The sequence below is a fragment of the Arthrobacter sp. CAU 1506 genome, assembly GCF_005047635.1.
In the GTDB taxonomy this organism is placed as follows: domain Bacteria; phylum Actinomycetota; class Actinomycetes; order Actinomycetales; family Micrococcaceae; genus Crystallibacter.
In genome coordinates, this window is the sequence record NZ_SUKC01000019.1 from 1 (window position 1) to 57,671 (window position 57,671).

Below are 57,671 nucleotides of genomic sequence, written 5' to 3' on the forward strand. Positions count from 1 at the left end.
CTGGCCAAGCTACGCCGCTACAAGCTGCTCATCGTTGACGAAGTCGGCTACATCCCCTTCGATCAGGACTCCGCCAACCTGTTCTTCCAGCTGGTCTCATCCCGCTACGAACACGCATCCCTGGTCCTTACCAGCAACCTCGCCTTCAGCAGGTGGGGCGAAGTCTTCAGCGACGCGACAGTGGCCTCAGCGATGATCGACCGGATCGTTCACCACGCCGAAGTCCTGAACCTCTCCGGAAGCAGCTACCGGCTCCGGAACAAGACAAGAAGCCAGCTTCAGGCACAATAGAACAGCAACCCGTGGCCCTGTTTTCAATCGGCAAAACTGGCCCCCTTTTCGGTTGGCGTTAACACTGCTGCCGAAGTGGCTCCGAGAGTTGTTCTTGGCCTGTTTCTGCAGCGTCTCGTTTTTCACCAGCTCCCGCCGCACGCCTTCCACGAAGTGGGCCACGGCGTCCAGTTCCTCTCCTTCGAAGGGCAGTTTGGCCTGCTGTATGACTTCCTTCCAGGTGACCAGGACAGGATCCTTGGCCTGGCCGGTTCCCGGATCAGTTAGGGACTTTAGTAGCTCACCTTCGCCGGAAAGCTGCAGTTGCGCCTCACCTTTATCCTTGAGCGCGTATTTGGCAAGCTCCTACAGCTCGTCACCGGAGATGATGAGGACCCTAGTTTAGCTACCGCGTCAATTGCCGGAGGAGCGACGTCTACTTACCTGTTTGGCGACGAGAGCGTGTGATCCAAGGGGTGCGGCCTCAGTGTCGGCGTGGTCCGGTGCTCTTCGGATCTAACGCTTCTTATTCTTCTTGGGCTTCAGGCGAACAGTGGAACGACGGGCCGAAGGCGGAACCGCCTTTGGCATACGTGCAGGAGCAACGAGTGTTGACTCTCTAAGACGCTGGTCCATGTAGTCGGACTTCACGTAGGGGTCGTTGAGGTATCGCACGGAAACGATTTGGTATTTGGTGTCAAAGAGTAGTTCAAGGCTTCGATCAGCCTGGAGCTGGTACTTCTTGAGTGTCCCGTATGCCGCCAGGCGCTCCATGCCTTGCTGCAACGGCCGGCGCTCCGGTTTAGAACCCATAAACAGCACAGGGTGGCCCCAGGGCCCCGGGAAATTTTGTATTGACCTGTGAAATTCTCCGTCATCGCGTGTCATGGTGACGAGCCTCTTTACATGGTTTCCGATGCCCTGCTGGGCGACTCCCGAAAGGCCGGCCAGGTCGGCACCAAATCGGAGCCATCCCGGCTTGTGTTCTGCCCGCAGAAAGTCCAGAAGCCCGCTGACAAATGCCGAGTGTTTTCGAAGGGGCTTCTCAGCTGGAATGCCGGTTTGTCCGGTGGAGTAATACATCCATGCGTCGAGGGGATCGGTCAGAGTGCTGATCCTTGTGGGTACGTTGCTTTCTGCGAACCGTCGGCGGTCGGCGGCCGTGGGAGGGGACGTCATGGGGTGCTGCTCGTGGATTTGGTCTGGGTCTGGCTCGATGTACATGTCGCCATTGATGTACCACATCACCAGGTCCAGTTCGTCGGCTGCCACGATGAGGCGGGAGCTGACAGGATCAGTCCGTCTCCTGAGATAGGTGAGAAAGTCGGCCGGGTGGTGAAAAAGAAGCTTGATGACTTCAAGATCGTGGAGGGAAACCAGCCAGGGAATCGATGTGTCTGTAATGAAGCCGGCCCGAACAAGAGCATCGGTGGCGATGGCCAGTGGCCCCCAATCGTCGAGGCACACGACTACTGAGTGAATTTCCCGCACATCTGCGAGGTCAAGCCACTTCCCATTGGGTTGCCAGAGGCCGCCGTTCTGCCGGATGAGTCCTTCCAGTCGGGATGCTTGTTCGGCAGCTTCGCCGATTGTTTTCCGAAGATCTGTTTCAACACGGCGAACGTTTCCTGTCCGGGCCTTGTCTGTGATTGAGCCTGCCTTTACTTCGACACAGACTGCAACGTCATCAATCACGAAGAGGGCGTCAGCCTCCGTGTCATGGGTATCAAGCTTAGGATCCTCGGATTCTTGTGACAGGTCTGCTGAGCTGGCTTTGTTGGGGGCGCGGTACTTCAGGGACGAGAACGTTGGCGAATCGACGCCCAAAAGGTTTGCAAGGGCAGAGGCAGCTGTGTCCTCTGCCCAGCCGTCACGGTGGCGCTTGTAACGCTCCCAGTCCTTGGCGGATTTCCCAGGCGCTGGCTTTAGGAGTGATTCCATCACTGGACGTACGTAATCGTGCGGGATCGGGTCCCCAAAGAGCATGAAGGTATCTTCGTCCCGAATCATTCCCTTTCCGGCCAGAAGGTTTTCCCCATCGACAAACTTTGCGCAGGCGTCGTATGCAGACGTGGAGATTTCAGCGATGCTGAATGCATTCAGAATGCTCCGGACCGACGACTCGTTGACTCCGGACTCCGCCGAGATATCAGAGGGCGTGAACGTCAATCCCCTCCCGGGTCCCTGGAGCAGCGTGTGAGCTATTTGCCGCCCTTCCGCAGTCACAGTTGGCGGCTGGGGCTTGCCGGCAGCCCACTCCTGCACAATCTGATCCATCCGTTCGATACGGGCTTCGTGCACGTTGCTACGAAACCGCTGAATCCCGTCCCACACCCTAAGGACGTCTTCGTGCGTGTACCCGATCCTCTCCCGTACGATTTTTTCGAGGTGAGGGGCGCCAAAGATCGAACTCACTACGCTGCGTGACATGGAAAGGTAGTTTCGCCCGCGTACCGTGACTCCATGGCCCCTGAGTATGCCCGTAAGCTCTGCCGCTTTACCCAGGTGAACGTCCTCGGAAGAGGCGAAAGCCATTAACTGCGCAACTTGAACAATCTGATATCCGGCTGCGTGGATTTTTTCGACTGACTCGTTGAATTGCCGAGGTGTCCTGAGTCCCTGATCAGGCTGCTGTCCTCCGTCGGGCGCTTGCGCAAGGCCTACTAGCGCGATCACTTCGACTATGACCGGGAGATTAGTGTTTTCACTTTCCCTGTACGTCCCCAGATCCGAGGGCGAGGTGATTTGCCGTATCGCTTCCAGGACATCCCAGAAATCCAGTCCCTGGAGCTCGTGCGTGATCACATCGACGCATGCGCGAATGATGCCGGGCACCTGCTGCCGTAATCCGTCCCAGGATTCTGCCGGTGAGAGACCAGCAGTTGCTTGTTCCACGTTCTGCATCAGTGCATCCAGTGCCCCGTCGCCGTCCACGACCAGACGACCTACCACTTCGCCGTTCCCTTTTCCCAAAGGATTCTCCCCCAACGCTTGTTGCTTCGCGCTGAAGAGCGGAAGCGCAACGGTGCCGTTCGGACGAATCCGTTAGGCGATGTACCGAAGACCACCTTCGGCTCTCCTCGAAGGCGATCGCTAAGCCCTGACAATGCTCTTCCGCCTCCGGACCGCCCGTTTAGCCGCTGAACATGGCCTCAAAGTGGTTCAATAAGTCACCAGTGGCCTTGGACATCAAGTATCTGCCGCACATGAGGCCATTCTGCCTGACGTTAGTACCATTCCAGCACGAACCATGGGAAGGGTTCGGATCGGATACCTTGAGATGCGAGGGGGTGTCGTCAATAATGGCAAAAAGCGCTGTGAAAAACGCACATACGGTATCAAAGAGCTATATCCGTGCATGGGCCGACGATAGGAACGTCGTCGATGTTATCGATCTTCAGGACGGTCGAGGCTATCCCTCCTCTTACCTAAGTGCCACAGTCGTACGCTACGGCTACGACTCTGAAATCCTTAGCTACGACCTCGAACACGAATATGGGCGTATTGAAGACCGCGGCATCCCGGCGATCGTTAGATTGCGCAAGGGATACACGTTGACGGCAGCCGAACGGAACGCGGTGGTCGCCTTCCTCGATATGCATCTGGATCGGGGGCGCTACGCGGATCAGGCCAAAACTCGCGTCCCCGCGGTTGTATTGAAAACCGGGGGTCGGATCGAACATGCCGAGATGACCCTCGGCGATAGGTTGGTCCTGTCACAGTCCTTGCAGGATGTCCTCAGATTGACCACCCTCGGGCTCGAACAATGGCCCTGGCAGGTGAGGGATATACCAGGTCTCGTAACAGGAGACGGTGCCGTGCTCCTGTGGGAGACAACCAAGGGCGCCGGCATCTGCACCGTATCCTTCCCCCTTTCCCCCACTCAATTACTCGTGATCGGTCAAAACCTCCCTGACGACGTTCGATTTAATCCTGTATTAAATCCACGGCTCGCGGAAAACAGCAGGCGTTGGATCGTCGGAGCCAGGGGAACTCTTAACTTCAAGCACGCTGCGGTCATTGCGACCGGACGAACTCAAGGATGATATTTGCCGGAGGTGTCCCCCTTCCCTGATTTCTCGCCCCGATCCACACGTAAACCAGAAAGGCAGTCTGCACTATGAGTTCCTCATATGTCCTCTACACGGGAACGGCTTCGACGGAGGAGGATGTACAGATAACAAGGATGCTGTCTGTTCTGGCACGAGGGGGTGTCAACTCCTACGCCACTGAACTGACACCGTTGCAGGCTGTAGAGGAGCTGGGACTGGGCAGCGCAGAAGCGGAAACGCTGACACAGCTTCTGGATGACCAGGGGATGCTAAACCCTCAGTTCGCCACTGCCGGTGGTTTCCAGGCTGACGAGGTGCTGTACCCCAGCTCCACCGGCAAAGAACTTCTGGCGACGTACAGGAGGGTGGGGGCCCGCGGTGCAGACGTACGAAGCTTGCGGTACCTTGCCGCCAACAAGGCAATTCTCCGCTGGCGAGACGACGACAAGAACCGGGCAGTCCTGCAGGAAATCTCCGGCACACCCTACGGGTACTTTTACGGTGACTCGTTCAAGGAAAGTGAGTTGACGGACGCATTCAACAACCTCGTGGAGCATGGTCTGCTCACGGCGATGGGGAGCTTCCAGGACAAGACATTGGGACTTGCCCTGACATCCAAGGGAAAGCAGTGTGTTATCCGTTATGACGCCGATTTTGAGGCGTTTGAGGCAGCGTCAAGGAGCACCGGTGTGAACAATACATACAACGTCGGCAGCGTCGGGAACTTTGTGGCCGGCGACAACCACGGCACCATGAACGCCTGGACTCAGGTGCAGAATCCACAGGATGCGGCGGCTTTGTTGGCAGCAGCCGTCCGTATCGCTTCTCTCAACGGTGACTTCGAGGGAGATGAGCGCAGCGAGGCCATGGCCAAGGAGTGCCACGACGACCTGCTTGAGGCAGCCAGCACCGATACGCCGCCGGAACAGCGGCAGCGGCTGGGGGAGAAAATCAGGTCGCTGGCGTCTTCGGCGGTGAACAAGGGAACAGAAACCGCCGCTTCGGTGCTGGCCACCCAGGGTGTTACAGCTCTCATCAGCGTTCTTACTGGCATCCCTGTCGGCTGACAGTAGGTCGAGCACAAAGGGATGACAACGACCACCACTCTCGGCTGAGTCCGCTTATTGAGTTGCCCTGTTTTATAGGTTCGAGGCCGTCTCGTCAAAGGTTCCTTTAACAGGACGCTTTTGGCGTATTTCGCTGCAATCGGGCAGCTGTGACTGTTGGCGGTAAATGGCGGTCCTTTTGTGGCGCTAAATGTCGCCCTGCTCGTCGGCAAGCGCTCTTGGCCGCCTGTAGAACGTCGCTCGGGACATACCGAGATCCCGGGCAACCTGCGCCGCGGGCTCGCCACCTTTGACCAGGCGAACAGCGCTTCTGATCTGGCTATCAGTGACCCGGCGGGGCCGCCCGCCAAGGTCCTCGCCAGCGTCTCTTCGCTTGATTATGGAATCGTTGACGCGTTCGCGCTTGATCTCGTGTTCCATCTGCGCAAGGGCAGCCACGAGCGTGAACAACATAGAGCCCATCGGTGTGGCTGTGTCGACGTCGCCTCCGCCCAGGTTCAGGACACGCAGGCCGGCACCCCGAGCGCGGAGTTCATCCGCAAAAGCGAGCATGTTCTGTGTGGGTCGACCGAGCCGGTCCAAGTCGTGATGACGAGCGTGTCACCCTCCATGAGCGCGGCAAGTGCTTGATCAAACTTCGGTCGTGACGCACGCGCTCCGGAGACGCCATGGTCAACATAGAGGTCATCGCGTCTAACGCCAGCGGCAAGTAGATCCGCTCGCTGCCGGTCCGTTGACTGCTGCCGCGTGGAGACTCGTGCATAGCCAATAAGTTTCGACATGACTGCCTCCAATGTGTCTCATAACTAATGATTCGTACGCCGATTCAAGCACAAGGTTTCGAGACATAGTTATGAGAGTCGCGGGACGCAGAGAAAGTCGCGTGATTTCATCGGAATCAGGATCCTGCGGGACAGTGCCAGTGAGACGTCTCGTATCTCTAGGGATGTGAGACGACCAGGAGTGTGGCGTTTAGGCGTTCGGCTGGTCTGGTCCTCCCGGCGACACGACACATAACTTCCGCGGCCTGGAGAGGATGCGCCCAGGGGCTTATTGATGCTGTAAGAACGACGTATGAATGAAAACGCGGGGACTTCTGTATTCGAGCTGGTGGACTTCGGGCGCTACGACGCTGAGGGTGACGATAGATTGCTCGAGTACTTTTTAGAAACAGGTACGACCAAGAAAGCTGCAACGGGAACACAACTCGTGATCGGCCGAAAAGGCTCCGGGAAAACGGCCCTGTTTCGGCATCTGTCAGCGACCTTGGACAGCCAAGTGGTGGAGCTAGATCTATCGGACTACGTCTTCCACGCGCACAAGAGTTTGCGGGAGGGAGGAAGCCCGGAAGCTCTCGCCTACACCACATCCTGGCGATTGATTATTGCCGTTGCAATGTTTGCCAGCGTGCAGACGAAGATCGGTTTTTGGAGGCGGCGCAAGGGTAAGAAGCTTCTGAAGAAGATCGGATTCGGCTCTGATGGCGGATCGTTCGGATCGATGGTGGAGTGGCTGAAGCGGGTGCGTCGTTTGGATCTTCCCGGTATCGATGGTGTGGCCACGATGGGCGGCCTTGAGATTGCTGACCGTCCTACCGACCTGATTGATGTGCAAACGGTGCAGTTGCTCGACGAGCTTGAAAAGCTGCTGGCGCAAGTTGCCGCCGAGAGGCCGATCACTGTCCTCGTTGACAGACTTGACGATGCTTGGGATGGTTCCGAGGAATCCCTCAGGCTCATCACCGGTGCCGTAAGAGCGTCGCGTCACTTCGCACGGTTATTCAAGCAATCCGGCCCCGCGCCCGTCGTGGTTTTTCTGCGAACAGATCTGTGGGAAAAGCTGAATTTCAATGACAAGAATAAAACTGGGCAAGTGACGATCTACTTGGACTGGCATAACGAGGAGTTGGCAGAGGTCGTTGAGCGCCGTATTCGCACGAGTACTCAGAAGGATGACCAAGGATGGCAGACCGTCTTTACAGACGAGGAGATGCGACAGCGGGCAGGGGCACAGACGTACATCCTCAAGAGGACACTTGGTCGTCCCAGAGATGTGATCGCGTTCGCGAGCTTCGCGCACGAGGTTGCGCTACAAAACGGGAACTTGCGCATCGAGAAGGCTGACATCTACTCCGCGGAGATGCGCTATAGCAAACATGCCCTTGATGAGCTGCGTGACGAGATTGCAGACCATGTCTCGTCGTTTGCTACGGTCATCAATGCGTTGAAACAACTTGGGCGCCGGTCATTCACCGTTGATGAATGGACCGCTGCAGCAGCTGGAGCCGGTATGACGGCGCCAGATGCGAAGGTAGCGCTCGATCAGCTGTTCGAGGCCTCAGCGGTAGGTGTTCTACGCGCGGGAGGGTCATCGGGTGGATCCGGAACTCGATATAAATACCAGGATCGATTTCTGCAGTCGACGACCGATGCGACCCTCCAAGTCCATCTGGCATTTGTTCGCGAGCTGAGCCTAACCGATCGTTAGGGCATTAACGCTGGCATAGGACGTGCTCTTCTGGGAAATTCTTAGAGCTGGATGATCGGCTGGGCCCGCCCCTGAATCACTTCTTGCTCACATAGATGTGCCGGTCAGGATGCCTCCGCAGCGAAGTGCTTCGATCTGCCGGTCGGGGTGCTGTTTCGCGGTTGAGGCGCGAGCTTCTGACTATGTCAACCTTTTTGGCCCCGGCATGACCTGTTGAGCGACCTAACCAGGACAGTTTTGCGGGCGGGGTATACGCGAATCTCGGATCCCAGCATCTGTGTGGGATTTTCGCGGCGGGGGAGCGGGTCGAAGGTGTCGTGGTGGGGGACCGGCTAAAGCCCCCGAAGACAGTCTCTGGTGTTCGGCGAGGGTGGGGTTGCCACTGAGGGATGGCAGCCCCACCACGGGTGATTGCAAGTAGCTGATTACCTGCGGCGAGCCGAGCTGCTTGAGGCCCTCGACGCCAAACTCCAGGCCGTAACCGGACTGCTTGGCACCGCCAAACGGGACGCGCGGGTCGATGGCGCCGTGCTTGTTGATCCAGACCGTGCCGGCCTCGATCCGGGCCGCGACCTCGCGGGCCTTGGCCGGATCGGAGGACCAAACCGAGGCGCCCAGGCCCACCTTCAGCGCGTTGGCCATCTGCACGGCCTCATCCACCGTGGAGTACTTGATGATCGGCAGCGCCGGACCGAACTGCTCCTCAGCCACCAGCGGATTGTCGTTATCGATGTCCGCAACCAACGTGGCCGGGTAGAAGTAGCCGGCCTGGCCCTCCTCCGGGTTGCCGCCGGTGAGCACGCGGGCCCCGGAATCCTAGGCCGCCTGCACCAGCTTGGCGACGATGTCGTACTGGGCCTTGTTCTGCAGCGGACCCAGAACGTTATTCTCGTCCAGCCCCACGCCCATCGGCATCTGCTCGGCCACCTCGGTGAGCGCGGCGCAGACGTCGTCGTAAATGTCCTCGTGCACGTAGAGGCGCTTCAGCGCTGCACAGGTCTGCCCGGTGTTGATGAACGCGCCCCAGAACAGGTCCTGGGCGGCCGCCTTGGGGTCCGTGTCCGGCAGCACGATGCCGGCGTCGTTGCCGCCCAATTCCAGGGTCAGGCGCTTCACCGTGTCCGCGGAGGAACGAATGATCGCCTTGCCGGTGGCGGTCGAGCCGGTGAACATCACCTTGTCGATGCCCTGGTGCGCGGCCAGCGCCTCGCCCACCTCGCGGCCACCCGGGACTACGTGCAGCACGTCGGCCGGCAGCACGGTGTTGAGCACCTCGGCCAGCGCCAGCACGGACAGCGGGGTGTACTCGGAGGGCTTCATCACCACGGTATTGCCCATCCGCAGTGCCGGCGCGAGCTGCCAGACGCTGATCATCATCGGCCAGTGCCACGCTCCGATTCAGAAAGTGACAGTGGATTCACTACCCGCCACGCGGAGGTCGGATATCGGCAGCGGAAAGGTGAACCCCTCGGCGCACCACGGACAGGATTTCTCAGCCCAAGCCCCTTTGTCATGCCCTGCCTCATACTCGGCAGTAGGAACAGGTAGGAAACTCCCCTGGTATTCGGCTGATTTGAACTGGTACGCGCACGTATTCAGGGGCCGGAAGTAGACGATTTCCGTTGTTGCCCGTAAGCCCTCTTAGCAGGTTGCGCTAGTTCGGCCCGTGGCGGCACGTGGCGTGTTTCGTCCGGAGGTTCTGGCTGCTGCTACGTATTGGGCGTAGGCGGAGGCCGGGTCAGGGAGTGGCGTCCGATCGTAGCCGGGGAGTAGCCGAGCGCATCGGCAATGATGGCCACGGGTGCGAGTTTGGTGAGTTCGTGGAGAGTTCCGAGCCGTGCCGCCCGCGTGCTATATTCTGCGGAATGGCGCGGTCAGGTGACCTGGGTCGATGTGTCGCCCTGGCGAAGTTCCGCGGAATGCTCAATTGGTGCTCGGGCGTGAGGCGGCGAGATCCATCTCAATACGGTCGTTGGCAAAGGCTCATCTGACCTGTGGAAACACCGAAGTGGCCGTGGAACGGGAGTTCCTGCAGCTGCTTCAACTCTCGTACTTTGAAGGCCGATAATCTGCCTGACGTCAAGTACACTCCTTGATGTTCGCATTGATGCGAATAGTTATCTGATCCACGGAGGTTAAATACATCCGCCGTGGCACGGTGCTGGGCGGCAAAGCGTGCATGACCGGCCGGCGCATACTATCCGTCGGCCGATCGGTCTTGGCGCCACTGCGAAGCTCGGAAAAGTGGTGCCTCACGACGTCACGACAACGGGGCTCATGCCCCCGTTCCTCCATCTTGTCAGCAATGGTCACATCATCGTCAGCCTAGAACTTCATCCGTTGCAGTAATCGCCGCTTCCTTGTCGAGGCGCCGCTTGAGTCGGACGATTCCCACGAGACGCCACCCCGCGAGGAACTGTATACAGGCCACGGCTATCAGCCCCATATGAACGGGCGACCAATCGGAGCCTGCTGCCAGCCCCGCCAAGAGCGGAACGGCGGTGGCGCCCGCATACCCCAGACTTTGTACACGGCCCGAGAGCGATACCCCTTGGCCTGTCAGTCGGCCTAAGTCCCCGATGATCGTCAAGACGACGGGGAAGATCGCGGTTCCTGTGCCGAGCAGAACCGCCGCCGTAACGGCGCCTGCAAGGCCCGTGTCGGGCACAAGGAGGACCGTGCAGCCCGCGACCGTGGCGCACGACAAGGTCGCAATCACGCGAATTCGCCCCCGACGGACGAAGAATGTTGGGGCGATGAGCCCGGCGGGCAGCCCGACCACCAGCAGAAGGGCAAAAACGTACCCTGCCACATCGGCGCTAATTCCCCGGCTCAACATCATTGTGGGGAACCAGCCCATGATGGTAAAAGCCAAGGCTGCCTGGGCGGCAAAAAGGACCACCAACAGCGCGGTGAATCCGGTCTTCAGTGAGTGCTGATTCGCGTGTGACGGAGACTGTTTCCCTGCTTCCCGCCTGGATTTCGACCGTCCGAGCAAGGGCAACCAAAGCAGGGCCGCCAGCACGGGAAACACCACCCAGACTGTCAGGGATGCGTTCCAGCTCCCCAACTGCAACGCGAGCGGGGCGGTGGCAGCAGCTGCAATAGTGGTGCTCACTGTCATCACGCCGGTATAGGCCCCAGTGGTCGGTCCGATTCGGTCCGGTAGGTAACTCGCAGTGAGCGCGGGCAGGAGCACATTGATCATTGCAGTGGCGCATAGGGCCAGCAGCGTGCAGGAGACTAGTTGGGCCAACGATCCCCACGGCCTAAGGGCCAGCCCCACCGCGCACACCACGATTGCCGCGGTGATGGCACCAACTGTGCCGAGTCGCCGCACGACGAGCGGCGCAAGGAAACCAGTCATGGCAAAGATTGGCATAGGCGAGGAGACCAACAGAGACAGGACCAAGGGCGAGTCGAAATCCATCCGGACCTGGTCCAACACCGCCGCGAGGGAAGTGATCACCGGCCTCATCGCGGCCGCCGACATAAAAATGGCGGCCAAGGGCAGTAGTTTGGCCATGCGGCCCGAACTTGCCGGGCAGGCCCACTGCGAATTATCCACTTTCCACTCTCTTACGGTCTGTCAGTGTTACGGTTTGGCCGGCTTACAAGGACTGCGCACTTCCGTGAGTGTGCCGACCCCCTGCGGCAGCAGAAGGACGCGGTGCTGGTGCGAACATAATCCCCGTCTGCTGTTGAAGACACCGAAGTACTGACATGGCCGCAGTTCGGCTTCGACATACAACCGCCTCGAGCACATGCTGCTCGCTCTTATCGACGTTCCGCTGGCAGCTATCCGGCGGGGTCCTGCAGATCGTCGTTTGTTGGAATTAGGCCGGAGCCGTCGCCCCGCAACCGTGATTTGCTTATTCAGGGTCTATGAGGGGAAGGCCTCGGGTCCAGAAGCTCCGGCATCGGCAGAGATGCCAGGCTCGCACGCGTCTTCTTAGGGATCATTGAAGTCTCTACGCGGCTCAAGAAAGCGCGGAAGTGAACTGAGCGGGCGATTCCCTTCGATTTGTTGGCCCGGAGACGGTGTGGAGGCGACGGCGCGACACCCACTCACCAGAGCGCATTACGTCGCGTCCGACCGGGGGATTAGCCACGGCCTCAGCGGCCGAGCCGGCATCAACGACGAGTAGGTCGGCCGGCTCGCCAACCTTCGGACCGCACGTCGGGAGGCCCAGCGCGCAAGCGCCATTACTCGTCGCCAGATCAAGCGCGAGCCCAAGGTCCTCGTCGCGGAGGAAGCCGGACCGGCACGCGATATTCCGCGCCACATCGAGCACGTCACCGCTGCCGAATGGCCACCAAGCGTCGCGCACGTTGTCGCTGCCCGCGAAGACGATAACACCCTGCTCGGCGAGCTGCTTGACGGGCGGCATTAGTCCGGCGGGGCCGTTCGACATTATCGCAATCCGCAGCTCAGCCAAGGCGTTGAAGATCTCCTCTTGCTCGCGGGCACCGAGTGCACCAAGACCAAATGCGTGGCTCAGAACGACCCGGCCTTCCATGCCGAGTGCACGCGTACGCGTGATGATGCCGCGGTACTCGCGCACGGCATCATCGCCGACTGCGTGCAAATGGATGTCGATCATTGCACCGCGACGATCTGCCAACCCGAAGACCGCGTCGAGGTGCCCGTCCACGTCGCCGTCAATGCCAATCGGGTCAATTCCGCCGATGACCTCCGCGCCGAGCCGGATCGCCTCCTCAAGCAGCTCGTAGCTGCCTGGGTCCCGCACGATCCCGCTTTGCGGGAAGGCCACGAGTTGAATATCGAGCAGGCCGCGAAGGTCTTCGCGCAGCTTCAGCATCCGCTCAAGGCCCGAGAGGCCGAGAGCCGCGTCCACATCGACATGAGTGCGCAGGGCTCCGGTGCCGAACTCGATCATCCGCTCTGCGAGCAGCCGCTCCCGATCGCCCGCACTCTCGACAAGATCGGCGCGGAGCCGCTTCTCGATTTTAATGCGCTCAATCACAGATGAGCCTGGCACGTGCGGCTGCCATTCTGTGCCAAGGAAGGTCTTGTCGAGGTGTGCGTGCCCATTGACGAGCAACGGGAGGACGAGTCGTCCGTCGAGGTCGACCTCTCCGTCGGCCATCGGCGCTGTACTGGCGGAACGCAAGGCCACGATGCGCCCTTCGGTAATCTCAACATCGATCGGATCGCCCTCGCGGTTGCGGCCGTTCCGCAGAATGGTCCATGCCATGAAAACTCCAAACTTCGTCGTTGGCATACAGAATGCCACAGATACGCCACAATGTCATCCAAATAACGGGACTCTAATGAAGTTTGGTATTCCATCGAGCGATGATTTTCCAAGGGCACCACTATTAGCTCTTTTGGAGACCAATCCCCGAAGCACCATAGGGTAGCGCGCGCGGTGAGCAAGGACTGCGGCGCCTTAATCGGCGCGAAGGGAGTACAGCAACGCATCCGTGGACCGCGGTAATCGCAGTCGTCCAAGGAGAGTGCGAGACTACGCCAGCGAACGGTGCGAGCAACAGCGGCACCACCAGGATGGAAGCAAAACGCACAAGGTCGAGCTCAGGCCCTGCCACCGCATGCCAAACAAAGCATCGTCCCTAGAGGGGTCACCCTGACGGGGATCGGCCCATGCCTCGACCTAATCGCGCGCGATTGGTAACGCACGTAGTAATAGGAACGAGCGGCTATGCGGGGCAGTTGAAGGTACGCCGCGCCGAAGGCATAGGGTCAGGTGCGATGCGGCAAGACGAGGAATCGCGTTAGGCTGCGCCCACCCCCAGCTTTCGTGCAACGATGGGCATCGTTTCGTGTCGGCTATGCTCGACGTGGGCGAGTGCGAGCGCGGCAGCTCGCTCGACCTCGCCGTTGACGATAGCCGAGCACATGTCGCGGTGTTCGTGGTGCAGGTGCCGTTCGTCGCGCTCGGTGACGATGTGGAAGAGCCTCTGCACCCGACCCCGTACGGGTATCATGAGCGTCTGCAGCAGGCGATTGCCCGACAGCACAACGATCTCGTCGTGTATCGCGGCCGTAGCCTCGGCGATTTCATCGCCAGCCCCGCGGGCGATCGCCGCCTCCGCATCGTCGAGCCGCTGGACCAGGCTCTCCCCTGATCCGCCCGCCGCGCACTGCTCGGCGGCAAGTCTGGCTGCGAGCACTTCCAACGAGCGCCGCACCGCAAAAAGCTCGACGACGTCCTCAAGTTCCATCGGTGCCACGACGACACCACGGCGATGCAAGCTCTTGATGTACCCTTCAGATTCGAGCCGCGGGAACGCCTCCCGCACGGGGATCCGCGACACCTGCAGCTCTTCGGCCACCTCGCGCTCTCTGATGCGACTGCCGGTGGGCAGCGTGCCGTCAATGATCCGGTCTCGGACCCACTCGTAGACGAACTCATCGAGTGCCACTTCTGGCGCGCCACCGGCCACGACGTTTTCGACGCGTTCCCGATCGAGTGTTGGCATGATTTCCTCTCAGACTTCCGGCGGCTGCTGCAGCTTGTCCTGGCAGAAGTGCGCCGGTTAACGACATCCTAGTTCCGGGCGATCATCGCGCACCCGCTAATCTCCGGGTGGGGGAGCGCAGAACCCGCGACAAAAGGGTGAGACACGTGGATTTCTGATCTCCCATCTAGTCGTTCACCTGCAGCTTACGGGCGAGCGTGTTGAGTTCTTCTGCACCATTTGCCCCAATCAGCACGCTACCGCCGAGGCACATTCCTGAGAGCCCATCGTTCGCGCAGGACTGTAGGGCGAACGTCATTCCCTCCTGCACCTCGAAATCGTCCTCCGCCGGCGTGTGCTCTGGTACCGGCAGGCTCTGCAATTCGGGCTGCGTTTCGGGCCCCACGACCATGGGACTGTTGATGAAGACAGGACCGACGGTCTGCACGAGCGGCCCGCGAATCCACAACCCTGCGTCGAGCACCACCTCCTGCATGGCGGTGTAGACCTCTGAGAAAAGCGCGCCGGGTTTCAGCATGGCGGCGCCAACCTCGTTCGCAAGCTGCGCGGTTGCGGCCCGGCGCAGGGTCTCGGCATCGGGCTCGCCGATGAAGACATGCATCTGCTGCTGAGTCTCGTAACCGCCGTAGCAGGCGAAGAGCTCTGAGCCAATCAGATCCCCGCGGCGCAACCGACGCGGTTCCTCGCCCGAGTACCCCCACTCAGGCGGGCCGATCAGCCACTTGCTGCCGCTGCGCAGCAGCATCCCGGGCGGTACCTCATGGCCGCCCTGACTTGTAATCGCGTAGGTCGCAGCGGCTCCCACCTCTGATTCAAGGGCCCCCTCTTTCGCAGCCTCGAGGAAGGCGAGCGAGGCGTCTTCACCCAGCTGGGCCGCGCGGCGGACCAGTCGGATCTCCTCGGGACTCTTCACTAACATCATCTTCTCAAAGTCACGTGCGACGTCCATCCAGGTCACCTCGGGCAGCTCGGCCTGGATCGCGTTCCAGAGATTGACGTTTAGTGTGATGTTGCCGCCGGAGTAGCTCGTGAGACCGATGATTCCGACTCGGCCTTGGTCGGCACGGGTAGAGCGCAGTGCCTCGCCGATCCTTTTCGGCAGCGGTCCGTGTCGCAGGTCCTCTATCCACCGTTCTGTGTCCTTGCCCGCTTCGTCGAACCGCAGCAGCGGCATCACGTTGAAGCGGCAGATGAGCGTCGGGTCTCCTTCGCGCGGGAACACGACCGCACCGGCGATCGCCTCTTTCGCGAGGTAGCGGTCGAGTTTGTCGCGGCCCCCGCCAACAAGCACCAGCGCGTCCAGACCATGCTTGTCCAGCAACTCGCGCACCTTCTCATACCGTCGATCGCGTTCCGCCAGGGACAGTGTTGGGAAGCGCTCGTCGAACGACTGTTGGGCCTCGCTCATGGTCTTGTTCATGTTTTCTCTTTCTGATCACTGGGCATTGTCATGCGCTCCGGCGCATGGGAAAGTGGCAGGCGACGAACGCGTCGCCCGTGGGGGAGAGCTCGGGCACCTCAACAGCGCAACGTTCTTGCGCCATGGGGCAGCGCGTTCTGAAGCGGCATCCGGTAGGCGGGGCGCTCGGCGAGGGAAGCTCCCCCTTGAGTACGACGCGCTCACGGTCGCGTGCCTGACCGGGCACCGCGTCGAGCAGTGCCTGAGTGTAGGGGTGCGCCGGTTGCTGAAGCACTTCCGTCACCGGGCCGACCTCGCACAGCGTCCCGAGATAGAGCACCGCAACTCGGTCGCACATGTGGCGCACAACCGAGAGGTCGTGCGAGATGAAGACAATCGTGAGACCGAGATCCCTCCGCAGTTCCTCGAACAGGTTAATGATCTGCGCCTGCACGGAGACGTCCAGTGCCGATACGGGTTCGTCGCAGACCAAGAGCTTGGGTGATGTGGCGATGGCCCGCGCAATGGCGATACGCTGCACTTGGCCTCCCGAGAGCTCGCGCGGGAACTTGCTGGCGTAGGTATGGGGATCGAGTCCCACTCGCTCTATGAGTTTGCGAGCTCGACGGCGGGCTTCGGTGCGACTCACACCGGCATTGCGCATTGGTTCGCAGATAGAATCGATGACGCGCCAGCGTCCGTCGAGGCAGGAGTGCGGGTCCTGGAAGATCAACTGCACGTTCTGTCTCGCCTCGCGCAGCTTCGTACCTCTCAGGGAGCTGATCCTCTCGCCATCGATGTCGACGGTCCCGGCGGTGGGTGGATCGAGCATGAGCATCGAGCGGATCAGCGTTGACTTCCCGCTGCCGGTCTCGCCGACGATCCCGAGCACTTCACCCGGCTGCACATCAAAGGTCACACCCGCGACCGCTTGGATGGGCGCGCCTGCCGGTCCAGGGAAAAACTTCTTCAGATCCCGCACGGAGAGCAGCGGTCGCTGCTCGCTCAAGGTCGCGGTCATGCCTTTTCTCCTTCTTCGGATGCGCCGGCCTGGCCGGTGGGCCCGGGCTGATCGGTCTTCCCAGTAACGAAGCACCTCCACTGCTGTCGCGTTCCGTTGTTACCGGGGCGCGAGGTTACATCGGGAATTGCTAAGTCGCAGCGGGCCTCGGCGAGGGGGCAGCGCGGCGCGAAGGCGCAGCCGGCGGACCGCTGTGAGGGATGCGGCGGGCGTCCTGGGATGGTCGGCAGCAGCGAGCGCGGCGTTACGTCGAACGACGGTACTGCGGCAATGAGGGCACGTGTGTACGGCATCATCGGTGAGCGGACCACGTCGCCGATGCGGCCGGTCTCAGCGATCCGCCCCGAGTACATGACGATCACCTCGTGCGCGCGCTCTTCTGCAACGCGGATGTCGTGCGTAACGAGGACGATCGACATTCCGTTCTCGGCCTGTAGCGTATCGAGCAGGTCGAGGATCTGCGCCTGCGTCGTTACGTCGAGGGCGGTCGTGGGTTCGTCGGCGATGAGCACGCGCGGGTTCGAGGCCAAGGCGATGGCGATCACCACCCGTTGGCGCATGCCGCCAGAGAGCTGGTGCGGGTACTCGAAGAGGCGCCGCTCGGGATCGGGTATCCTCACTTGTTCGAGGAGCTCGAGCACCCGGGCCCGCTCGCCCGCGCGGCCGAGCTTGGGATCGTACAGGCGGACGGCCTCGGCGATCTGGGCGCCCACACGCATGGTTGGATTGAGTGAGCGCAGCGGGTTCTGGAACACCATGCTCAGCTCGCGCCCACGGACGCTCCGCCACTGGCGCGGATTGAAGCGGGAGACATCCCGCCCGTTCACGAGGATCTCCCCGCCGAGCACCTCGACTCCTGCGGGGAGCAGACCCATCAGCGCTCGGGCCGAAACCGATTTTCCGGCTCCCGATTCTCCAACGAGAGCCACGGTCCTGCCCGAAGGCACCGTGAAGCTGACCCCGTCGACCAGGCGAGCCGTCGCCGTGCCGACGACCAGATTTCGGACCTCGACCACCGTTTCGACGGCGGGGGCGGCCGTGGTTGATTGCGTGTGCGTTTCGGCGATCATCGCGCATCCCATCGTTCGCGCACGGCTTCGCCGAGCAGGTTCAAGCAGATGACAGTGGTGAGAAGGAAGGCACCAGGAATGAGTACGATCCATGGTGCTGTAGCCAGATACTGCTGGCCTAGCGCCATCATGCTGCCCCAACTGGGGGCCGGGGGCGGCGCACCGAGACCTAGGTAGCTGAGGCTTGCCTGGACGATGATCGCGACACCCACCTGAAGGATCGCGAAGGTGAGCATCGGCGAAGCGATGTTCGGCACGACGTGACGGAACAGGATGAAGAGGTCGCTGCTGCCGTTAAGCCGCGCCGCTGCGATGTAGTCCTCGTGGCGCACGTTTAAGGTCGCGGCTCGGGCCATACGAGCACTGGCAGGAGCCAGGAAGAACGTCACCGCCAGGATCTCATTGAAGCGGCTTGGACCGAGGAAAGCAGCGACAGTCAGGGCCAGCACTAGCGCCGGGATGCTGAGGAAGACATCGAGCACCCGCATGGTGATGGCATCGAACGCGCCGTGGAAGAAACCCGCCGCGGCACCGAAGAGGCCTCCGACGATGAGGCCCAGAACGGTTGCGCCTATTCCGACGATAAAGGAGGCCTGGCCGCCGACGAGCACCCGCGCGAGGATGTCCATGCCGAGAGCGTCGCTGCCGAGAGCGTGGCCCGGAGAGCCGGGTGGCTTTCGTGCCTCGGAGAGGGTGCCTTGCATGGGATCTGCCAACCATCCGGTGAGCGGCACGAGGAAGCAGAGCACGAGTAGCAGGAGAAGGATCGTCGCGGGCAGCGCGATCGTGATCGGCGCCCCCTGCCATTTTCTGCGGCGCAGCTTCTGGAGATGGATGCTAACTGTTGGAACGCTCATGCCGCACTCTCGGGTCGAGGACACCATACAAGATGTCGATGAGTAGGTTCACTATGACGACGGTCGTAGCGATGATCACGACGACTCCGAGGACGACCGGCGCATCTCTGGAGCCGATGCTCTGCACGAGGTAGCGGCCCAGTCCAGGAATACCGAAGACGTTCTCGATGACGACCGAGCCGCCGACGAGGATCCCTACCGTGAGGCCGATATTTGTGAGCAGCGGGAACAAGGAGTTCCGGAGTACATGGCGCAGCCGGATCGTCCGCTCGCTCACCCCTTTGGCCCGAGCCGTCACCACGTAATCGCTGCGGAGCATCTGCTCCATCATGTCGCCGCGCAGCAAGCGTGTATACATGGCTAAGGGGCCTGCAGCGAGTGCCAGCGTGGGCAGGATCGCGCGTCTCAGGTTGTCGATCGGGTCATCAGCGAAACTCGTCCAGCCGCTGCTCGGCAACAGGCTCCAGCTAACAGCGACGGCTAACACCAGCAGGAGTCCGAGAAGGAAGTTCGGGGTCGCGAGCAGGACGAACATCGAGGTCGAGATCGTACGGTCGATCACCCCGCGCGGCTTACTAAGCGACACGACCGACAGCAGCACCGAACCGAAAATCGCGACCACGAGCGCCATGAACGTCAGCTGGGCAGTGGCAGGGATCCGCTGCAGGATTGCCTCGCTTACCGGCTGGCCGCTAGTGAAGGACTTGCCGAGATCCCCAGTGAGAGCTCCCCCCATCCACTCGAAGTAGCGCACGATCACGGGACGGTCCAGCCCGAGCTGGGCGCTGAGCTCGGAGACCGCCTCTTCAGTAGCTTGGTCGCCGAGCATTACTGCCGCCACGCTCCCCGGGAGCGCGTTGACCAGAAAGTAGACCAGGAGGGTCACTCCGAACAGTACGAGCACACCGCTCGCCAGTCGGGCGAGGATCATTCTCCGCATCTACACCACCTCGCCTTCACGACATTCCCGGGAAAGCTGACGGTCATTCATTTCTTGAACGCCACTTCGCCCATGTAAGGGGCATCCGCCGGAGGCATAGAGAAGCCGACGAGATCGCTGGAGAGGATCTTGTACAGAGGTACCTCCGCCAGATAGGCCGTGGGCGAGAGCTTGGCCACACGTTCGGCAGCCTTGGCATAAATCGCGGCGCGGGCGTCGTTACCCGGCGTAGTGCGGGCCTCCATGAGCAACGAGTGGAGCTCGGCGTCGTCGATGCCGCTGGGGTTCGCCCCGCTCGGATCGAACCAGGGGCGGAAGAGCACGTCGGGATCGGCGGATCCCATTACCGCGAATTGGACTAGCTCGAACTTACCCCCGAATGTATCGGAAATGCGTGTGGCCTGGTCTGGCGTCGAGACTTCCATCTTGATGCCCGCTCGGGCCAGCTGCGACTGGATCGCTGCCCCGAGCTCCGCGCCCTCGCTCGTGTTGGCGAAGAGGCCGGTGAAGGAGAGGCCGCCGATCTCGTCGACGAGCTTTTTGGCTGCCTCGACATCTGGCTTCGGGTACGACTCGACCCATCCGGGGAAGGCCCAGCTGCCGGAGCCGATCGGTGAGGATGCCGGAGCGCCGATACCGTAAAAGAGGTTGTCGATCAGATCCTGCTGGTCGATTGCCAAGGTAATCGCCTGCCGGGCGCGAATATCGTCGAACGGTGCTTTCTTCGTGTTCATGTAGAGTTGGCTGACCGTTACCGGGGGCTGGAAGACACCGGTGAAGTCGCTGTCGCCGGCGATGGCGTCAACCTGCATAGGACCCGCGTTGTCGAGCATCTGTGCCTCGCCCGAGCGGAGCGCCTGCAGCCCGGAAGCGGCAGAGTCCATCTGCTTGAACGTGATCTCGTCGAGCTTCGGCTGACCATCCACCCAGTAGTCCTCGTTTTTGGTCGCGTGGGCCGACTGACCGACGATGTGTGCCGTATCGTCGAACACGAATGGGCCTGTGCCAACCGGGTGAAGCCCGTAGTCCTCGCCGTACTTCTCGATGGCTGATGGCGAGGCCATGAGCCCAACGACCGATGAGGCAAGAGCAGAGGTTAGCGATTCCACCGGATCATCGAGAAGGATCTTAACCGTCAAGTCGTCAACCACCTCGGTCGACATGGCCCCCCGGGGCAGGTTCCCGCCCTCGCCCGAACGTTTCTCTGTATCGGTCTGCCGGTCGAGGTTAATCTTCACCGCTTCGGCGTTGAAATCGGTGCCGTCGTGGAACTTGACTCCATCCTGCAGTTCGAAGGTCCACTCGAGGCCGTCATCACTGCTGCTCGCCTCCTTGACTAGCCATGGAACGACCTCTCCCTTCTCATCGAGTTTGAAGAGCGGATCGTAGATTGAGAACAACATCACGCGGTAAGTCGAGACAGCCGAGGCTGCGGGGTCCAGCCCCTCCCACCCGCGGGCACTAGTGACAACAGTCAGGTGCCCTCCATCAGCTGCGACAGCACCGTCGCCACCTGCACTGGACGATGGAGAACCGGAGCACGCGGACAGCACGAGAGCGGACGCCGCTAATGCGGCGAGCCCGGCTGTGCGCACAACCCTCATCTTCGATTTCGTCATAACGTAGTTCCTCTCGGAGAAGCCGGCGTTGTGCCGGGCGAGGTTCGAACGCCGCGGATCGACCAGGGGGTGCGACCCGACGCGCAGGGGCGGAGACCGGCATCCATAGAAAGATCACAAACGCCGGTGAACGGAAAATGCGTGCTGCTGAACAGTTGAATCTGGGTGGTCGCCTCGTTGTGATCCACCACTAAGTCTCTCGTGTTTGGTATATCAAAACTGGTTATTTTGATGATGTCAAGGCAAAATGTTTGATTTTTTGGAATTCTTGTATTCCAATTGGTCTGACAACTGAAACCACTCGATGATCACAACAGTGGTCCTCTACTCGTCGGAGACTCCCTTGATAGCAACAAAATGGATGGTGGTGCTGCGTTCGTCCGCCACCACCGATCGCGCAGATCTAATCGATCTCGCACTTTCGCTACTTGACGTCGATGAGATCACTCGACTCGTCCTTGACGAGCGCGTCGGCTACCCACAACTGGAGGTTGCCGACTCGCCCGATATCACCGGTCTGATTCACGCCTACGTCCCCGAGGGGACAGGTATGCCGGCGGAAGTGCTCGATCAGCTGACCGCTGGGGGAGCCGATGCCTATCTCATGACCGAATCGATCACGAATTTTGCCGGCGAGGCCCACACGGGGGGAGAGGGTGAGAACGACGGGCTCTGGCGCTTAGGCTTCCTTCGCCGCCGGCAGGATGTGTCCCGCGAGAGGTTTATCGAAGTCTGGCGCAAAGAGCACTCTCAGATGGTCGGGGTCCACCACCCCGGCACCTATCAGCTGCGCCAAGCCGCGGTGAGCGAGGACCTCACGCCCGATGCCGTGCAGTTTGATGGCATTTTCCAAGCCTACTATCCTACGCTGCTCGACTTTCGTAACCGCCGCTTCGCGAGCGACGCCAGTATCCCGCTGGTCATGGCAGACCTTGATAGATTCGTCGACCAGTCGCTAACCGAACTGCTCTTCTGTCATCGCACGACCCTGCGCGGAGCAACTCCCGCCTGAAATGGGCGTCCCCCGGCTGAGGGTGTTGGGAACTGCGTCAATTGCAATTGAAATAGAACATGTGCCGAGGGTACTGGAGAGGAGCAAGCGCTCGGCATGAAACCGGCCAGCTGCTCACGTAAGTTCAACTTATCCAGGCCATGGAACCATGTTTTTTCCGGTGCTCACAGACAAGTAGGGCCCGAACACAGGTCTGACGTTTAGCACCTAACCCGCGTCAAGAATCTTGCGGTGAACTCCGATGGCATACGCGAATCGGGGCTGGGAACAGTGTCGCGTGGCCTGATCAACCGAAATTAGGAAAGCCCCTGTTCTTCGATTGATTCAACTGGCATGCGCGGGTATTCATGAGCCGGGAGTAGGCGATTTCCGTCGTTGCCGTAAGCCCTCTTAGCTGGTTGCGCTTTCGAAAGTTCGGCCTGTGGCGGCACGTGGCGTGTTTCGCCGGGAGGTTCTTGCTGCTGCGATGTATTGGGCGTAAGCGGCGGCCGAGTCAGTGGCGTGGCGCTCGATCGTAGCCGGGGAGTAGCCGAGCGCATCGGCAATGATGGCCACGGGCGCGAGTTTGGTAAGTTCGTGGAGAGTTCCGAGCCGTGCCGCCCGGGTGCTGAATATTCTGCGCAATCGCACTGTCAGGTGACCTGGGTTGATGTGTCGTCCTGGCGATGTTCCGCGGAATACCCAGTTGGTGCTCGGGTGTGAGGCGGTGAGGTCGTGGCCGGGATTCTCGGCGAGTTCCCGCCACGGCAGGTCCAGCGGATCCGGCAATGCGATCTGGATTGTCCCGAACCGGACGGTGACCAGGTCTTCGGTGATGGTCACGTCGTGCCAGGTTAGCCGAGCGATGTTTTCAGCTTGCTGTCCGAAGACGAGGATGAGGATCGCGGCGGCCCTGTCCCGTGCGTCGAGTCCGTCCAGTTGAAGCACCTTGTTCAGCGCTTCGTCCTGTCCTGTCTTGTCTTGTCGAGTTTGGGACTGGTTCCGCGGCGGTGCGGGAGGATGGCGAGACCTGCCGGAGCGGCCTTGATTTTGATGGCCCATTTGAGGAAGCGCTCGGCGATGCGCCGCGTCGTTGGCCCTTCTGCTTGCCAGACATCCAGGTGGGATTGTTGCAGTTCGGGCAGTTTGATGCCCTGGCCGGTGAGCCAGTTGAGCAGGTCGATGGCCACGGTGACCTCCTGTTTGGCACGCAGGAAGGTTCCGCGGCTGACTTCATCCATGTGGTTCATCCGTCGTTGGTGGTGCCAGCGGATGTAGCGGCGGATCACTTCACGGTTCTGCAGGTCACTCACGCGTTCGAGGGCTTGTGCGGCCCAACTGTCGTAGCGCATCCGGAGCTCGTCCCGTCGGGGGAGCACCCCGTGCTCGATGAGGAGTCCTCGGACGTATTCGCGGGTGCGTGACTCGGGCAGTCCGTCGAAAGTTTCGTGCGTGATCGCGGGTGCGGTCGCGAGGCTTCGAAGGAACGCTGTGACGTGCTTTTGCCGGATCCAGGTCAGGCCGCTGTTGGCCCGTTTCATCGACTTCAACGCCGCCGCCAGAGGGATCAAATCGTTGGAGACGGATCCCGTGGCCGGGTCGGTCAGCAGGTTATCCACGGCATGGCCGAGGACGCAGGTCCAGCAGCGGCCGCCGCTGTGAAGTTCGTCCTCGGCTCCGCAGGACCGGCAGTCGACGTTGAGGCGGATGCCCGAGCATCGACGGCACGCGGGTTGGGCGTCGATGAGGCCGGGCAGGACGCCTTCGTGTCCGCAGGCGCAGACGCCGCGGGTGCGTTTGGCTTGCTGGTAGCAGTAGCCGCAGACTCCGCCGTCGGGCCACCGTGCAACGGTTTGGTGGTGCTGGCCGCAACGATTACAGGGGACCGGCCAGCGGATCGGGTCCTCCGGCTTGCGGGGCCTACTCACCGTCTTCGGGGGTGACGAGGCGGATGCGTTTGGCGATCGGGTTACCGGGTTGGATGCCCAGGTCTTCGCTGCGCTGCGGTGCGTCGGCTGTCGCGGCGGCGCGCAGCTCGACGAAGGGTTCGAACAGGTCGTTGGGGGTGCAGTCCAGGATGTCGCAAAGGGCCGCGAACGTCCTGGCCGGAATGCGTTCCGGCGTGGCCGTGACCAGCCGGTAAACCTGGCTCTCGGACAGGTTGATGCCGCGGGATTTCAGCAGCGGCATCAGTTCGGTGGTCTTCCAGAGGTTTCGCTTGGCCATGAGGGCACGCAAATTCCAGCGGTAGCCGATCCGGCGCTGTTCAGGCATCTGGGTCCTCCAAGGTGGTGATGCGGCGTGCGATCATCTGTTGCACGGTTTTCTGCTTGAAGTCCGACGATACCGACGTGTAGAGGCCGGTGGTCGAGGCGTACGAGTGGCCGACCTGCGTCTGCACGAATGCCGGGTCGTAGCCGGCTTCGATCAGGTGGGTCACGTAGGAGTGTCTGAGGCAGTGCAGCCCCAGTTCCTTGGGCAATCCAACGGCGTCGCGTGCTGCTGCGAAGGCATCGCCGAAGCTGCCAAGTGACATCCGGGCGCCCCGTTCGCTTGGCCAGAGCGCCGATGACCGGTCAGCTGTTGGGAACCGCGCCCGCATCCCGCCGGTCCAGGTACGCAGCTGATCCACGACCCAGTCGAACTCCGGCACGGTCAGAACAGTCCGCCGCCTGGGTCCTGAACCTGCCGTGCCTTTGGCAAACCGCACCTGGACGGCACCAAAGCGGCCATAGTCAGTGACGTGGGGATTGGGGCCGAAGTCCTCCAGATCCAGCATCGTCATCTCCCGCCGGCGAAGACCATAGGCATAACAGACTTTGAACGCCACCGAATCACGGAACAGCGGCAGCCAGCGCTTACTGCCGGCCGCGTACTCACGGTCGACGAGATCGTCGATGTGATCGAAAAGCCGTTGCAGCTCAACCTTGGTGAATGCCCGCCGCTGCGCCGGCACGGCGTCATCGGTCGTGTGCCTGGGCGTGTTCCATTCAAAGCAGATCTGGCTCGGGATATCGCCAAAAGTGCGTTCGCAGAACTCGCCCCACCCATAGCCAGGATGCGTCAGGTAGGAGCAGAACATCGCCACGGCATTGCTGTACGAGCGCAGCGTCTTGAGGCTGATCGGCTTCTCACCGGAACGCAGTCCGGCCAGGAACTCATCTATGTCCACCGGACGCCATTGCCACGGAAACTCACCGGTGAATTCCTGGAACCGCGCCAGCAGCTGGCAGCGCTGCTTGATGGTCTGCGTCGTGAGCCCACGGGCCAGCATCTGCGCCCGCCAGCCATCCAGCATGGCCGTGAAAACACGCTCGTCGGCCCTGAAAAGCCCGACAGTCGGATCCACCAGCATCCGCGGGACGAAACCCGGAACGGCACCACTCACTGCAACCCCTAAACCATGGAATCATGCATTAGATGCAGGAAACCTACAGCGGCAAGGGATCCAGGAGCAAATTCACACCGAGCACCCCAATGCTGTCATTGCAGTAAAGACTCGTCTGATCTGCGAAAACACCGAAATAGCCGTGGAACGGAAGTTCTCGCAGCTACTTCTACTCCCGTACTTTAACCGCCGATAACCGTGAATATGTCGACCGGGGCCGTTGCTGAGCGGAGACTGACATCGGGGGGAGCGGAGCGTTGGAGGATCCTCAAACGGGACAGTAATGAGCCCTGATGGAACGCGAATTCCATCGCCCACTTTCACGTACTTGCATAAGATCTCGCTCATCCATGACGCGGAGTGGGACCGGTCTATGCGACAAACTTTCGCTAAAGGCAATGCTGCAGAATCTGACCATTCCGGGCGGACGCGTCGCGGCTGCGGTATTAACCGGCGAAACGGATACCGGAAAGCACCGGCAGCCGCTATGATCGACGGGGTTTTGGGGGAGGCATCTTTTTTGCCGGCCTGCCCAGTGTTGCCAGGTCTCAGCTGATTAGGGCAGGGCAGGATCCTATGCTGCCCGCATTCGTAGGTTGCCGCTGGACATACGGGTGCGCTTGTGTCGCCGGGTCACCCGTTCAGTGAGGCGGCGATCTGTTGCATCACGGTGTTGTCGGCCAGGGTGGTGGCGTCGCCGACTTCGCGTCCTTCGGCGACGTCCTTGAGCAGTCTGCGCATGATTTTGCCGGAGCGGGTCTTGGGCAGTTCCGGCACTACCAGGATGGTGCGCGGTTTGGCGATCGGGCCGATCTCCTTGCCCACGTGGTTGCGCAGCGTGGCGACGATGTCCGGATCTGTGCCTTGCTGCGTGGCAGCCTCGCCGCGCAGGATGACGAACGCGACGACGGCTTCGCCGGTGGTTTCGTCCTTGGCGCCGACCACGGCGGCTTCGGCGACCGCGGGGTGGGATACGAGCGCGGATTCGATCTCGGTGGTGGAGAGCCGGTGGCCGGAGACGTTCATCACGTCGTCCACCCGGCCGAGCAGCCAGATGTCGCCGTCGTCGTCCTTCTTGGCGCCGTCGCCGGCGAAGTACATGTTGTCGAACCGGGACCAGTAGGTTTCCTTGAACCGTTCCGGGTCGCCCCAGATGCCGCGCAGCATGGCCGGCCACGGCTCGCGGACCACCAAGTAACCCCCGTGCCCGTCCGGGACGGAGGCGCCGAGTTCGTCCACCACGTCCACGGCGATGCCCGGCACGGCGACCTGCGCAGAGCCGGGCTTGGTGGCGGTGACGCCGGGCAACGGGGCGATCATGTGTGCGCCGGTCTCGGTCTGCCACCAGGTGTCCACGATCGGGGCCTTGTCGCCGCCGATGACGCGGCGGTACCACATCCAGGCCTCGGGGTTGATGGGTTCGCCCACGGAGCCGAGCACGCGGATGGACGACAGGTCGAACTTGGCCGGGATGTCCTCGCCCCACTTCATCATGGTGCGGATCGCGGTCGGCGCGGTGTAGAGGATGGAGACCTTGTACTTTTCCACGATCTCCCACCAGCGGCCCTGGTGCGGCGAATCGGGGGTGCCCTCGTACATGACCTGGGTGGCGCCGTTGATCAGCGGGGCGTAGGTGACGTAGGAGTGGCCGGTGACCCAGCCAATGTCAGCGGTGCACCAGAACACGTCGGTTTCCGGTTTCAGGTCGAAGACCACCTTGTGGGTGTACGCGGTCTGCGTGAGGTAGCCGCCGGTGGTGTGCAGGATGCCCTTCGGCTTCCCGGTGGTGCCGGAGGTGTAGAGGATGAACAGCGGGTGCTCGGAATCGTGCGGCACCGGGCTGTGTTCCGCGGAGGCGGTCTCCACGGTATCCGCCCACCACTGGTCGCGGCCTTCGTGCCAGTCCACCGGCTCGCCGTTGCGCTTGACCACCACCACGTTGGACACGGTGTGCCCCGGGGCGGAGAGAGCCTCGTCCACGGCCGGCTTGAGCGGGGAGGGCTTGCCGCGGCGCCAGGTGCCGTCGGCGGTCACCACCAGCTTCGCCTCTGCGTCATCAATCCGGGACCGCAGCGCATCGGCGGAGAAACCGCCGAAGACCACCGAGTGCACGGCGCCGATCCGCGCGCAGGCCAGCATGGTGATCACCGCTTCCGGGATCATCGGCAGGTATACGGCCACCCGGTCGCCCTTGGCCACGCCGAGGGATTCGAACGCGTTGGCGGCCTTCTTCACCTCTTCGGTCAGCTGCGCGTACGTGTAGGTGCGGGTGTCGCCGGGTTCGCCCTCGAAATGGATCGCCACCCGGTCGCCCAGACCGTTCTCCACGTGCCGGTCCAGCGCGTTGTAGGCAGCGTTCAGCTCGCCGCCCACGAACCATTTGGCGAAGGGCGCCTCGGACCAGTCCAGGGCCTGGCTGAAGTCCTTGTCCCAGGACAGGACCTCGCGGGCCTGCTGGGCCCAGAAAGCCGGACGGTCCGCCTCGGCTTCCGCGTAAACACCCGGCTTGGCCACCGCTGCCGCCGCGAATTCAGCGCTTGGCGCAAACGTGCGGTTCTCTTGGAGCAGGTTTTCCAAAGCATCGCCGGTAGCTGATTGCAGGGGCATATGTATATCCTTCTGGGTAAAGCAGCCAAGGTGGCATGGGGGCGCCTGATCCGTAACATCTGCTACTCACCTAACGCATGGTGGGTGTCAGGCAATGTGGGCGATTGCTTCTACCTCGACGAAGCAGCCAGGCGCCAGGGCAGCGACTTGCACAGTCGCACGTGCGGCCCCTTCGAGGTAGGTGCTGTACACATCGTTGAACGCGTCGTAGTCCCGTTCCCGATCTGTGAGGAAGCATGTGGTCTTCACCACGTTATCCAAGCTGAGATCGGCGGCGGCGAGAATCTCTTGCAAGTACTCGAAGATTAACCGTGTTTGTTCTCGTGCATCGCCGACAGGCTTTCCTGTAGCGAGGTCCACTCCGAGTTGTCCCGAAATGAACAAGAAATCGCCGGCCCTGACTGCTTGCGGATAGGGCAGCCCCCTCCACTCCGGAGCTTGCGTTGTCATGACGGTGGTCGTCGGCATAGGTATTCCTTTCTGAGTGGAGCTGAGCTCCTGGATTACGGCACTAAAGTCGGCCCTTTGTCCGGCTCCCCGTTCGGTCAGGGACGCACGGTCATAGAGCTTTTCGATTGAGGTGAGTACGGTGGTGTCCAGTCCTAGGCGACCGGCTGCATCGAGCACCAGCCGGAGATCCTTGTGGGCAAGATTTAAGGCGAAGCCGGGTTTTGATCCGGGTTCGAGCGCTGTCGGCAGGTAGTTCTGCAGCTGCCAGTTGTCTCCAGCCCCATCTCGGGTGATCTCGGCGAATTCTTGGGGAGAAATTCCCATGCTCTGAGCGAAGGTCAGCGCGTAGCCGTTAAGTGTGACCAGACCGAGCAGGATGGCGTTGTTAGCTAGCTTCAGGAGCTGCCCCATTCCTGGGGAGTCGAGCTCCACCATGCGAGTACAGAAGGTGCTGAGGATCTCCCTTACCCCATCACGTGGGCGACCATCAACGGCGAAATAACTGAGGAGTTCGCCTTTGGCGGCACGTTGCGGACCACCAGTCACCGGTGCGTCGACGTATTGCCAGCCAGCAGACTCGACGGCGCTCCGGATATCGCCAACGGCGCTCACTCCCACAGTCGAACAGTCGATGAAGGCACGCCGGCCCTCTCCGTCAATCGGGAGAGACTTGGCAACCGCGAGGACATCTTCACCAGTCGGCAGACAAGTGAGAACATGCGGGGCGAAGCCGGCCAGTTCTTGTATGGAGTGGTGGCGGCGGATCGTACCGGAGGTACTGAGTCGGTTGATGGTTGACGTCGCTCTTCCATCTAAGACATGCAGCTCGAATCCGGCGGCTAACAGTCTGGCTGCCATGCCTGAGCCCATGGCTCCAATTCCCAGCGCTCCGACAGCACGTGCCGACATGTCTGTGGACTCGTGGGCTGCTGTCATGATGCCTCCGAAACGGCCACTCTGACCTTGACAGTGTGCTGTGTCAGCCTGGTCGCGGCGAGCAGAGAGATGATGAGGGTCAAGACGATATATCCGAGGATGGCCCAAATGGATCCAGTTGTGCCGAACATCCACACGGCAATGATTGGCGGAAGTGCTCCGCCAAGGATTGACCCCATCTGGTAGCCGATCGAGAGACTGCTGTAGCGTGAGGCCGTGCTCATCGCTCGGGCGAAGAAGGCCGCCATCGGTGCCCAGCAGTATGAGAAGATAACGGCGAGAATCACGAAGGATAGAAGGCTGAGTGCGAAGGCTCCGCTGGAGAACATCAGGATCCATAGCGGTGCGTAAAGGGCGCATCCAGCTAGCCCGATAAGCATCGACCGTTTGTGTCCAATCCGGTCGGAGTGCGCACCAGCTATGATGCTAGCGACGAGCATCGCGAAAGCGAAGGCCACGATGATGAGAGACATCTCGGGCTGAGTAAGCCCGACACCTTTCCCGTAACTCTGTCCGAAAATGACGGCGACGTAAAAGATGGTGCCGACCCCCATATAGGTCAGTGCAACGAGGATCATCGCACCGAGGTCGTGGCGGAACGCCGAGGCGATCGGGGTCGAGGACAGAGCATCCTGGTTCCGCATCGCTTCGAAGACTGCCGACTCCTGTACCGACAGGCGAATAATGATTCCGACGATCGCGATGAGCCCGCCGATGAAGAACGGGACCCGCCAAGCCCAAGCGGTCAGCGCCTCGGGTCCGAGCAGGCTCACGCCTAGGATGGCTGCGTTAGAGAGCATCAGCCCTATCGGAGAGGCCGCCTGAACGAAGCTGCCGAAGAAGCCGGCCTTTTCTGTTTTCTGCGCGCCGAGAGACGCCTCGTTCGGCGACTGTTCAACGGACATTAGGACCGCGCCACCCCACTCCCCACCAGCGCTCAGACCTTGGAGGAGCCGGGCAATGATCACGACGATCGGTGCCCAAATACCAATATCGTTGAACCCTGGCGTCAGCGCGATCGCGAGGGTCGCGACGCCCATGAGAACCATTGTGTACATCAGGGCGTCTCTACGACCGAGGCGGTCGCCGATACGGCCGAATACGAAGGCCCCCAGCGGACGCACCAGGAAGCCGAGACCGAAAGTTGAAACGGAGACCAAGGTGCTGATTAGCGGGTCACCGCTGGGAAAGAATACGGCGGGGAAGACGATGACGGCCATCGAGCCGTAGAGGAAGTAGTCGTACCACTCGAGGGAGGTGCCAATTGTGGCGGCGATTACCGGGCGTCCGCCCCGGTTCTTGACGATAGTCATGATGCTCCTCTAACGGTTCGAAGTAGTTGTGGTGACATTGCGCGTGCTGTTCTTCGCGCGCGTCGAGGCGGTCCTGCGAACCGAGTCAGGCATCTTTGCGTGTCGTCGGTCAGTAGATTCCTCGATGTGCCCAGAATCACAGCCTCGTCTTGGGTCGTGCTGTGCGATTGCAGCATCTGCAACAGTTTGTCTGTGAATCCCCCGTTGGACGGGATCAGGTCTGTTCTCGGGGCGTTAGGCGCCCTGCGAATAGCACCGTCGCGATGGCCGTGCGGCGAATCCAAGCCCTCGCCTCCGGCCCGGCGCAAGCATCGGCGAACGCTGCCTGGTGGTTTACGGAGTTGGTGGGGATCCCGATCATGGGGTGTATTGAGGGCACGCGGCGCGAGATGTTCCCCATGTCGGTAGATATTGTGACAAGCCCGGAACCGGCAGCTTCCAGCGGCTCCGACTCAAGGAAATCGATCTCGGCCTCGCGTCCGGCATGACGAAATAAGGCAGCCAAGCTGAGATCGTGCTGCATCGCCGCGTAATCTGGTGCGGCGGGCTCTGCATGCAGTTCGGTTCCGGTGGCGGTTGCTCCTGCTTGGAAGCAATCCAGTACTCGCGTCTTGAGCGACTCCAGGGCTCCGTCATCGGTAGAACGCACCATGCACTCGATTGCTGCACGATCAGGGATGACGTTCACTGCACTTTCACTGGTACGGCGCGCTGTATGGACGCGATCAGAAGGATGCATCTGCTGCCGCAACAAGCCAATTGCAGTTTCTGCAACAGTTGCGGCATCTGCGGCGTTTCGGCCGCGCCACGGAAACGCCGCAGCGTGAGCCTCGACGCCCAGGTAGCGTGCGTAGAATCTGCTCATAGCGAGGACATTGGGTAAGAGCACATCCTGCGGTGCCGGGTGGACCATTGCCGCCCAGTCGACATCATTCAATCCCCCTTGATCCATGATGAGTTGCTTCCCTGCACCTGACTCCTCCGCAGGACTGCCGATCAGACGGACCCGGATCCCAAGGATGTCACTTACATCCTGGAGGGCGAGGAATGAGACCACCGACCATGCGGCGATGAGGTTGTGTCCGCATGCATGCCCGACGAGTGGGAGCGCATCGTACTCTGAGAACAATGCGAGACAGGGCCTCGCAGACCCAGTATCCGCGACGAAAGCGGTCGGTAGACCCCATGCTGGTGCGGTGACAGCGGCACCCTCGCCACGCAACATCTCAACGATCCTCTCGGCGCTTCGTACCTCGTTGAAGGCGATTTCAGGGTCCGAGTAGATCTGCTCGCTCAAAGCGAAGCCTGCTGGCAGTCGCGCGTCAACGACCCGTTGCGCCGTTGCGATGTCTATCATCTGGTCTGCCCTTCTAGATGCATTCACGCCAAGTGGACAAGAGGAGGGCCATGTCTTCTTGTGAATGGCCGGTCGTCAGTTGCACACGGATCCTGCCTTCCCCCCTAGGCACGACCGGGTAAGTCACGGCGACAGCGTGGATGTCCCGTTCTTGCAGCATCCCGCTCGCGCGCAACACGGCAGCATCGTCGGGGCCGTGTAGTGGGATGATGGGGTGGCGATGACTCTCCGAGACCGAGATTCCGAGCGAAGCAGCGAGGCTGGAGAACATCATGACGTTGTGATGAAGCCTCTCCACCCGCCAGGATTCACGTCCCATGACCCGGATCGCCTCGGCAGCGATGGAAGCCAAGGCCGGGGGCATTAGATTCGAGAAGATGTAGGGACGTGCCTTCTGCCTTAACGTTTCGATGGCTGCTTCCGAACCTGCGATGAAGCCTCCTGCTGACCCACCAAGCGCCTTGCCGTACGTTCCTGTGATCAGGACGTGGGTATTCGGTAGTGGTGTCCAGGTAAACTTTCCCACCCCGTCCGACGGCTCGGTACCGATGAGATGGGAATGATCCAGGACGAGATCGCAGTCGAACTCCGCTGCCAAACCCACGAGGGCTTCGAGATCGACGTAATCACCCTCCATAGAGAAGACGGTGTCCGACACAATTACACAGCGGCCATACCGGTCTCGGTCGGAAAGCAGATCTCGCAATGCTTGAAGATCACCGTGGTTGAATACGGCACGGGCAGATCGCGATAGGCGGATGCCGTCAATGAGACTTGCATGGTTCAGGCTGTCGGAGATAATAAGGTCTCCATCACCGTAAAGCGCACTGAACAACGCGACATTAGCCGAATAGCACGAGGAAAACAGGACGGTGGCCTCGGCGCGGAGCATTTGAGCTGTCAATTCCTCGAGCTCAGAATGTGCCTCATGGTGTCCGGAGATGAATGCGACCGACGCCATCCCGGCGCCACTGCTTCGTAGACAAGTAATTCCGGCGTCGACGATGTCAGGATGGTTGGCGAGCTGAAGATAGTCATTTGAGGCGAAGTTCAGCAGCCCGCGGCCCTTCACATCAGTGATACGTGTCGATTGGGGCCCGGACAGTACGATTGAGCTCATAAATTTATCCTTTTTGATGTCGTTCCGCGAACGAGAGCCGCGAAAGCCAGCGGGGAACGTTGTATTCTGCGCCCTGCTGAATCCGGAGGTTTCTAAACTCACGCCGTAGATGGCCGGCGGTGAATGCTAGGGCACGACTTAACTCTGCTGCCCGATCGGCAACCCTTTCCGGATCCCCAGAAACCGCAACCGCAAGACTCTCGAACGGCCCGACCACTGGAACGGCGATGGCACCTAGAGCTGGGTCCCATTCGCCAATCTGAATCGCATAGCCGAGCTGCTTCGCCCTCCGGACGCGCTCCCACAGGTGCTCCGCGGTGATCGGCGTTTCGGCGGTATATCGTTCAAACCTCGTCTCGGCGAACTCCTCGAAAAACGTTTCCCGGTCGTAGTCCATTAGCAGGGCTGTGCCGGCCGCAGATGCATGTAAGCTCCAACCTTGGCCAGGAGGGGAAAGGGGCGTGTGATCATCCGGAGCAACTGACCAAAGGGGATATACTCCCGGCCCCGAGCGGATTACAAGGTAGGTTGATAACCCCACCCGCCGGGCAAGCCACTCGAGTGGTTTTGACGCTTTCTCCACCATCCAGTGGCGGTGCCCGCGCATGCCGATCCGGTACAGTGCCCATGTAAGTCTGTAGCCACGGTGATCGGAGCACCGTTCAACGAGGCCAAGATCGGTGAGCACCGCTAAGTTTCGTGAGACTTGACTCTTATGTGTCTCCAATAAGCGCGCGAGCCGACTGACTGTCTCACAGCAATGCTGAGCCCCGTCAACCGTCGACAAAGCATTGAGCAGTCTAATGCCTCGGCGGAGCGTCGCAGCCTGCGATCCGAGGCCGTCATCGCGTTGAGTCTTACGGGTTTCGTCCAATGGTCACGCTCCCAGCAGCTGCTCAAGAATCGTTGCCACATCGAGCAACTTCATGTCCTCGCCCCTACGGCAGACCAACTGTACCCCGATCGCTCTACCGTCCTCTGACCTTCCCAACGGGATTGAAATGGCTGGCCAACCCAAGAGGTTGAAGACTGCCAGGAACTGGAGTCGATCTCCGATGGATTCTGTGTGGAGTGGTTCATTGCAGCTTCCATCGCCGTCTACAGGCCAAGCAAGCACGTGCTGAGAGGGCAACACGAGGAAGTCGATGTCAGCAAACGCGGCTGAACACCATCGGTTGAGTTGCCCCCGTTGGTCGCGCGCGTCCATGTACTGCCGAAAATCGATCTCGGCCGCGCGGTCCACCCAGAAACGGATCTCGTCCCCCAATAGGCTTTTTTGCGGGTCATTAAGGCGCGCGACATCGTAGGCCAACTGGGGAAGGTATATGCGTTCGAATATGGAGCCTACATCTGGAGTGGCTTCGAACTCGTGGCGTTCGAACCCGAGACTCACGAGCCGATCGGCGAACGTCAAGATAGCAGTGCGAATCTCCGGTTCCACATAGCATTCTCCCCAAGTATCCAGCGCGGCGAAGGTCAGATGGTTCGCAGTCGAGGAATCATCGATGGGCTTGGAATCCATGGCAAGGGGAAACGTCATGGGATCACGTGTGTCGACCACAGCGAATCCCTGCAGGGCGTAGCGGATGTCATCCACGGTGCGGCCGAGTACGCCGTGGTGTGACCGTCCGCCCCACTGGTCGCTTACAGGGTGCCTTGGAATGACGCCATATGACGGTTTGAACCCAACAATGCCGCATAAGGCAGCCGGTAGCCTGACTGAACCTGCACCGTCCGAGCCATGAGCTGCCGGAACGATACCGGCCGCAACAGCTGCTGCAGCTCCTGCACTCGACCCTCCACTCGTCAGTCCGAAGCTGAGCGGGTTCCGGGTAACGATCCCCAAGGGATTACTGCTCTGTTCGGTGAGCGCAAGCTCCGTCGTATTCGTCTTAAGGAAAATGTTTGCGCCGGCCTCACGTGCAGCGTGCGCAGCCCCTCCGTCTTCGTTAGGGATCCAATCATCGAAAGCGCGGCTGCCGTTCGTCGTACGTAATCCTCGGGTTGCCTCTACATCCTTGATAGGCATTGGGAGACCTTCCAGCACGCGTGCACGGCCGGCACGCAACCGTCGGTCCGATTCGATCGCCTGTGTCTCACCAGAATCCGGTGCAATAGTCACGAACGCGCCGAGATGGCTCTGAGCCTCGACGGAGACCATCGTCCTTTCGAAAACTTGGAGGCTGGTCATCTCCCCCGTCTGAAGCATTTGCGAGAGGCTGCGAAGGGATACGTCAGCGAGATCGTCGCTGAGCCGGTGCAAGTCAGCTAGGCGCCGATCGGCACCCTCACCCGAGTCTGGCATCGCTAAGCGGTTTCGAAACTTCGCCCGCCAGTTCACCGAGCAGGCGGATGCTGCTGAGCATGTCCTCATGCTTCGCGTAGTCGAACGTCACGTCTACCTGGTCGACACCTAGCTCCCGGAACCGCTCCAGCACGGGGAGGCACTCTTCGGGTGTGCCGTACAGGCTCGGTGTGAGACGGACGGCAGCCTCAAAGTTATCGAGATACTTGGCACCATACTCCGGGTCTGGCGTGCCGTTACGTGCAAGCATCTCTCGCTTGAACGTCACAATGCGGCGGACATAGTTCATCAGACCGTCCTGGACCTGATTCTGCACCACCTCGAACGAGGGACCGATGTGCCCATTAATCAGGATGTTCACGCTCCGATTCGGAACCGCGTTGTCGAGGGCGGTACCCGCGTCCCAATTGTCCTGATACGTATCGAGTACGTGCTCCACCGTCTCCCAGTCATTTGCAAGCGCGCCCGCCATTAGCCCGAGCTTCATGCTTGCCGCAGTGGCGGCCGTGGCGGCCGTCAAGCCGGACCACGCGATCGGAGGGTGCGGCGTTTGGACCGGTCGCGGACAAAGACCGATCTCCGGAAAGCTCCAGTATTGGCCTTCAAACCCGAACTTCTCTTGCGTCCATGCGTTGACGATGATCTGCAGCGCCTCGCGTGTCATCTGCTCGGCCTCTTCCGCGTTCACGCCGAACACGTCTGTGGTGAGCGGGTTATTTCCCTTGCCGACACCGAAGTTCACTCGGCCGTTGCTGATGATATCGATGGCTGCCCAGCGCTCGGCAGTATGAAGCGGGTGATGAAGCGGGAGGATCACTGTTCCAGGCATGATTGAGATCCGTTCGGTGGCCTGCGCGATCGCAGCCATCAGCGAATCGATCGGCCCGGTGGAGTTCGTCGGGAACCGGAAGTGCTGCTCGGATACACCGAATGAAGCCAGCCCCGCTTCCTCGGCAGCGACTGCTTCCTCGATCACTTCCGCGAAGCGTTGCTGCGGGGTGGAGTCCGCCCGTACGTAGCCTTGTGTGAATGCACCGATCTTCATATTTAGCACTCCTTGTCCGATTCGTGTCCGTCCAGAGTCGGGGATGATGATGTCCCGATTCTGATTTGTTGCAATCGCCGCAACAGAAATTCGTGCGTTGCTGCTGTATTCCAAGAGCGGCGACGGTAGCGCTATCGATTACGGTCTCTTAGACGCGAACGCTCGTTTTCCCAGCATTCGACGAGATGGTGGTGGCTGAGGGCGAGTCGACATCCGTGCGGTTCACGAGCGCGCGAAAACTTGACCCCAACCAGATGAGAGGGTCTCGTTCAGGCTTCATTCCGATTCCGTGGGCGCGCAGTAGGACTACGTCGTGATCGCCGGCGGGGATCTCGCTGAAAATGCTCGTCTCGAGCCACGCGGATGCGCCACGAATGAATATTGCCCCTGTCGGGCTCGTGACGGTTTCCACGCCAGCGAATCGATCCGCGCCCCGACGGGATAGCATGAGCGCGTTCTCCTTGTGCGCGGCGGAGAGGACTGAGACACCGATACGTTCAGCGCGGCGAATCCGTGGCCAGCTCGTCGATGTGTGTTGAACCGCGAAGAGCACGAGCGGCGGATCGAGAGAGATCCCGACTTGGAAGGAGGACGCAACGAGAACGGCTGGGCCGTCTTCGGTCACCGCGGTGACCGCGGCAACGCCCGTCGGAAAGCATCCGAACACGGAGCGTATGAGATTTGGGTCCCCATCCGCCGATAGCAAAGTACTGATATCAGGAGCTTGTGGGTGAAGCGGTTGCGTGCTCATCGTGTCCTCCCCGCGAACGCATTATGACCGATTGCTTCAGCGGCCCAAGTACGAAGGAACGTCTCGACCGCTTCCTGGCTCTCGGGGTCCGACGGAAGTAGTGGTAGACGGACAGCCCGGTTCCACCCGGCAACCCGATGCATGACCTCTGTGAGAAATGCAGGGGAACCCTGCTGGTCCGCGCCCAGAGCTGTCTGCCATGCTTGCGCGGCTTGAATGGCGTCGGCGTCTTCGGTGCCGTTTACTAGCGCCGTGATTGCCCGGACCGCCAGGTCGGGTCGAATGTTGCTGAGTGAGCTAGTCACGGCGTCTGCGCCGACCCGTGCGTAAGCAGAGCCGCCCATTTCCCCGACACCCCACCATTGGATGCGCTCTCCCCAGACAGCGATGCGATTTGCAGTCTCGGCTACGCTGTAGTGCTCTTCCTTGACGCCAAGGAAACCGTCCACCGAAGCAAGTTGCTCTAGATGAGCTTCAGTCATCGGGTAGTGAGCGGAACTGTATACGATCGCTCCTATTCCCGCCGCCTCTGTCACGCGACGGACGTGTTCTGCGTATCCTTGCGGCGATGGCTTCGCGTAGTAAGGCGGATTGATTACTAGCGTGTCAACTCCGAGCATGCCTGCGTCGGTCGCAAGTTGCTCCGCTTCCCGCGTCGACCAGCCGATCCCGGCCACTACCGGGACGCCTCGTGCCCCCGCAATGGCCGCGGTCATGCATTCGCGGGACTCCTCCTTATTGAGCGCGTAGTACTCACCCATACCCCCGAGGACTGCTGGGTGTACACCTACAGAAGCGATTTGTTCCGACAACGCCGTAAGTCGGGCGACGTCGATACGCTCATCCTCCGTGAACGGTGTCGGCATGAAGCCGACGATTCGGATCGGCTCCTCTTCTGTTCTCACCATGTCTTCTCCTTAGAGTCTTAGTGAGCCCTCTATCGCGGCACGGAGTACCATTCGTGCGATCCGTGCCCGCTGCCGAGCAGTTGAATTCCCAGTAAATTCGAATTCTTCAGTCTTGGCAGAGACCGTTGCAGGATGTGCGACGAGAGAATCGATTGCACCTTCACCCTCATTTGGGTGAACCGCGGATATACGCATCTATCCAGGTGCTGGAAACGAGAATGGAGTCAGGCGAAAGGAAGCTGTAGCTGGTAGAGGTTTGCCTGGCGGAGGCCACCTTACGTGGTAAGGAGCGACAGGCCCGGAGTCCCAGCGGAGCGACCAACTCGTGGTGTCTGCAGATCAGTCGCCCAAGCGATGGTGGCACGTCCGTGTACACGCCATCACCCACCATCCCGAAACGGCCAGCGGCTACGAGGGAAATGGCGCTGAAATGGCCGGTGCTAAGCCGGGGGGCTTCGGACAGGTGGGGCTGGAACCCGCTGCGGAATCACTTGGCACAACTCCACGCCGCGGCCCGAGGTGTCTCTGATCGCGCTGGCCGGTGCCGGTATGAGAAGAACTTCGCCAAGGATTCTTGGCGGTCCCGGGGACGCGGTCACATCGACTACCAAGACGGCTCGTTGGCTGGATACACGGCAAACCAGGTGGAGCAGATCATGCTCGACCAGCGTGCTGCCGCACAAGCATGAAGCTGCCTAAGGGTCCGTTGCCGGACGGAAACACGTACAGCCCGCCGACGGCCCTCGGGCCATTCCCCGCGTATGCCCGGGAACGTTCCGATGGTCGGGCAGTACGCCGCCGGGAAGCGGACAACGGCAGCCACTCATCTGCGGACCGCCGCTCGACGCAGTCACCAGGAAGCAGCAAAGTGGGGCGCCTCTCCGGCCCTTTTCCGTATAGTCCGGCACCCCTCAACGGTGGCGCCGGGCGTCGGCTTGGGGATCGACCTTCTTGTGTTTCCACCTGATCCGCCGGTGTTGCCTAAGCCTGATAGGAACCTGCCGCGCCTTGCCCGCGGGCGGGCGCAGGACGGCGTGGACCGTGGGAAGGTCTGGCGCTGGCAACCGCCCCGGTGTGGAGGCTGTGCATGACCGCCGGGCGTGGTGGTGGGTGTCGGGGTCGGTGGTGAGCTGGCGGTTGTGTGCAGCCGGTCGGTTGGGTCCCGTCGTCCAGGTGTGTGCGGGAAAAGCCCGGAGGATTCTCAATGGGTTTTGTCAAGGACAAATGATGGCTTTGGCGGGCCGTTGCGGGCACCCAGGGTGAGGTTGAGCTGTCCACAGTTGGGGGCAATCCGGGGTTATCCACGGCTGGGTTTTATGGGAGCCGTTGGGGTAGCTCCCTCGGCAGCGGTAGCGGTGGATAACCCGTTTAGGATTGTCCCGGACTGTGGGCAGCGTACGCGTCTGACAAGTACCAGCAGCCCTGTCCTCAGTCAGCTGAAGCTGTGGAGCGTTGGCTAGTCGGTCTTTGAGAGTTCCAGAAGGAAGTCCAGGGTAGTTCGGCCAGCGAGTACGGCCGAAACATGCGCTTCACCTAAGCCGGCGTCGGCCGCGATCGCGAGTGGAGCGCTGCCTGAGTTGCCCATGGCTCGCAGAACCTCATCCAGTTTGCGGGCATGGTCTTGCGCGGCCAGGAGGAGGGCCTGCAGAGAAACAGCGTTTTCTCTAGCAACCGCAATTAATTCGGCATCAGGAGCCTCCCACGGGGGGTCGTTGGAAGAGAACTTGGACTCGAAAGGCTGATCACTCATGGAACTATTGTTCAACGGGTCCTTGCTTCTGGGTTAGACGGCTAGGACCGTGGGTTGTTGGTAGGGAGTCCCGTCGCGGAGCATGGCCCAGAGGACATTGAGGCGGCGTCTGGCGAGGGAGAGAACTGCTTGTTTGTGGTTTTTTCCTTCGGCGCGTTTGCGCTGGTAATAACTTCGGCTTTGGGGGCAGTATCGTGCCGCGGATTGGGCTGCGAGGTAGAAGGCGTTTAGGAGTTGGCGGTCGTAGCGTTTGGGCCGGTGGAAGTTGCCGCTGATGCGTCCTGAGTCGCGTGGGACTGGGGCAAGCCCTGCTACGCCGGCAAGGCGAGCGGCGCTGTCGTAGGCGGTGATGTCGCCGCCGGTTGCGGCGAGGATTTCGGACGCGAGAAGCGTGCCGAATCCGGGCATGCTGAGGAGGATCTCGGATTGCTGGTGTTCACGGAAGCGAGTTTCGATCTGGTTTTCGATCGCTGCGACTTGTTCATGCAGGTCCAGCACGGTACGAGCAAGGGCGGCGACCAGGCTAGCGCCGACTTCCTGGGCCTGCACTGTGGTGTTCTGTGCGCGGGCTGCTGCGACGGCTTTGGCGGCGATAGTTTTGGCGTTGTAGCAGCCTTGGTTGCGCAGCCAGGCCGCGATGCGAGCTTGGCCTGCCCGGCGGATGCCAGCCGGAGTTGTGTACTTCGTGAGGAGTACTACTGCTGCCTTGACCATGGCGTAGTCGAAGGCTGCTTCCAAAGCGGGAAAATATTCGAGGAGGACCGCGCATAGTCTGTTGATTGCACGGGTCCGGTCACAGACCAGGTCCGTGCGCCGGGAGATAAGCAACCGCAGATCGGTGCTGATTTGATCGCCGCTGCGGATGGGGTGGAGGTCCCTGCGCATTCGTGCCTGGTCGGCGATGATGGCCGCGTCTTTGGCGTCTGATTTTCCGTCTCCGCGGTAGGTGCGGGCTGCGTGGTAGATGGATCGTCCTGGGATGTAGACCAGGGTCTGGGTGTGGGCTTCGAGCACGCCGATGAGGAGCGCGGCTCCGCCGCGGTTCAGGTCGGTGGCCCAGAGAATTTCCTTGCCTGCGGCGAGGGTCCGGACGTCGTTGAGAAGTTCAGTGAGTGCAGCCTCGTCGTTGGCTACTCGGCGGGACAGCAGCCGGTTTCCTTCGGTGTCGATGAGCACGCAGTGGTGATGAGCTTTTCCGGCGTCGATGCCGGCCCAGAGTTCAGGCATGTATCCCTCCATCGCGTTGTCCAGTTATGGGCCCAAGCGGATGGCCGCGCCGTCGTGTCCTTACATGGCGATCGGGTCGCTTCTCTCAATTAGCGGTCGAGCCATCGCGGGATGCCGGGCGGCCAATCCTTCGGAGCCGTCACGTAGAGTCCGGCCATTTAGCTTTTAGCCATACCCGGCACCCCTGGGTTGGTCGAGAGCCTACAACGCCCCCAATCCAGCCTCAATTACCGTAAGGATTTAGCTTTTGCCGTGCACAGGTGGGCGAGGGGAGATGCTACTGGTTTGCGGGTGTGGCGCTGCCTGTGCGTGCCGCGGAATTGTCTTCCGCGGAGCGGCCGGCGGCTTTCCTGCGGCGGCTGGCGGCGCTGGTTTCGAGTCCGAGTTTCTTTAGTTCCTCGGGGCTCCAGCCGTCCTTGGTGGCGCGCACGTAGGCGCGTTTGTCGTCGCGTTCGGCTTCGGCGAGTTGTTCTTTGAGGTCGGTGATCCGTTGGCGGGTTTTCACCAGTGCGGTGACGGATTCGATGCGTGAGTCCAGGAGTGCGCGGGCTTGGTTGCGTGTCTGTTCAATATCGAGGGGAGCCATGGTGCCAGCCTAGCCGGATGGCACGACAGGTCCGATCCACGTCCCGCAGGGCACCTGGCCCCGAAAAGCCGGCCCCGGCGGAGCAAGCTATACACTTACACGGGTGTAAGTGGTGAATCCTTTCGACAATGTGTTGTCGGTCGGGCACACTGGTGGGTGTGGTCCCCGTTTCGGGGTCGCTGCGCTGGGCTGTTGACGGGAAGGGGAGATGGGTGGCTGAAGATGATTCCTCCCGCTCCCGGCTCTCGCGCCGACGCCGCGCAAACGCACCGGCCGGGACAAAGAAGCGCCGCGACGTCTGGGTCACGGCGGAAGAGGAAGCCTCCCTCATCGCTCGTGCTGCCCGGGAGCGGGTGACAGTGCCCAACCTGATGATTTCCGCAGCGCTTTCGGAGCGTTCCGATTCGCCGACCGAGCGCCGGGCCATTGCCGCGGAGTTGATGTCTCTGCACAACTTGCTGGCCCGGTCCTCGAACAACATCAACCAGCTTGCGCGGCAGGCAAATGCCACCGGCGAGTTCCCCGCTGAGGCCCGTGAAGCACTGAAGTTCATCCGCTCTGTAGCCATGCGTATCGACGACGCTATTGACGGGCTGGTGTAGAGGTGATTCCGAACATCACCCGCGGTTCGCGGATGGCCGGCCTCATGGTCTACCTGGCCTCCACGGAGACGGACAAGACGAAGAACGCACACACAGAGCCGCATCTGGTGGCCGGGGATGCGGCCATCATGGCCTGGTACGACGACGGGGTATTGGATCGCGACGATGCGGTGGCGATTGCCAAGCATCTGGACCGGCCGCGCAAGGCGTTCGGAGTTACGATTCAGATCAAGGACATGGTCTGGGATGCGGCCAAGCGGGAGCGCGTCCACGTCGGTTACAAGGACGCGAGCGTGTGGCACTGCTCGCTGAGCCTACGCGCAGAAGAAGGAGCGCTGACCGACCCGCAGTGGGGTGATATCGCGAACGACTTCGTGGACTCGATGGGCTTCACCGAGGCCAGCGGCAAGGCTCGCTGCCGATGGGCTGCGATCAATCACGGAACCAGCGAGAACGGCAACCACCACATCCACATTGCGGTGTCCCTGGTCCGCGAGGACGGCACCAAAGCCTCCACCCATGGTGATTACCAGCGGGCCCAGAAAACCTGCCGGGAACTGGAGGCCAAGTACGGGCTGGAACAGCTCTCCACGGTGCACGCCGCCCGCGGCTACGATCGTGCCGAGAAGGCCACCGCGGCCAGGGATGACCGGGAAATGCACCGGTCCTCGCTGGCACGGAAGGTGCGTGCCAGCGCAGGCGCGTCAGCATCCGAAGCGGAGTTCGTCCGCCGCGCCCGCGACACCGGATTACTGGTCCGGCCGCGCTACGCGAAAAACACCACCGACGTCATTGTCGGGTACTCAGTAGCTGAACGGCCAAGACCGGGGGAGCGGCCTATTTGGTTCGGTGGCGGCACCCTCGCCTCCGACCTCAAGCTCACCGCCCTGCGGGAAGGATGGAGGGACTCGCCACAGTTGGCGATGGAAGCTGCAGCCGAATGGAACGCAGCTGCCCGCAATCAGCGCAAGGTGTCCAGGACCGGCCCCGAGAAGACAATTCCGCCGGCAGAAATGTGGGTGGAGTACACCCGTAACGCAACCGCACTGGTCAAGCAGCTGCGGGCACTGCCGCATGATGATCACGCCACGTGGGCGAAAGCTGCACGGGAAGTATCCGGTGCCTTCGCGGCGTGGTCGCACCGCCTGGAACCAACGCCCGGACCGCTGGCGGCCACCGCAGCTGAACTCTCCCGCACAGCCCAACTCAGGACCCCCAAGGCACACGGCAAGCCGGTGCCGCTGCCGTCCATTGCCGGGACGGCGATGCTGTTCATGGCGGCCTCGGGCAAGAACAAAACGGCTGCCCAGTCAGCGCTCATGCTGCAGCTGGTCAACACTGCCTTCGCCATCCACCAAATGCACCAACAGTCCGGACGAACCAGGGAAGCGCAGCGGCTCCGTTCCATCGTCACCGAGCAGCTGAAACCATTCGCAGCAGCCATGCCCGGACCCGTCACGGCCGGCGCACCGGAGCAGGCAGCACCAGGGCAGAGGCCGGTGCCGAAGTCGGTGGAGCTTGGCCTTCGCGGCATGGCACCCACCCGCCCAGGGTCGGCCGTGCCGACCACTCCAACACCAGCAAGAACCCACCACCACACAGGGCACGAGTCCGGACCTGTGCTCGACCGATAAAGAACCACGCCAAGGGATAAGGAGAACGGCATGAGTGAATCAGACGGAATGGATGATGTCCTGGACAACGGCATGCGGCAGGCCCTGCTGATGGCGTCACGCCTTGCCGAAACACTTGCCCGACGCCGGCAGGAATCCCTGCGGCAGCAGGAACACAGGGACGCCCAAGCAGCACACGAAGCCGGGACACGCCTCGCGGCCGAGCGCAGTGCCGCTCGCGCGGCACTGGCACCTGTGGAGAAAGACCAGTGGTGGGATAAAGCCCAGCCCCATGACATCGCCGCCGCGCACGCCGTCGCAGAGGGCTGGAAAGACCATGACCCCGCCGCCTTGGCAGCCTCGGAAAGAATCCGTCAGGAAGTCCTGACGCGCTACGCCATCGACACCCACGACGTCGGTGCGGACGGTGCCTATCTGGAGTCCTACATCCAAACCACCACAACGGAAAAGGCGCGACAGGACGCGCTGGCAGCCAGCCACGACGAGACGCGCAAGGCGGCGGCCGAACACGAGAAGGCCATGGTGCTGCTCGCAGCGGCCCGTGCCGAAGAACTCCGCACCCAGGCCCAGAAACTGGCCCCGGAAATGGAACGCCACCAAGTACCCGTCGAGTACCTGGCCAACCCCGAGCTCGCCCGGGCCCTGCAACGGGTACACAACGCGAAAACCCCCAACGCCGTGGCCGCCGCCGAGACCGAGATCAAGGAACGCCTGTACCTCATCGGCAAAGACGGCATCAACGGACCCGACATTGACCAACTGCGCCAAGAAACCGCCGCCACCGTCAACGGCGCCGACGACTCACACTTCAAAGATCCCGCGTTCGTCAAAGCCGCCAAGGACATGCGCGAAACCAGGCTCCTGGCCGAGGGCGGCTTCACCGGCTCGCAGTCCGCGTCAATGGAACAGCGCTACGAGAGAGCCGAGAAGGAACTCTTCGCACGCCTCGAAGGCGTCGGCCGCGATATCGAGAACCGTGTGGCCGGCAACGACAGCAGCCGACGTAATGACCGAAGCCTGAAGAGGGACAGCACATCCGCCGTGGACTATGGATCAGCAGAGCGCCAGGAAGCATTCGCCGCCTCCCTTGCCACTAGCGGCGCCAACGAAACCCAAATCCGGGGACGTGTCGCTGCGGAACGCAGTGAAGGCGCACACCCCAGCGCAGCCGTCGCCACAAGTAAAGGCGTAGCCAAGGCCAGGAAGGCCCGGGGCGGGCCCGCGATGGGGGCAGAACGAGGTAGAAGCAGTCCCAGCCGCTAAGCGAAAGGCCCGACGGATCAGTGCCCATCGATAGGATCAAAGGCATGTCTGACGCCCGTGACCTCGCCCTCCCTGCCGGCTACACCGAACTCCTCGCTGAACTAAAGGACCTAGTTCGGGCCGCACGCACCGAGGCGCTGCGCACCGTCAATAACCAGCTCATCGAAATGAATTGGTCCACGTGAGCGCACCCAAAAGAACTCCTAAAGCGGGTAAAACACGTCAAATTATCGGGTGGAGCAGAGACACGACCCAAAGCGGTCCAAGCCGTTAGAAACCCAGACAAAAGGACCATGGCATCAATGACCCGATGGAGGCCTCGTTTTGGGGCTGGCCCAGTCGAGGGCTCAGCAAAAGCAGACCGGATATTGGTAGCGGCAGAGTGCCCGGACAGACAAAAGAGGGGCTCCAATCGGGGTGGCAGGGCACTCCGCGTTTCGGCGCGCGGGTGCGCTGCACGGTCCGTCGTCAGTTGTCGGAAACGCTGCTTGTCAGGCAGCGTCGATGGCAGAGGCAGCCCGACAGATGGTAGCGAGTTATGCCGCAACCGACAGGGGAGCCCGTGCCTCGCGCGGAACGCCGTCGAGGCCTCCCTTTACGCCGGGGAGGTGCAGTGACAGGACGCCTTAACCAACAGCCAAAAGACCTCCGGGGAGCGAGAGAAGCCCTGCTTCGCCGGAGGTCTTTCAAAGCGGCCCGGTAAGCTGCGAGACAGCTACGCCTGCTGCAGCACTTGCGGCTCCTCGAGTGTTGAGCCCAAAACCTCGTGGGCGCGGCCGTCGCCTTCATAGCGGAGGTAGCCGCGTTGAATGTCGATCTGGTCGGCGAGATACTTGGCGTCGTGCCAGACGCCCCAGATAAAGCTCGAACCTCTGCGGGACTGCCAGGGCAGGCCGAGGAAGTAGACCCCGGGCTCGGTCGATACTCCGCGCTGCTGCTTCGGATGGCCCCGCTCATCGAGGGCATTGACCTGCAGCCAGCTGTAATCGACGCCGAAGCCGGTGGCCCAGATGATGGAGGTGACGCTGGCGGCGGCGAGATCCAGCTCGAGGATGGGATCGGTGACGCACTCTGGATCCGGTCCCAGCAGGTGCGCTTGGGGTTCTTCGGGAAGGTCCAGCCCGTTGCGTTCGATGAACGCATCGGCTTCCTGCAGCAGCGAGAGGTAGTTTGCGTCGCCGCGCTCTATGTTGTTGCGCAGGTCAGGGGCGAAATGCATCACGCCGTCTTCGTAGCGACCCGCGCGGCCTAGGAGGGTGATGCCGCTTGCTGCCAGTTCGCGGAAGTCTACGGTGTGGCCGCCGTTGGCCCCGCTCACTGCGATGGTCACATGCTCCGCGCCGGCGGGCGGTGCAGAGGCTTCCCACTTGCCCAGCACACCGAGCCACCACACGAAGTCACGGTCGCGGTAGCGACGCGGGGGACGATCGTGCGGACCGACGGCTAGATAGACCTGCCGGCCGGACTTGCGAATCTCATCGGCGATTTGCACCCCAGAGGAACCGGCGCCGACAACCAGCACACCGCCGTCGGGCAATTGCTGTGGGTTGCGGTAGGAGCTCGAATGGATCTGATGGATGCCTGCTTCCGCGGGCACGACGGTGGGGATCACCGGCTTTTGGAACGGACCGGTCGCAGCCACTATGTAGCGTGCGTCGACGGTGCCGTCGGAGGTCTCGGCCCGGAAGCCTGCACCGCCTTCCTTCTTCCGCACCGACGTTACCTCGACGCCGCAGCGGACCGGCGCGTTAAACGCACTGGCAAAGGCCACCATGTAGTCCGCCACCTGCTCCTTGGTGGGGAAGGCATCGGGGTGAACGTCGAACTCCAGCGTGGGAAAGCGGTCATGCCAAGCGGGCCCGTTCGCCACGAGACTGTCCCAGCGCTCGGAGCGCCAGCGCTCGGCGATGCGGTTGCGTTCCAGGACAAGGTGCGGCACACCTCGATCCGTCAGGTGCTCGCTCATCGCCAGGCCGGCTTGGCCGGCTCCGATGACGAGGACCTCGGTCTCTTGACTCGACATGCTCATCTCCAACTCGAATAGATTCACTGCCCGGCAAGGGTTGAGAGGCCCTGCCAGACGGCTGATTGTTGATTCCGGGTGAGACCAGCCAACAGCAGCCGGAACGCCTTGGCCAATAGTTGTTCACGGTTCACTTGATCGATTCTTCAGATAACAAGAGCCGCGGTTGATCGCAAAAAGCGCTTCAGTTTCTGAATCGGATTTGAAGATGCACTGCCTAAATTTTCACTGGTTTACAGATGTGACACAGTTCTCAAGAATGGGCTCAGACCGCGTACCGTCATCATCGATCAGGAGGATATTGTGCCCGACACAACCCATGTGCGGCTCCGGAAATTCAATACCAAAGAGACCTACCCCGAGCAGAACCTTGACAACGATCTCTGCCAAGCTGTTGTCGCCAACGGAGTGGTGTACCTGCGCGGGCAGATCGGCCAAGATTTGGAGACCCGCGAGTCGGTCGGTATCGGGGACGTGGTGGCACAGACCGAGCAGGCTATGAAGAACATCAAGATGCTGCTAGATGAAGCCGGGAGCAGGCTCGAGGACATCGTCAAGGTCACGGTGTACATCATCGACCCGCGCTACCGCGAGGACGTTTACCGCACGATGGGCACCTGGCTGAAGGGTGTCTTCCCGGTGTCGACCGGCATCGTGGTGCAGGCGCTCGCCCGTCCGGAGTGGCTCGTGGAAATTGACGCCATCGCGGTGGTCGGCGAGGTGGCGTCGGCATGACCTTTTCGCTCATTCTTCGGGACCGGGAGACGGGCGAGTTCGGTGCGGCTATCTCCTCATCCTCGCCTGCCGTTGCTGCCCGCTGCGTGAATCTTGCCGACGGGGTTGGCGGAGCCAATTCGCAGAACGTCACCGATCCGCGGCTCGGACCGAAGCTCATTGACCGGCTCGCGGCAGGTGAGTCTGCGAAGGAAGCCCTGGATGCAGTGGTTGACACCGTGGACCAGAGCATCATCGGCTACCGCCAGCTGGCTGTACTCGATGCCCAGGGCCGGGCTGCCGTCTATTCCGGTGACCGCGCGCTCGGAACCTATGGGGCTGCCATGCGGCAGGACGCTGTCGCCGCGGGCAACATGCTGGCGGACCTGAACGTGCTGGATGCCCTGGTGGATACAGCCCTCGGCGCCAGCGGCCGGATTGAAGAGCGGCTGTACGCAGCCATGCAGGCAGCGGTCGCGGCGGGCGGAGAAGAGGGACCCCTCCACTCCGCCGGCCTCTCGGTCGTCGGCACTGCCGGCTGGCGGGTCACCGATCTGCGCGTCGACTGGGCCGAGGAAGACCCCGTCGGCGAACTCGGACGCCTCCTGCAGGTGTGGCTGCCGCAGCGCGACGACTACACCAGCCGCGGCATCAATCCCGCTGCTGCTCCCTCCTACGGGGTGCCCGGCGATGAATGACGTGCTCAAGCAACGGATCGCCGATCGGCTGGAGAAGGTCGGCGACGATCTCATCGCCCTGTCGGAGCAGCTGCACGGCGATCCCGAGCTTGGCTGGCAGGAGCACCGTTCCTCGGCCGCGGTGGCGCAGCTGCTGGCGGCGCACGGTTTCGAGATCGAGCAACCCTACTTGGGCCTCGATACCGCGTTCCGAGCCGTCCTCGGCAGCGGGGACGGCAGCTTCACCGTCGGGTTTCTCGCGGAGTACGACGCGCTCCCCGGCCTGGGCCATGCCTGCGGGCATAACCTGATTGCCGCCATGTCCGCCGGCGGTGCCATTGCCTTGGCCGAAGTAGCCAGCGAGGCAGGCATCACCGTGGTAGTGATCGGCACTCCCGCGGAGGAAGGCGGCGGGGGCAAGATCGAGCTGCTTGAGCGCGGCGCTTTCCAGGAACTGGACTTCGCCCTCATGGCCCATCCGGCGCCGGTCGACGTGGCGGAAGCCCGGCCCTTCGCGGTAACGCACTGGCATGTGCAGTACGACGGGAAGGCGGCCCATGCGGCGGCCTACCCGGAGCGCGGCGTGAACGCCAACGACGCCTTCCTGGTTGCGCAACTGGGGATCGCGCTGCTGCGCCAGCAGTTGCCCCAGGGAGTCCGTGTCCACGGTGTGCAGACCCGCGGCGGCGAGGCCCCCAACGCCATTCCGGAGCGGACCGAGGGGCGCTGGTATGTCCGCGCGGACACTACGGAGCAGCTGCTGGAACTAGAAGAACGCATGCTCAAGTGCTTCGAAGCCGGTGCCCTGGCTACCGGTGCAAAGCTCACCGTCACCCCGGAGAGCAAGCGGTACGCCGAGATGCGCACCGATGACGAAGCGCTCGAGCTCTACCGCCGCAACGCCATTACCATCGGACGGGACTTCAACGTCGATCCGGTGGCAGCGGCGATGAACCGCGCCTCGACGGACATGGGCAATGTTTCCCAGGTCGTGAACGCCATCCACCCCTACATCGGGGTCGGTGGCGAGGCGAGCAATCACCAGCCGGCCTTTGCCGCCGCCTGTGTCGGCCCCGCGGCTGAGCGCACGCTGCGCGATGGCGCGCTGGCTCTCGCCTGGACGGCGTACGACGTCGGACGGCAGCGGGCCGCTGCCACCGCACCTCAATCTCTCCCCACCACCGACGCCCCACGAAAGGGGTCATCATGACTCGCACCCACGCCGAATGGAAAGCAGCGGCCGCTGCGCTGGAGTTCGACGGACGCCCCGTCATCGGCGGCGTACGCGTGTCCTCCCGGACCGGGAAAACCATCGAGAAACGGAACCCGGCCACCGGCGAAGTCATCTCCCAGATCCATGACTGCGATACGGCTGACGTCGACGACGCCGTCGCCGCGGCCCGCGCTGCCTACGAGGCCGGCGGTTGGTCACAGGCCGGCGCGGGCTTCCGCCGCGAACGCCTGCTTGAGTTCGCCCGGCTGATCGAGGAACATGCCGACGAGTTCGCCCTCTACGACACACTCGACATGGGCAAGCCGATCCGCGAATCCTCCACGATCGACGCTCCCGGTTCGGCGGCCCTCTACCGTTTCTATGCCGAGGCGATCGAGAAACAGGAAGACCTCATTCCGGTGACCCCGCCCGGTTCTACGGCGCTCGTAACCCGTGAGCCGCTCGGCGTCATCGGTGTCATCGTCGCCTGGAACTACCCACTCGAGATTGCGACGTGGAAGGTGGCGCCCGCGCTCGCGGCTGGCAACGCCGTCGTCGTTAAGCCGCCGGTGGAAGCGTCGCATTCAGCCTTGCTGCTCGCCGATCTGGCGGTGGAAGCCGGCATCCCCGCCGGCATCCTGAACGTGGTTCCGGGCCGGGGTTCGGTGGTGGGCAAGGCCCTGGCGCTGCATCAGGACATCGACATGCTCGCGTTCACCGGGTCTACCGAGGTGGCGAAGCAGTTGCAGCAGTACGCGGGCCAGTCGAATATGAAGCGTCTGGCGCTGGAAGCCGGCGGCAAGAGCTCCAACCTCGTGTTTGCCGACTGCGAGGACCTGGCGCTCGCTGCCGAGAAGGCTGCCTTCGGCAGCTTCTACAATCAGGGCGAAGTGTGCTCGGCGAATTCCCGTATCTTCGTCGAGCGCCCGGTGTATGAGGAGTTCCTCAAGCTCTACGCCAAGGCCGCGCAGGCCTACTTGCCCGGAGATCCGCTGGACCCCGAATGCGGCAGCGGCTCGCTGGTGTCGGAGGCGCACGCGGACAGCGTGTGGGCCACGATCGAGAACGCGCGCCGCGACGGCACCATTGTGGCCGGCGGGAACCGGCCGGAGATCAACGGTTCCCGCGCGTTCATCGAACCGACGATAGTGACCGACGTGCCCGCCGACCATGAGGTCCACACCCGGGAGATTTTTGGCCCCGTCGCAGTGGTGGCCCCCTTCGACACGGAAGAGGAAGCCATTGCGGCGGCAAACGAGACCCCGTACGGACTCGCCGCTTCCCTGTGGACCGGGAGCTTCAGCCGCGCGCACCGCGTGTCCGCTCGCCTGGTGGCCGGCACCGTCTCGGTAAACACGGTAGATGCGCTCGGGTTCACCACGCCGTTCGGTGGGTTCAAGCAGTCGGGATTCGGCCGGGACCTCTCGGTGCACGCGCTCGAAAACTACACCGACTACAAGACCACCTGGATGCAGTGGGGATGAACGCGGCGGAAGAGACCGCAGGAACCATGAGCCTGAAGCAAGACCCGTAAGCACCTCAATCCACAACCACCGCACGAAGGAGTGCACCATGACTGACACGATCAAAAACGCAAACCGCTTAGGCGGGAAGCCGAGGATCGTCGCGCTCGAACGCCGCCATATCCGCCCCATTCCGTTAAGCGAACGCCGCGGCACTTCGCGCGGGCTGTTTTTCGTGTGGCTCGGCATCAACATGCTCCCGCTGACGGTCGTCACCGGAGCGCTCGGTCCGACGCTGTTCGGGCTGTCGCTCGGGTGGACTATTACTGCGGTGGTGATCGGGAATGTGATCGGCGGGCTGGGCGCTGCGCTGCATGCTTCCCAAGGACCGCAGCTCGGGATTCCCCAAATGCTGCAGGCCCGGGGTCAGTTCGGATACTTCGGCGGGAGCCTGCTGGCACTTATCGCGCTCATCATGTTCCTCGGCTTCTTCGCTTCGAACCTGGTAGTGGCGGCCCAAAGCTTCGCCGCTGTCTTCCAATCAGATGCGATCAATACAGGGATCATCATCTGCGCCGTGATCGCGCTTGCCGTCGCAATCTTTGGCTACGATCTCGTCCGCAAGATGATGGCTGTGTTCTCGATCGTCATCGGTGTTCTCGTCGTCGTCTCGATCTTCGTCATCGTGTCGAACCCCATCACCTTCGCGGAGCACAACGAACTCGGCTTCAACCTGGCCGGATTCTTCGGCATGCTCGCGATCGGCGTCACCTGGCAACTCGCCTACGCCCCCTATGTCTCGGACTACTCCCGCTACATGCCGCACGACGGCGGTGCGAAGCAAGCATTCTGGGCGACCTACCTCGGGCTCGTCATCGGCACTGTGCTGGTCATGGTCCTCGGAGCGCTCGTTGGCCTCAGCACTGCCGATGGTGACGCGATGGCTGCGCTGGGACGACTGCTCGGCGGCTTCGGCCCGGTCGTGCTCTTCGCATTCGGCATCGCCTCCGCGGTGATGAACTCGTCCAATATCTACTCCGGCGTCATGTGTTCGCTCACCGTCTTTGAAACGCTCTCCGCCAAGATCCGAATTGATACGGCTAAGCGGGTCGGCATGACCGTGGCGTATGCACTTCTTGCGATGATCGGAGCACTGCTGGGTAAAGATAACTTCCTTGTCATCTTCGGCGACTTCGTCATAATCCTGCTGTATGTCCTGATTCCCTGGTCGGCAGTCAACCTCGTTGACTACTTCATCCTGCGCAAGGGCCACTACGTGGTGGACGACATGTTCCGCAGGGACGGAGGACGCTACGGTCGCTGGGACAGCATCGGGCTGGTTAGCTACCTCGTTGGAATCCTGGTGCAACTCCCGTTCATGGTGACCTCAATGTATACCGGTCCGTTTGCGGAGCCGCTCGGCTTCGTCGACATGGCATGGGTGGTTGGCTTCGCGGTGCCGGCCGTGATCTACGGCTTCTGGAAGCGTTCCGCAATCACCAGTGGCGCGGTCCGATGACCGCTCCGAGTCTTGTGATCACCGGCGCGCAACTGTGGACTCCTGCCCGCAGCAGTGCGACTGCCCTTGCCGTGGCGAATGGAAGGATCGCAGCAATCGGCAGCGACGGGGAGATCCTGACGCTTGCAGGACCCGAAACCGTGCGCATTGAAGCAGGCGGCGCCGCGGTGCTGCCAGGCTTCCACGACGGCCACATCCATGCCCAGGCGGGCGGACTCGCGCTTCTTGGGTGCGACCTGGAACGCGCGCACTCCTTGGAGGGATACTCCGCCCTTATCCACGATTACGCCGTTCAGCACCACGACGAATGGCTGGTCGGGTCCGGCTGGTTCGGCGACGTATTTCCGGGTGGCCTGCCGACACGGCAACTGCTCGACGAGATCGTGCCGGACCGTCCTGCAGTGTTGACCAGCCACGACGCCCATGGGGTGTGGGTCAATACGAAAGCTCTGGAACGCGCCGGCATCACCCGGGAGACACCTGACCCGGCTGCCGGCCGAATTATCCGTGATGAGCTCGGGGAGCCGACAGGCGTGCTCATGGATGCGGCGGGCGAACTCGTGACCCGCCTCATCCCGCCAAACCGCCCGGAGGAACTGTGCCGCGCTCTTCTCGAGGCCCAACAGCACCTCTTCTCCCTGGGGATTACCGCGTGGCATGACGCGATCCTAGGCGCTTACCTCACCTTGCCTGACAGCCTGCCTGCCTACATCGAGACTTTGGCGGACGGTTCGCTGCGGGCCCGGGTAACCGGTTCAATGTGGTGGCCGCCGGCAGCCGGACCGGACTATATCCCTGAGCTGTTGGAGAGGATCCGGGCTGCAGGGGAGGCCGGGTTCGAGGTGCGCAGCGTGAAGATCATGCAGGACGGAATCTGCGAGAACTGCACGGCAGCGCTCATTGAGCCGTACACCGGGGTGCACCCGGCAGTCCGGGGCGACTCGGTCATCAGCCCCGAACATCTCGGCGAGATCGTTGCGCAGTTGGATGCGGCCGGGCTCAGTATTCACTTCCATGGTGTCGGAGACCGCGCCGTGCGTGAGTGCCTGGACGCGGTCGCCCACGCCCGGCAACGGAATGGTTCGGGGCAGCGACACCAGATCGCGCACCTCGACGTCGTCGATCCAGCGGACTTTGGTCGGTTCGCGGAGCTGAAGGTGACGGCGAATCTGCAGCCTCTCTGGGCGCGCAACGACCAGGAAATTCTTGAGCGGAAGTTCCCGCTCATCGGCGAGGACCGGGCCCGCTATCACTTCCCCTTCGAATCACTCCGCCAAGCCGGAGCACACCTCGCGATGGGCAGTGACTGGCCGGTGACCAGTCCGGACCCGCTGTGGGGTCTCTACACCGCGAGCACGCGAACCGCCCCAATCGACGATGTGCATGCACTCAACGCGGAATCGCGCGTGCCTGCACAACCCCAGGAGCGTCTGGGGATTGATGACAGCATCTACGCCTACACACTCGGCTCCGCCGAGGCCTCGGGAATCGCGGACCGGATCGGTAGCCTCGAGTCTGGAAAGCTCGCCGACCTCGTGATTCTCACCGGTCCGATCGAGGGGGCCGAAAGCTTCGACCAAGTGCGCGTGGGCCGAACCATCCTCGGCGGGGACACGGTGTATGAGAGCACCCCGAGTTCTTAACCCTGCTTGTCGACTCGCTGACTACCAGGCTCCACCACAGTTGGTTTCCCCGGGGATGTCAGCAGTCAGTTACATGCCGCCTCGTCAGCCAGACAGTGCCATGCTCACGTCGCATGGCACTGCCTGGAATTTTGTCGTGGCCACATGACCCTTCGCTGACGCAAGCACGTGCCCCTTGCCGGATGACAGGATGATCCGCCATGGGGCTGCCGTTATCGTTCAAGGGTCATCAGGTCATGCTCTCCGAGCAGGTAGTGATCCCGTGTGGATGCCGGTGAGCGCAGCTTCGGACAGGGCCTCCACCAACTGCTCCGACGTCAGCAGCTGCTGGTCCAGGACCAGCTGAGCCACGGAAGTGTTGGTGGCCAGCGCCTTCTTGGCCAGTTCGGCAGCGGGCCGGTACCCAAGCAGCGGTGCCAATCCGGTGACAACGCTGATGGTTTCGTGCATCCGGCGTTCCAGGACGGTGATGTTGGCCTCGATGCCGCTGACGCATTTGGTGCGCAGAAGCCTGCAGGCATCGGCGAGCCACTGTATCGACTCAAGCAGCGCGTCCGCCATCACAGGTTCAAAGGCATTGAGCTGAAGTTGGCCAGCTTCCACCGCCATGGTCACTGTGGCGTCGGCCCCGACCACGCGGAATGCCACCTGATTGACCATTTCCGGAATGACCGGGTTGACCTTCCCGGGCATGATCGAAGACCCCGCCTGCACGGCCGGCAGGGAAATTTCGTTCAGGCCAGCCTGCGGGCCCGAGGACAGCAGGCGCAGGTCGTTGCAGATCTTGGACAGCTTCACCGCTGCACGCTTCAGCACTCCGGACACCAGGATGAACACCCCGGTGTCCGAGGTAGCTTCGACCAGATCCGCCGCAGATGCCAGCTGCAAACCCGTCACTGCGGACAGCTCCGCCAGCACTGCTTGGCGGTACCCCGGCACAGTGGTGATGCCGGTGCCGATGGCAGTGGCGCCCAGATTGGACTCGCGCAAATGAGGCTGCAGCTCCTGCAGCCGCGCCAGGTCCTCGCGCAGGGTCTCGGCGAAGGCACCGAACTCCTGGCCCAGGGTCATCGGCACCGCGTCCTGCAGCTGGGTCCGGCCGACCTTCAGGATGCCCGCGAATTCGCCTGCTTTTGTGTGGAAGGCATCGCTCAGCATCCGGTGCTCCTCGCATAGCGCCTCAAGCTCCCGGTGAAGGGCGAGCTTCACCGCAGTGGGATAGGTGTCATTAGTGCTTTGGCTGCGGTTGACGTGATCAATGGGATTGACGACGGCGTAGCTCCCCTTGGGGTGTCCCAGCAGTTCCAGCGCCCGGTTGGCGATGACCTCGTTCGCGTTCATGTTGGTGCTCGTACCCGCACCGCCCTGGATCCGGTCGACAACGAATTCTTCATCGAGCTTCCCGGCCATGACCTCTGCTGCTGCTTCTTGGATGACGGCCGCAATCTCTGGTTTCAGCAGCGCGTGGGATGCGTTCGCCCGGGCGGCGGCGTACTTGATAGCGCCAAAAGCCCACACAAGGGAGCGGAAGCTGCCGACGGGGCGCCCACTGACCGGGAAGTTCTCCAAGGCCCGCAGGGTGCTGATTCCCCAGTAGGCGTCGGCTGGAACGTTCCGCCCGCCCAGGCTGTCGCTCTCCGGGCGGAGCGATGTGGAGGTGCTGTTCTCAAGGGACGTGTTTGACATCGTTGTCTTTCTGGAATGGAGGTGTTGCCGGAGGGGTCGCAGTGCCAGCCTCCTCCACCGGAAGGAGCCGGACCGAGCGGCCCATCTCTACAATGCGACCCTTTGAGCTCATCTGTCGAACAGTTCTTTCCGCTTCCTTTGATCTGTAAAACCGATGGACTTCTGTATCCTGTTCGCATGGACATCACTCTGACCCAGCTTCGCTACTTCGTGGAAGCCGCCGCGCAACTGTCAATGACCCGGGCAGCGGAGCGGTTGAACGTGGCGCAGTCGGCGGTATCGGCTGCGATCGCCCAGCTGGAGCGGCAGGTGGGAACCCAGTTCTTTGTCCGCCAACGATCCAAGGGACTGGTGCTGACGCCGGCCGGCGAGCTCTTTGTGCGCGATGCGCAGTCGATTCTGGCGCATGTCGAGGAAAGCCTGGATAACGCCCGCGGGGAGCAGCGGAGTCTGGCCGGACGGGTCCGGCTGGCCTGCTTCACCACGCTGGCGCCTTTTCTGCTGCCGGGCGTGCTGACCAGGCTGCGAGCGAAGCACCCGGACTTGGTCTTGGACGTCATCGAGGCCGACACAGCCGGCTGTGTCAACGCGCTGCTCACCGGGCAGGCCGATCTGGCGCTGTGCTATGACCTGGACCTTCCCGACGGAATCGCCCGGACCGTGGTGGACGAAGCGCGCCCTTACCTTGCGCTGCCGCCTGGCCACCGGCTGGCGGAAAAAGCCGAGGTGGGGCTTGCCCAACTGCAGGGTGAGCCGTTCGTGCTGCTGGATATGCCGCATACCCGCGATCTCATGCTCTCGCTGGCTGCTGCCGGAGGCGGCGAACCCAACGTCAAGTTCCGGTCTGCCAGCTACGAGACAGTGCGGACCTTCGTCGCCCACGGCCACGGGTATTCAATCCTGCACCAGCGCCCGCACCATGACCTGACCTACGACGGCGGACGCGTCGTCGTCGTCGAGATCAAAGACAAGGTTCCGGACCTGCGGACCGTGTTGGCACACTTGGAAGCGCAGCGCCCGACGAGCCGCATTCGTGCTGTTGCTGCCGCAGTCCGTCAGCAGATCGTGGCAGAAAGCCCCAAGCGTTGAAGGGCCGGGACAACAACACCACGCCCTGACACTCGGCAGCCCGAACGGGGCGTCGCGTGCGGACGCCATTCCGCGCTACTGTGCGGACGTCGCCTCGGGCAGCGCAAGCCGCTGGAGTGCTTGTTCTATCAGGGTCCGCTGCCGCGAGCCGGACATTGAATGGG

Annotated in this window: 45 protein-coding genes and 2 pseudogenes (1 of these 47 running past the window's edge); 16 read left to right on the forward strand and 31 right to left on the reverse strand. The window is 61.9% G+C overall.

The genetic code is table 11. The features are described from left to right. Positions 1-291, forward strand: a 291-nt coding sequence (locus E4J89_RS17085; RefSeq protein WP_169304045.1) for an ATP-binding protein, incomplete at its 5' end; no start/stop codon positions are given. 495 nt (positions 292-786) lie between these two features. Here E4J89_RS17085 and E4J89_RS17095 read toward each other — a convergent pair. After that, positions 787-3,243 (reverse strand): hypothetical protein, encoded by a 2,457-nt coding sequence (locus E4J89_RS17095; protein WP_136787426.1) that lies wholly within the window; start codon positions 3,241-3,243, stop codon positions 787-789. A 173-nt stretch (positions 3,244-3,416) separates the two neighbouring features. On the opposite strand from E4J89_RS17095, the gene E4J89_RS17100 reads away from it, so the two are divergent. Beyond that, positions 3,417-4,316, forward strand: a complete 900-nt coding sequence (locus E4J89_RS17100; RefSeq protein ID WP_136787427.1) for a DUF4238 domain-containing protein — start codon at positions 3,417-3,419, stop codon at positions 4,314-4,316. A gap of 74 nt (positions 4,317-4,390) precedes the next feature. Continuing rightward, entirely contained in the window at positions 4,391-5,389 is a 999-nt protein-coding gene (locus E4J89_RS17105) for a hypothetical protein (protein ID WP_136787428.1), read from the forward strand. A gap of 186 nt (positions 5,390-5,575) precedes the next feature. Here the strand turns inward: E4J89_RS17105 and E4J89_RS17110 are convergent. Then, a pseudogene (locus tag E4J89_RS17110) lies at positions 5,576-6,171 on the reverse strand (recombinase family protein). A 292-nt stretch (positions 6,172-6,463) separates the two neighbouring features. On the opposite strand from E4J89_RS17110, the gene E4J89_RS17115 reads away from it, so the two are divergent. Further along, positions 6,464-7,876 (forward strand): AAA family ATPase, encoded by a 1,413-nt coding sequence (locus E4J89_RS17115; RefSeq protein ID WP_136787429.1) that lies wholly within the window; start codon positions 6,464-6,466, stop codon positions 7,874-7,876. A gap of 420 nt (positions 7,877-8,296) precedes the next feature. On the opposite strand, the pseudogene E4J89_RS17120 reads toward E4J89_RS17115, so the two are convergent. The 10 genes and pseudogenes from E4J89_RS17120 to E4J89_RS17170 form a co-directional block, all read right to left on the reverse strand. Then, positions 8,297-9,274 (reverse strand): annotated as a pseudogene (locus E4J89_RS17120) (aldehyde dehydrogenase family protein); the annotation flags it as partial. A 922-nt stretch (positions 9,275-10,196) separates the two neighbouring features. Then, positions 10,197-11,402, reverse strand: coding sequence for an MFS transporter (locus E4J89_RS17130; RefSeq protein WP_136787430.1), 1,206 nt, complete (start codon positions 11,400-11,402; stop codon positions 10,197-10,199). 454 nt (positions 11,403-11,856) lie between these two features. Further along, entirely contained in the window at positions 11,857-13,095 is a 1,239-nt protein-coding gene (locus E4J89_RS17135) for an amidohydrolase (RefSeq protein ID WP_169304046.1), read from the reverse strand. 538 nt (positions 13,096-13,633) lie between these two features. Then, positions 13,634-14,341: a GntR family transcriptional regulator gene (locus E4J89_RS17140; protein WP_136787432.1), complete on the reverse strand. Its 708-nt coding sequence runs from the start codon at positions 14,339-14,341 to the stop codon at positions 13,634-13,636. Between the two features lie 166 nt (positions 14,342-14,507). Further along, complete coding sequence (locus E4J89_RS17145) at positions 14,508-15,761, reverse strand: M24 family metallopeptidase (protein WP_136787433.1); 1,254 nt, start codon at positions 15,759-15,761, stop codon at positions 14,508-14,510. Positions 15,762-15,789: 28 nt separating this feature from the next. Further along, entirely contained in the window at positions 15,790-16,761 is a 972-nt protein-coding gene (locus E4J89_RS17150; RefSeq protein ID WP_136787434.1) for an oligopeptide/dipeptide ABC transporter ATP-binding protein, read from the reverse strand. After that, positions 16,758-17,831, reverse strand: coding sequence for an ABC transporter ATP-binding protein (locus E4J89_RS17155; RefSeq protein ID WP_136787435.1), 1,074 nt, complete (start codon positions 17,829-17,831; stop codon positions 16,758-16,760). Before E4J89_RS17155 ends, E4J89_RS17150 begins: the two co-directional genes overlap by 4 nt. Continuing rightward, positions 17,828-18,688: an ABC transporter permease gene (locus E4J89_RS17160; protein ID WP_169304047.1), complete on the reverse strand. Its 861-nt coding sequence runs from the start codon at positions 18,686-18,688 to the stop codon at positions 17,828-17,830. The genes E4J89_RS17155 and E4J89_RS17160 overlap by 4 nt, the downstream gene beginning before the upstream one ends. Continuing rightward, entirely contained in the window at positions 18,669-19,628 is a 960-nt protein-coding gene (locus E4J89_RS17165) for an ABC transporter permease (RefSeq protein ID WP_136787437.1), read from the reverse strand. The genes E4J89_RS17160 and E4J89_RS17165 overlap by 20 nt, the downstream gene beginning before the upstream one ends. 47 nt (positions 19,629-19,675) lie before the next feature. Then, positions 19,676-21,031: an ABC transporter substrate-binding protein gene (locus E4J89_RS17170; RefSeq protein WP_240691965.1), complete on the reverse strand. Its 1,356-nt coding sequence runs from the start codon at positions 21,029-21,031 to the stop codon at positions 19,676-19,678. Positions 21,032-21,551: 520 nt separating this feature from the next. Here E4J89_RS17170 and E4J89_RS17175 point away from each other — a divergent pair. Beyond that, positions 21,552-22,259 (forward strand): EthD domain-containing protein, encoded by a 708-nt coding sequence (locus E4J89_RS17175; protein ID WP_136787439.1) that lies wholly within the window; start codon positions 21,552-21,554, stop codon positions 22,257-22,259. Positions 22,260-22,649: 390 nt separating this feature from the next. On the opposite strand, the gene E4J89_RS19820 is transcribed toward E4J89_RS17175, so the two are convergent. The 16 genes from E4J89_RS19820 to E4J89_RS17255 form a co-directional block, all read right to left on the reverse strand. Continuing rightward, entirely contained in the window at positions 22,650-23,186 is a 537-nt protein-coding gene (locus E4J89_RS19820) for a hypothetical protein (protein WP_240691958.1), read from the reverse strand. Between the two features lie 5 nt (positions 23,187-23,191). Beyond that, entirely contained in the window at positions 23,192-24,166 is a 975-nt protein-coding gene (locus E4J89_RS17180) for a hypothetical protein (RefSeq protein ID WP_240691959.1), read from the reverse strand. After that, a complete protein-coding gene (locus E4J89_RS17185) occupies positions 24,159-24,512 on the reverse strand; it encodes a helix-turn-helix transcriptional regulator (protein WP_136787440.1) in 354 nt (117 codons plus the stop codon). Before E4J89_RS17185 ends, E4J89_RS17180 begins: the two co-directional genes overlap by 8 nt. Then, positions 24,505-25,626 carry a tyrosine-type recombinase/integrase gene (locus E4J89_RS17190; RefSeq protein WP_240691960.1) on the reverse strand — a complete coding sequence of 374 codons (1,122 nt, stop codon included), beginning with the start codon at positions 25,624-25,626 and terminating at the stop codon, positions 24,505-24,507. Before E4J89_RS17190 ends, E4J89_RS17185 begins: the two co-directional genes overlap by 8 nt. A gap of 633 nt (positions 25,627-26,259) precedes the next feature. Then, a complete protein-coding gene (gene acs, locus E4J89_RS17195) occupies positions 26,260-28,233 on the reverse strand; it encodes an acetate--CoA ligase (RefSeq protein WP_136787441.1) in 1,974 nt (657 codons plus the stop codon). An 87-nt stretch (positions 28,234-28,320) separates the two neighbouring features. Next, the gene (locus E4J89_RS17200; RefSeq protein ID WP_136787442.1) at positions 28,321-29,619 is read right to left on the reverse strand and encodes a Rid family hydrolase; all 1,299 of its coding nucleotides are present in this window, start codon (positions 29,617-29,619) and stop codon (positions 28,321-28,323) included. Beyond that, on the reverse strand, positions 29,616-30,932 hold the full coding sequence (locus E4J89_RS17205; RefSeq protein ID WP_136787443.1) for an MFS transporter: 1,317 nt from the start codon (positions 30,930-30,932) through the stop codon (positions 29,616-29,618). Before E4J89_RS17205 ends, E4J89_RS17200 begins: the two co-directional genes overlap by 4 nt. A gap of 214 nt (positions 30,933-31,146) precedes the next feature. Beyond that, positions 31,147-32,229: an amidohydrolase gene (locus E4J89_RS17210; RefSeq protein ID WP_169304049.1), complete on the reverse strand. Its 1,083-nt coding sequence runs from the start codon at positions 32,227-32,229 to the stop codon at positions 31,147-31,149. Positions 32,230-32,302: 73 nt separating this feature from the next. Then, positions 32,303-33,409, reverse strand: coding sequence for an aminotransferase class I/II-fold pyridoxal phosphate-dependent enzyme (locus tag E4J89_RS17215; protein ID WP_136787445.1), 1,107 nt, complete (start codon positions 33,407-33,409; stop codon positions 32,303-32,305). A gap of 4 nt (positions 33,410-33,413) precedes the next feature. Further along, positions 33,414-34,016, reverse strand: coding sequence for an IclR family transcriptional regulator C-terminal domain-containing protein (locus E4J89_RS19825; RefSeq protein WP_346763395.1), 603 nt, complete (start codon positions 34,014-34,016; stop codon positions 33,414-33,416). A 270-nt stretch (positions 34,017-34,286) separates the two neighbouring features. After that, a complete protein-coding gene (locus E4J89_RS17225; protein WP_169304051.1) occupies positions 34,287-35,600 on the reverse strand; it encodes an amidase in 1,314 nt (437 codons plus the stop codon). Between the two features lie 97 nt (positions 35,601-35,697). Continuing rightward, positions 35,698-36,759 carry an LLM class flavin-dependent oxidoreductase gene (locus E4J89_RS17230; RefSeq protein WP_136787448.1) on the reverse strand — a complete coding sequence of 354 codons (1,062 nt, stop codon included), beginning with the start codon at positions 36,757-36,759 and terminating at the stop codon, positions 35,698-35,700. 747 nt (positions 36,760-37,506) lie between these two features. Continuing rightward, on the reverse strand, positions 37,507-38,418 hold the full coding sequence (locus E4J89_RS17240) for a dihydrodipicolinate synthase family protein (RefSeq protein WP_136787450.1): 912 nt from the start codon (positions 38,416-38,418) through the stop codon (positions 37,507-37,509). 1,456 nt (positions 38,419-39,874) lie between these two features. Then, positions 39,875-40,168: a hypothetical protein gene (locus E4J89_RS17245; RefSeq protein WP_136787451.1), complete on the reverse strand. Its 294-nt coding sequence runs from the start codon at positions 40,166-40,168 to the stop codon at positions 39,875-39,877. A 33-nt stretch (positions 40,169-40,201) separates the two neighbouring features. Then, positions 40,202-41,395, reverse strand: coding sequence for an IS110 family transposase (locus E4J89_RS17250; protein WP_136787452.1), 1,194 nt, complete (start codon positions 41,393-41,395; stop codon positions 40,202-40,204). A 277-nt stretch (positions 41,396-41,672) separates the two neighbouring features. Next, positions 41,673-41,981: a hypothetical protein gene (locus E4J89_RS17255; RefSeq protein ID WP_136787453.1), complete on the reverse strand. Its 309-nt coding sequence runs from the start codon at positions 41,979-41,981 to the stop codon at positions 41,673-41,675. Between the two features lie 212 nt (positions 41,982-42,193). Here E4J89_RS17255 and mobC point away from each other — a divergent pair, with 212 nt between their 5' ends. Genes mobC through E4J89_RS17275 form a run of 4 tightly spaced genes read left to right on the forward strand, consistent with a single transcriptional unit; the run spans position 42,194 to position 45,665 of the window. Then, positions 42,194-42,583 (forward strand): plasmid mobilization relaxosome protein MobC, encoded by a 390-nt coding sequence (gene mobC / locus E4J89_RS17260; protein WP_240691962.1) that lies wholly within the window; start codon positions 42,194-42,196, stop codon positions 42,581-42,583. Between the two features lie 2 nt (positions 42,584-42,585). Continuing rightward, entirely contained in the window at positions 42,586-44,217 is a 1,632-nt protein-coding gene (locus E4J89_RS17265; RefSeq protein WP_136787455.1) for a relaxase/mobilization nuclease domain-containing protein, read from the forward strand. 30 nt (positions 44,218-44,247) lie between these two features. Further along, entirely contained in the window at positions 44,248-45,480 is a 1,233-nt protein-coding gene (locus E4J89_RS17270) for a hypothetical protein (protein WP_136787456.1), read from the forward strand. A 44-nt stretch (positions 45,481-45,524) separates the two neighbouring features. Continuing rightward, the gene (locus E4J89_RS17275; protein ID WP_240691963.1) at positions 45,525-45,665 is read left to right on the forward strand and encodes a hypothetical protein; all 141 of its coding nucleotides are present in this window, start codon (positions 45,525-45,527) and stop codon (positions 45,663-45,665) included. A gap of 530 nt (positions 45,666-46,195) precedes the next feature. Here E4J89_RS17275 and E4J89_RS17280 read toward each other — a convergent pair. Continuing rightward, positions 46,196-47,503 (reverse strand): NAD(P)/FAD-dependent oxidoreductase, encoded by a 1,308-nt coding sequence (locus E4J89_RS17280; protein WP_136787457.1) that lies wholly within the window; start codon positions 47,501-47,503, stop codon positions 46,196-46,198. A 303-nt stretch (positions 47,504-47,806) separates the two neighbouring features. On the opposite strand from E4J89_RS17280, the gene E4J89_RS17285 reads away from it, so the two are divergent. From E4J89_RS17285 to E4J89_RS17310, 6 genes are all read left to right on the forward strand, one after another. Next, the gene (locus E4J89_RS17285; RefSeq protein ID WP_136787458.1) at positions 47,807-48,238 is read left to right on the forward strand and encodes a RidA family protein; all 432 of its coding nucleotides are present in this window, start codon (positions 47,807-47,809) and stop codon (positions 48,236-48,238) included. Further along, positions 48,235-48,915, forward strand: coding sequence for a DUF1028 domain-containing protein (locus E4J89_RS17290; protein WP_136787459.1), 681 nt, complete (start codon positions 48,235-48,237; stop codon positions 48,913-48,915). The genes E4J89_RS17285 and E4J89_RS17290 overlap by 4 nt, the downstream gene beginning before the upstream one ends. After that, complete coding sequence (locus E4J89_RS17295) at positions 48,908-50,104, forward strand: M20 family metallopeptidase (protein WP_136787460.1); 1,197 nt, start codon at positions 48,908-48,910, stop codon at positions 50,102-50,104. The genes E4J89_RS17290 and E4J89_RS17295 overlap by 8 nt, the downstream gene beginning before the upstream one ends. After that, complete coding sequence (locus E4J89_RS17300; protein ID WP_136787461.1) at positions 50,101-51,591, forward strand: aldehyde dehydrogenase family protein; 1,491 nt, start codon at positions 50,101-50,103, stop codon at positions 51,589-51,591. Before E4J89_RS17295 ends, E4J89_RS17300 begins: the two co-directional genes overlap by 4 nt. 88 nt (positions 51,592-51,679) lie before the next feature. After that, the gene (locus tag E4J89_RS17305) at positions 51,680-53,089 is read left to right on the forward strand and encodes a cytosine permease (RefSeq protein ID WP_169304052.1); all 1,410 of its coding nucleotides are present in this window, start codon (positions 51,680-51,682) and stop codon (positions 53,087-53,089) included. After that, entirely contained in the window at positions 53,086-54,732 is a 1,647-nt protein-coding gene (locus E4J89_RS17310; protein WP_136787463.1) for an amidohydrolase, read from the forward strand. Before E4J89_RS17305 ends, E4J89_RS17310 begins: the two co-directional genes overlap by 4 nt. Before the next feature lie 234 nt (positions 54,733-54,966). Here the strand turns inward: E4J89_RS17310 and E4J89_RS17315 are convergent, their stop codons facing one another. Beyond that, entirely contained in the window at positions 54,967-56,418 is a 1,452-nt protein-coding gene (locus E4J89_RS17315; protein WP_136787464.1) for an aspartate ammonia-lyase, read from the reverse strand. 177 nt (positions 56,419-56,595) lie between these two features. Here E4J89_RS17315 and E4J89_RS17320 point away from each other — a divergent pair, with 177 nt between their 5' ends. Then, on the forward strand, positions 56,596-57,507 hold the full coding sequence (locus tag E4J89_RS17320; protein WP_136787465.1) for a LysR substrate-binding domain-containing protein: 912 nt from the start codon (positions 56,596-56,598) through the stop codon (positions 57,505-57,507). A 75-nt stretch (positions 57,508-57,582) separates the two neighbouring features. On the opposite strand, the gene E4J89_RS17325 is transcribed toward E4J89_RS17320, so the two are convergent. Further along, positions 57,583-57,671: the final stretch of a TetR/AcrR family transcriptional regulator gene (locus E4J89_RS17325; protein ID WP_136787466.1), read on the reverse strand. The gene runs 526 nt beyond the window's last position; the window shows 89 of its 615 coding nt (coding positions 527-615); its start codon lies beyond the right edge, outside the window; the stop codon is at positions 57,583-57,585.

Coding starts and splice junctions, on each gene's coding strand:
- E4J89_RS17175 (WP_136787439.1), top strand. CDS start 21,552: ATGATCACAACAGTGGTCCTCTACTCGTCGGAGACTCCCTTGATAGCA.
- E4J89_RS17245 (WP_136787451.1), bottom strand. CDS start 40,168: ATGAGTGATCAGCCTTTCGAGTCCAAGTTCTCTTCCAACGACCCCCCG.
- E4J89_RS17225 (WP_169304051.1), bottom strand. CDS start 35,600: ATGACCAGCCTCCAAGTTTTCGAAAGGACGATGGTCTCCGTCGAGGCT.
- E4J89_RS17185 (WP_136787440.1), bottom strand. CDS start 24,512: ATGCCTGAACAGCGCCGGATCGGCTACCGCTGGAATTTGCGTGCCCTC.
- E4J89_RS17150 (WP_136787434.1), bottom strand. CDS start 16,761: ATGACCGCGACCTTGAGCGAGCAGCGACCGCTGCTCTCCGTGCGGGAT.
- E4J89_RS17160 (WP_169304047.1), bottom strand. CDS start 18,688: ATGAGCGTTCCAACAGTTAGCATCCATCTCCAGAAGCTGCGCCGCAGA.
- E4J89_RS17145 (WP_136787433.1), bottom strand. CDS start 15,761: ATGAACAAGACCATGAGCGAGGCCCAACAGTCGTTCGACGAGCGCTTC.
- E4J89_RS17165 (WP_136787437.1), bottom strand. CDS start 19,628: ATGCGGAGAATGATCCTCGCCCGACTGGCGAGCGGTGTGCTCGTACTG.
- E4J89_RS17230 (WP_136787448.1), bottom strand. CDS start 36,759: ATGAAGATCGGTGCATTCACACAAGGCTACGTACGGGCGGACTCCACC.
- E4J89_RS17280 (WP_136787457.1), bottom strand. CDS start 47,503: ATGTCGAGTCAAGAGACCGAGGTCCTCGTCATCGGAGCCGGCCAAGCC.
- E4J89_RS17130 (WP_136787430.1), bottom strand. CDS start 11,402: ATGGCCAAACTACTGCCCTTGGCCGCCATTTTTATGTCGGCGGCCGCG.
- E4J89_RS17115 (WP_136787429.1), top strand. CDS start 6,464: ATGAATGAAAACGCGGGGACTTCTGTATTCGAGCTGGTGGACTTCGGG.
- E4J89_RS17105 (WP_136787428.1), top strand. CDS start 4,391: ATGAGTTCCTCATATGTCCTCTACACGGGAACGGCTTCGACGGAGGAG.
- E4J89_RS17270 (WP_136787456.1), top strand. CDS start 44,248: ATGAGTGAATCAGACGGAATGGATGATGTCCTGGACAACGGCATGCGG.
- E4J89_RS17250 (WP_136787452.1), bottom strand. CDS start 41,395: ATGCCTGAACTCTGGGCCGGCATCGACGCCGGAAAAGCTCATCACCAC.
- acs (WP_136787441.1), bottom strand. CDS start 28,233: ATGCCCCTGCAATCAGCTACCGGCGATGCTTTGGAAAACCTGCTCCAA.
- E4J89_RS17310 (WP_136787463.1), top strand. CDS start 53,086: ATGACCGCTCCGAGTCTTGTGATCACCGGCGCGCAACTGTGGACTCCT.
- E4J89_RS17135 (WP_169304046.1), bottom strand. CDS start 13,095: ATGGCATGGACCATTCTGCGGAACGGCCGCAACCGCGAGGGCGATCCG.
- E4J89_RS17100 (WP_136787427.1), top strand. CDS start 3,417: ATGGCCTCAAAGTGGTTCAATAAGTCACCAGTGGCCTTGGACATCAAG.
- E4J89_RS17205 (WP_136787443.1), bottom strand. CDS start 30,932: ATGACTATCGTCAAGAACCGGGGCGGACGCCCGGTAATCGCCGCCACA.
- E4J89_RS19825 (WP_346763395.1), bottom strand. CDS start 34,016: ATGCGCGGGCACCGCCACTGGATGGTGGAGAAAGCGTCAAAACCACTC.
- E4J89_RS17320 (WP_136787465.1), top strand. CDS start 56,596: ATGGACATCACTCTGACCCAGCTTCGCTACTTCGTGGAAGCCGCCGCG.
- E4J89_RS17240 (WP_136787450.1), bottom strand. CDS start 38,418: ATGGTGAGAACAGAAGAGGAGCCGATCCGAATCGTCGGCTTCATGCCG.
- E4J89_RS17215 (WP_136787445.1), bottom strand. CDS start 33,409: ATGAGCTCAATCGTACTGTCCGGGCCCCAATCGACACGTATCACTGAT.
- E4J89_RS17140 (WP_136787432.1), bottom strand. CDS start 14,341: ATGCCAACACTCGATCGGGAACGCGTCGAAAACGTCGTGGCCGGTGGC.
- E4J89_RS17255 (WP_136787453.1), bottom strand. CDS start 41,981: ATGGCTCCCCTCGATATTGAACAGACACGCAACCAAGCCCGCGCACTC.
- E4J89_RS17300 (WP_136787461.1), top strand. CDS start 50,101: ATGACTCGCACCCACGCCGAATGGAAAGCAGCGGCCGCTGCGCTGGAG.
- E4J89_RS17155 (WP_136787435.1), bottom strand. CDS start 17,831: ATGATCGCCGAAACGCACACGCAATCAACCACGGCCGCCCCCGCCGTC.
- E4J89_RS17315 (WP_136787464.1), bottom strand. CDS start 56,418: ATGTCAAACACGTCCCTTGAGAACAGCACCTCCACATCGCTCCGCCCG.
- E4J89_RS17305 (WP_169304052.1), top strand. CDS start 51,680: ATGACTGACACGATCAAAAACGCAAACCGCTTAGGCGGGAAGCCGAGG.
- E4J89_RS17200 (WP_136787442.1), bottom strand. CDS start 29,619: ATGACAGCAGCCCACGAGTCCACAGACATGTCGGCACGTGCTGTCGGA.
- E4J89_RS17295 (WP_136787460.1), top strand. CDS start 48,908: ATGAATGACGTGCTCAAGCAACGGATCGCCGATCGGCTGGAGAAGGTC.
- E4J89_RS17290 (WP_136787459.1), top strand. CDS start 48,235: ATGACCTTTTCGCTCATTCTTCGGGACCGGGAGACGGGCGAGTTCGGT.
- E4J89_RS17170 (WP_240691965.1), bottom strand. CDS start 21,031: ATGTTGTTCTCAATCTACGATCCGCTCTTCAAACTCGATGAGAAGGGA.
- E4J89_RS17275 (WP_240691963.1), top strand. CDS start 45,525: ATGTCTGACGCCCGTGACCTCGCCCTCCCTGCCGGCTACACCGAACTC.